We start from the raw sequence: 44,823 nt of genomic DNA on the forward strand, positions 1-44,823 counted from the left end.
GCGGTACGCTGTCTGGGGGCGGGAGCCGGCAATACGCAGACGGAAGTTTTGCTGGCGGTAATGGACCGCATGGGTATGGACGTAGGGATTGATCTTTACAAAATGATGGATTTAGCTGAGGATATTGTCGGACCGCTGATTCCAGGTACACAGGAAATTAAGAAGGGCAGTCTGGTGCTTGGCTATGCCGGTGTATACTCGAGCTTCTTATTGCATTCGGAACGGGCAGCAGCCAGATTTGGTCTGGATCCTCGTGACATCTTAATGGAACTGGGAAGAATGAAAGTGGTCGGCGGACAGGAAGATATGATTCTGGATGTGGCCGCTGAATTGGCAAAGAAGGAGAAAGCGGGGGTATCACTATGACAGTACTGACTGATCGTGAAAAAGAAATTGTAGACTATTTATATACAGCAGAGCGTGATGCCCGGGAGGTTGTGAAGGTCACGGATAAATATCCTGAGCTGACAATTGAAGAAGCATATGTAATCCAAGATCGTTTGTTGGAACATCGTCTGTCTGAAAATAATACGAAGCATGTTGGTGTAAAACTTGGTCTTACGAGTAAGGCAAAGCAAGTCATGATGGGGGTTGACCAGGCAATTTATGGTTATCTTCATGCAGATATGCTGGCAACGGAATGGGAGCCGGTCAAATACTCCGAATTGATTCATCCGAAAGTAGAACCTGAAATCGCCTTTTTATTGGGTGAGGATTTAGAGGGCGAAAATATCACTGCGGATGATGTGATCAAGGCTACGAAATATGTGGCACCTGCACTGGAAGTAATCGACAGCAGATATAAGGATTTTAAATTCACATTAGTGGATGTGATAGCTGATAACTGTTCGTCCATTCGTTTTGTTGTCGGCAGTAAGTGGATTTCACCGGAATCCATTGATTTAGGTGGTATTGGAATGGTCATGTCCAAAAATGGCAGAGTGGAGCAAACGGGTTCAAGTGCTGCTGTACTCGGTCACCCTGCTGAAGCAATTGCCTGGTCAGTCAAAGAGCTGAGCAAGCGCGGAAAAGGATTAAAGAAAGGTGACATCGTACTAAGTGGAGCGATGTCTGAAGCAATTTCATTTGAATCGGGTGATTCTGTTGTTGCGCAGTTTGATGGATTAGGCAGTGTTTCAATGTTTTGTAAGTGAGTGATAAAAGGAGAGTGCGCTGATTGCCAGCCCTCTCTTTTTCATTATAAAAGTTAAAAGAGATGATTGGCATGGCGAGTGTGAATTCAAAAGGACAAACATTGCAGACAGCTTGGAAAATGCTGATCTGGCTATTGGTTGCTCAAGTTATGGTGTCATTTGTCGGCCGAAGTCTGGCGCCTTTGACGATATTAATCGGTAAAGATTTATCTCTTTCCCATACACAGATTGGATTGTTGCCGGCTGCTCTTTTTCTGGGACAGTCATTGGCTGCGATTCCATCAGGGTTATTGGCAGACCGCTTGGGATCAAAGAAGCAATTATTTGGAACCGTGTTCTTACTTGGAATCAGTTTTATTCTTATAACGCTTACAACTCACTTTTACTTATTGCTGTTTGCTGTAGTGGTCGGCGGGGGTGCGTATGCTGCGATGCATCCTACAACGAATAGGGGAATTCTTTATTGGTTTCCGCAGCACAGCAGGGGTACAGCAATGGGCATTAAACAAATGGGAATTACAGCAGGTTCTGCATTGGCTGCGCTATTATTATTGCCTGCAGCTAAAGAAATTGGCTGGCGGCCGGCGTTATTCATCAGCTGCTTAGTTTTACTGGCTGTGGGCGCATTAGTAGCATACTACTATCAAGACTCAGCGCAGTCTATAACCAAAAAATCTACTCTGTCGAATAAAAGTGAATTCTGGAAAGATCTTCGAATGGTTTTGAATAATAGACAGGTTCTTTTATTGAGTATCAGTGCGATGGGTTTGCAGGGGGCGCAATTATGCCTCACGACGTACATCATCTTGTTTGCTTTCGAAAAGTTAGAGATGACACTTGTTTTAGCGGGGCTTTTACTCGTATTGGCTGAAGTGGGAGGCTCTATTGGCAGAGTCGCGTGGGGGGCAATCAGTGACCGGTTCTTTGCCGGTAACCGAATGATCATCATGTTCTTTGTTACGATTCTGACAGGGATTTGTGCAATAATTTTTGCGATGCTTCTTCCTGCTACGCCGTTATTAGCCGTTCTAATCACAGTCTTCATCTTTGGTTTTTCCGTATCCGGTTATAACGGTGTTTGGATGACGATCATAGTGGAACTGGTTCAGAAAGAAAAGTCCGGGCTTGCTACCGGTGTCACTGTAACAATCAGCTCATGGGGTGTATTGATCATTCCTCCGCTATTCGGATATATTGTAGACACTAGCGGGACCTTCACATATGGCTGGCTGTATGTGGCTGTATTAATGATGGTTGTCGTTCTCGTACTCAAACAAACAACCAGTCAGCAACAAATGAAAGGAGGAGATAAACATGTCGACTGAAGAATTGGTTCACTTACCGGATTCGGCATTCATTCATCTATGCCGTCAAAAATACAAGGTGACAAACAGGGTGCATAGAATGATGGATTTGTTCTTTTGCAACTATGGTATGGAAGGCAGAACTGAAAGGCGCAGACACCTAATCTCCTTTCTGGAATACAATAGAATTAAATATAGTAATGATCATGAGTGCGTGGAGTCAGACTTGGAAATCCTGACAGAAGAATTGGAAGAGTATTTAGAGGATTCTTTTGTAGTGATGTATATGAGGGAAAGGGCATTTTCTATTTAAGTGCACCAGAGTGGTTTGAAGCTGTAAGCCGACGCGCAATCTATCAGGGGTACGGAGAAAAACCGCCACTTTTCAAGTGGCGGTTTAATTGTGTAATATCTGCTCTAATCATTTGCGCCGCGCCGTCTGGCAGATTCCGCATAGGCAGAAGAACGGAACCGCAAAACTGGATCTTCGCTGCATTCCAAGCCAGGCGTGGTAACTGTTGGATCAAATACCAGCTTCTCTGCATTGTCTGGACGAAGAGAGAGGAGTGTCAGGACGCCTGCTTCAATCTTTCTTCGGTTGCTGGGCCAGGCGATTGCCGGATTATCAACCGGATCTCCGGATTCTGCAAGCTGAATGAGCAGCCGGAATTGAATAAGCTCTCCAGACTGAACTTTTTTGATAAGAGTGCTTTCCATATCTGTTCCCTCCATATTGCTTTCATTAGAAGTCACAGGCTGCCATTCAAATCGTACGGCCTGTTTTTGCTGTCTTTCATTAATTAGGTAATAAGTGTGGAGGGCATAGTAATGAAGCGTTTCAAAGTTTTTAAAAGGTTTCAACTTTCTAAGAATGGTTGCGAACGCCCTGTAATCTGCGTCATGCAATAGAAAATCCAAACGTTTTGACCAATCGCTTTTGTCACGTTCAAAAGTCTGCAACAAATTTATGAATTCTTCTGGTGTTTCGCTGATAAAGACAGGTATATTGGCCATCGTCAAATTTGTAAAGGTATTAGCAGTTAACTGAAAGCGGACTGCCATGCCTTTTATCGGATTCATTTTTTTATGTGGATTAGGTTTTGTGGAACTGTGGGAAAAGCGTACGATTGCAGAGACTTCTTTTTGCTGTAAATGTGCTGCTGTTGTAAAAGGTTCCGCAGCCCCGGTAGGCTGGAATTTTGCGTCAAAAGCTAAACCGACTGCATGTGCCCGGCGCAAATTGTTTTTTACCTGAAATGCTGATTCAATGGTGTTGATCGCACCAATTGCAGACAGTGGATTATGATCCTGCATTCTCATCGCTCCTTTATATATCAACATACCCTGATGTGAAAAAAATAATCGGTTAAAAAATCGAGAAATGGGGAATATAAGCTGTAGAACATTCAGAATGGAGGAAAATCAATGAAACGGCTTTTTATTACCCTTATTTTAATTATGGCTTTAAGTCTGGCGGCCTGCGGTTCCGATGAAAAAACGCCGAACAGCAATGAAGGAACGAACAGTAATTCGTCAAACCAGACTGAACAGACAGATGGCACAATGGACACCGGTGAACAATCGGATGCGGCTGCTGATCAGGGCGGCACTTCCGGTACTGCAACAGATTCGGGTACTCAAGCTGATACGAACAAAGATCAAATGCAGGCAGATATGGATCAGCTTACATTTAGAGAAATTGATATAGAAATTTCATATGGAAAAGACAGCGAATATGAAGCGGAAATTGACCAGGACGATGGACAGCCAATTGAAGCTAAAGTAGAAGATGAAGTAAATGGTATGTACTTAAAAGGTCAGGAAGCATTTGATGATTTATATCCAAAAGTGAAACAGCTTGATTTGACGAAAGACAGCCCTAAAGAAGAAACGATCAATCAAGTATTGAAAGCATTTGATCTGAAAGATGATTATGAAAAGTTTGAAGTTGAAATTAAATTCAACGATGGGAGTAAATTGGATATTGAGGATCGAAAATAAAAGACGAGCAGCGTTCTCCTTAGAGGCGCTGCTTTTCTTATATTCAAATATAATAAATAATCAATGCGATGAGCATAAGTACAAATGAGGGAAGTCCCGCCAGGAAAAACCAAGCGGGGCTTGCTGGCAGGGTTTCCGAAAAGGGCCGCATGGACTCAATGGCTTCTTTTTGCCCCTTGCGTGCCAGAACCTTCCGTGTACTTTGCATAAAGAAATCAAAGAAGCCCGTACGGATAATATACATAACAGCACCAATAAACAGCGTGAGAAAGCTGATGAAAAAAGAGGTGTTGATATAATTGAGCAAGGACAACTTATCAAAGAATACCCAAATAGAAACAAAAATTACTATTTGGGTGATAAAAAAAACAATAATAGTAGATTTCATATAAATCCTTCTTTTCTTCTTTAATTACATATCTAGCTTCTATCATACAAGAATAAACGTAATAAATATAGAATTTACGCAGAAACTTTAAAATTAAGATAATTTCATTGTTAGCGTTTACATCTATAAATTTTTCTTGTATAATGAAATAGCTAGTTCTTCAAACAAACATAAAGGGGAGGTCAATGATTTGAAGAGTAAAAAGTGGTTTTTACTAATGGCACTGACATTGGTGCTGAGTATGTTCCTGGCAGCTTGCGGCGGAGACAAAAAAGAAGAAGACAAGCCTGCAGCAGAGCCGGATAAAGATGAGGGAAAGACAGAGAAACCAGCAGAAGAGGCTGGCGAGCCGGACGCTGAACAAGTATTGTACTTGGAAGAGTCCGCAGCAATTCCGTCTGTTGACTCAGCTATAGTTGAAGATCAAGTTGGGTTTAACGTGTTGAACAACATTAACGAAGGTCTTTACCGTTTGAACCAAGATAATATTGCAGAACCTGCAATGGCAGCTGAAGAAGCTGAAGTAAGTGAAGATGGTTTAACTTATACATTTAAACTTCGTGATGCAAAATGGTCAGATGATACTCCTGTAACAGCAGATGATTTCGTATATGCTTGGCAGCGTGCAATCGATCCGGCAACTGGTTCACCTTATGGACCATTCATGATGTCTGGCGTAGTGAAAAACGCGACAGAAATCTCTGAAGAAAAAATGGAAGTGTCTGAGCTAGGAGTTAAAGCTGTAGACGAAAAGACATTTGAAGTATCGCTAGAACGCCCAGTGCCTTATTTCTTATCTCTAATGTCATTCGGAACTTTCTATCCGTTAAAAGAAGAGTTCGTAACATCTAAAGGTGATGCGTATGCAACAAACTCTGAAGGACTTCTATCAAATGGACCATTTGTTCTAACTGATTGGGATGGAACAGGCGACAGCTGGACATATAAGAAAAATGAACACTATTGGGATGCAGAAACTGTGAAGCTTGGAGAAATTCATGTTAACGTTGTAAAGGATCCTGCAACAGGTGTTAAGCTTTATCAAGATGGAAAGTTGGATTGGACGAGAGTATCTGGTGACCTTGCTATGCAGTATCGCGATGATCCAGAAGCAGTAATCCAACCTGAAACTTCTGTATTCTACTTTAAATTCAACCAAGAAAAAGGTGGAGAAAAAACTCCTCTTGCAAATGTAAACATTCGTAAAGCAATAGCGAAGTCTTTTGAAAAAGAAGACATGGTCGACGTGGTAATCGCTAACGGTTCACTAGCTGCAAATTACTTGGTACCTACCGAGTTTGCATTTGATGAAAATGAAAAAGATTTCCGTGATTTAAGTGGTAACCATCTTGAGTACAATGTAGAAGAAGCACAAGAACATTGGAAAAAAGGGTTGGAAGAGTTAGGCGTGGACTCTCTTAAACTAGAAATTTTAGGTGGCGACACTGAACTTTCTAAGAAAATGGACGAGTACTTTAAGTCTCAACTTGAAGGAAACCTGGAAGGCCTTACTATCTCTTTGAAAGAAGTACCGTTTGCAGTACGTCTAGAGTTGGATACTAATCAGGACTATGATATCCAAGTATCTGGATGGGGACCTGACTTCCAAGATCCAATTTCATTCTTGGATCTATTCGTAACTGATGGAACTAACAACTTGATGTCTTACTCTAACCCGGAGTATGATAAGTTAATCGAAGACTCAAAAGGCGATCTTGCACTTGAGCCTGAAGCACGATATGAAGCATTCGCAAAAGCTGAAAAGATTCTCCTTGAAGAAGATGCAGCGATTGCACCAATTTATCAACGTAGTCTGGTAATTTTACAAAAACCATACTATAAAGGCTTAGTTTCCCACCCGTTTGGTGCTGACTATAGCTACAAGTGGGCTTATATCTCAGGTAAATAATAAGCTTTGTAAGTTTCATATGGGAGAGTATATGGGAGATTTTTATTCCATATACTCTCTTTTTAGTAACGAACAATAGTTGTAATATTTTTAAGATAGTTTCTATTGAAAATACACCAAATATTTGGTTGCATATAAAGTAATAAACCCCTGGAGGTGTGATACAACATGGTTAAGTATATTGGAAAACGTATAGTATATATGTTCATAACGTTGATTTTAATTGCTACGGCCTCTTTCTTCCTGATGCAGACATTGCCAGGTTCGCCCATTGCTTCTTACAGCAAGCTGAATGATACACAAAAAGCGATTGTTGAGAAGAAGTACGGGATTGATAAGCCAAAGCCTGTTCAATATGCAATATATATGAAAAATTTAGCAAAAGGTGATTTAGGCACATCCTTTGCATTTAAAGGGAAAAGCGTGAATGATCTACTCGCTTCAAGACTGAAACCTTCATTAATCTTGGGAGCGCAAGCGATGGTCTTTGGGACTCTCGTCGGTATCCTTTTAGGTATGCTTGCTGCACTGAAGCAAAATACTTTTTGGGATTACGGAAGCACCTTTGTTGCGATACTCGGTATCTCCATTCCATCTTTTGTTTTCGCTGCTTTGTTGCAATATTGGATTGCTGCTGAATGGCACTTATTACCGGTGGGTCTGTGGAATGACGGATGGAAATCAAGTGTCCTGCCATCGCTTGCACTCGCTATGGGACCGCTTGCCCTATCGGCACGGTTTATACGGACTGAGATGATAGAAGTGTTGAGTTCAGATTATATTACATTGGCAAAGGCGAAAGGTGCAAGCGGTTTTGATATTGCATTTAAACATGCACTCAGAAATGCTTTAATTCCTTTAATTACAGTGCTCGGGCCATTGGCTGCAGGACTGGTTACAGGATCGCTTGTTGTTGAACAGATCTTTGCTATTCCAGGAATAGGGGAACAGTTTGTATCGTCCATCATGGTAAGTGACCATGCGACAATTATGGGGACGACGTTAATGTTCTCGGCGTTTCTGATTTTTATTATTTTCATCGTGGATATTTTATACGGAGTCATCGACCCTCGTATCCGCTTGTCAGGAGGTAAGTGATAATGCGTAATGAATTCGAACATGAAGAGCTTCCTCAAGAGGATTTTGAGCGGATTACGATTGACAGTGATCAGGCAGAACGGATTGAAAAACCGAGTCTGAGTTTCTGGCAGGATGCATGGCTGCGTCTTAGAAAAAATAAAGCTGCGATTGTCAGCATGGTGGTACTTGTTCTTTTAATCATTATGGCGCTGATCGGTCCGTATTTGAATGGACATGCAGGGGATACACAAAATCTTCGGCATGCCAACTTGCCGCCTAAAGTGCCTGGCATTGAAAATATGGGTATCATGGACGGGGTAGGAAATTTAGCCGGAAAAAAAGTGGATTTATATGAAATGAAAAAAGTGGACGAATACTATTGGTTCGGTACAGACGGACTCGGACGTGACTTGTTTACGCGTCTATGGGAAGGTACACAGATATCTCTGTTCATCGCGTTCGTCGCGGCTGCCATTGATATGGTAGTGGGTGTTGCGTACGGTGGAATCTCAGGCTACTTCGGCGGCCGGACGGATGACATCATGCAGCGGGTCGTCGAGATATTGATCGGAATTCCGACCCTGATTGTGGTTATTCTGATGATCATGATTATGGACCCGGGAATTACCGCAATCATTATTGCGATTTCCATAACCGGATGGATAGGAATGTCACGGATCGTACGTGCGCAGACTTTGAAATATAAGTCACAGGAATTTGTTCTTGCATCACGGACATTGGGTTCGAAAGACGGCAAGATCATTACCAAACACTTATTGCCGAATATGCTCGGGATTATTATCATCAACACAATGTTTACGATTCCGAATGCGATTTTCTTTGAAGCATTTTTGAGCTTCATCGGGATTGGACTTCAGCCGCCTGCTGCTTCACTCGGTACACTGATCAATGATGGCTTTAAAGTGATGGAACACCAGCCGTATGTTTTGTTGTTCCCGGCCCTTGTCATCAGTATTTTAATGATTGCCTTTAACTTGATAGGTGACGGACTGCGCGATGCACTTGATCCAAAAATGAAAGACTAAGAGGAGGAGAGCAAGTTGACAAAGATTTTACAAGTGAAAGACCTCGAGCTTTCCTTCCATACTTTCGGAGGAGAAGTGAAAGCGATCCGCGGCGTGAATTTTGATTTGAATAAAGGGGAAACACTCGCCATCGTGGGAGAGTCGGGTTCAGGGAAATCCGTAACGACGAAATCCATTATGCGTTTGCTTCCCGCGCACAGTGCTGAATATAAAAATGGGGAAATTCTGTTTGAAGGAAAAGACTTAACGAAAGTTTCCGAGAAGGCGATGCAGAAAATACGTGGAAAAGATATTTCGATGATTTTCCAGGATCCGATGACTTCACTGAATCCGACGATGACGATCGGCAAGCAGATCATGGAGCCGATCCTTAAACATCAGAATATGAATAAATCGCAGGCTCGTGAACAAGCGATCAATCTGCTAAATCTGGTGGGCATACCGAACGCGGAAAGCCGTTATAAAATGTATCCGCACCAGTTCTCGGGCGGTCAGCGTCAGCGGATCGTTATTGCAATCGCTCTTGCCTGCAATCCGAAAATCTTGATCGCAGATGAGCCTACGACTGCACTAGACGTAACGATACAAGCACAAATTTTGGAACTAATGAAAGAAATCCAGAAGAAAATTGACACAAGTATTATCTTCATCACACATGACCTCGGGGTAGTGGCAAACGTTGCTGACCGTGTAGCTGTCATGTATGGCGGAAAAATCGTAGAAATCGGAACGGTGGATGAAATCTTCTATAATCCGCAGCACCCGTATACATGGGGCTTGCTCAGCTCGATGCCGTCTATGGATCTGGCGGATCAGAAGCTGTATGCGATCCCGGGTACTCCGCCTGATCTGCTGAATCCGCCGGCAGGGGACGCGTTCGCATTGCGCAGCGAGTATGCGATGAAGATTGATATGGAACGCCAGCCGCCATTCTTCCGGGTAAGTGACACGCATTATGCGGCGACATGGCTGCTGCATCCTCAGGCACCGCAAGTCGAACCGCCGGCGGTTATTATCGAACGGATGAAAACTTTCCCGGGCAGCCGCTATTATGTCGATCAGACAGGAGGGAATGTGTGATGACAGACCATTTAATTGAAGTGAAAAATCTTAAACAGTATTTTAACGCTGGCAAGGCTTCAGAAGTCAAAGCGATTGATGATATCAGCTTCTCCATTAAGCGCGGTGAAACATTCGGTCTCGTTGGTGAATCGGGTTGCGGCAAGTCTACTACAGGCCGGACGATGATCCGTCTGTACGATGCGACGGCAGGCCAGGTTCTATATGACGGTGTGGATGTTCATGCACCAAAGAGCCAGAAGGAAACTCATGCGTTGAACCGTAAAATGCAGATGATATTCCAAGACCCTTATGCTTCACTGAATCCGCGTATGAAAGTAATGGATATTATTGCGGAAGGGCTTGATATTCACGGTCTGGTGAAATCGAAGAAAGAGCGCAGGGAACGTGTCATCGAACTGCTCCAGACAGTCGGATTGAATCGTGAACACGCAGAACGCTATCCGCACGAATTTTCAGGCGGTCAGCGTCAGCGTATCGGTATTGCACGTGCGTTAGCGGTAGATCCTGAATTCATCATTGCGGATGAACCAATCTCTGCCCTGGACGTGTCGATACAAGCGCAAGTTGTCAACTTGCTGAAAGAACTTCAGGAAGAAAAAGGCTTGACCTATTTATTTATTGCCCACGATTTATCGATGGTCAAGTATATCTCTGACCGAATCGGCGTGATGTATTTCGGGAAGTTGGTGGAAATGGCCCCGGCAGATGAATTGTATCGGAATCCGATGCATGCCTATACAAAATCCCTGCTGTCCGCAATTCCGCTTCCTGACCCGATCTATGAACGTTCTCGTGTACGGCATCCATATAATCCAAAAGATCATCAATATGGTCCGGATGAAAAAGTCGAATTCCGCGAGATCGCACCTGAACATTTTGTGCTGTGTTCAGAAAAAGAGTTCGTGGCAATGCAGGCAGCACGCGTCTGAATATAAAATAGAAGCCCTCTGCAAATGAGGGCTTTTTCTCATTAATCTATTTTTGACTGCTGTCTCGCTAAATTACGAACTATTCAAATTTATTATACAAAACATAGTGAACTATGCTAGGATAAATGAAAGATTGTAACCTTAAGTGAGGGCGTGATCTATATCAGAAATTTATCAGATTCAGTACAGAGACAATTAATGCAGGAAATGCTTGACGGCAGCAGGGTTTCTGCGATAGTAACCGATCCTGCACAGACAGATAACCCTATCATTTTCACTAACCGTACATTTGAGAATATGACGGGATATACTCAGGAAGAAGCGCTTGGACGCAACTGTCGTTTCCTTCAGGGAGAGGAGACAGATCATTCGTCTGTCATGAAGATTAGAAAAGCGATCGCAGAAAGAGTACCTATCACATTAGTAGTGAAAAACTATAAAAAGAACGGTACACTTTTTTGGAACAGATTGAGCATTCGTCCAGTTATGATAGAAGGAGCACGCTATTTTATCGGAACACAGACAGATGTTTCTGTTCAGTACAGACAGATAGAAGAGCTCCAGTGTAAAGATACTGAAATTGAACGGCTGATGCTGCCGATCATGATGATTGATGATAAACTGGCTGCGGTTTCGCTTGTTGGCCAGATGAATGAAGAACGATTCAGCTTATTGATTGAGAAGCTGAGTGGGTTTGTCCATGTAAATGAAGTGGATCATATGATGCTGGATATTACAGGGCTGGATTGGCAGGAAGGGACACCGATTGATCGTTTACTGGAGATTCAGCAAATATTGGAACTGATGGGAAGCTGTCTCTATATAACAGGAGTCTCACCAAAACTTGCCCGCAATCTTGCGATGAATAAAAATCCAAGCCAGGTTATCAAGACATTCTCCAGCATTCAGCAAGCTATTTACTATATTCGGGTTAAGAACGGAAAGTAAAATAAGCCTTCAGCGCAAACTTGTAACGCTGCGCTGAAGGCTCTTTTTACATATGAAGCTGTGCTTTTACTTCTTTAAGCTGTTCAATATGCCGTAATTCATGGTAGCCTACAAATGGAATCCACTGTTTGAGATTCATCTCGCCGAATACAGGATGCGGATAAGACTTAACCTCGAGCTGTTCTTCCGGTGTACTCTCAGACAAATGACGCAGCGCTTCGTGGGTGGCCGATAATTTGGCCTTTAATTCCTCAAGCGTTGCAAAATCTTCAGTGGGCACTGCAAAATCCGGTGCCTCCACTTTAGTGGAACGGTTGACGGTCAGTTCAATAGGTTTATCTTGAGCCAAGTTTTGTTTGTCTGAAGCGAGCTGTGATTGAATTGTCTTGGTCACTGCGCCTTCCATCAGGTAGAGGTGCTGCAGCAGCTGTTTGATGGACCATCTGTCTTCTGCGGGCTTTTGATTGATTTGCTCATCGGATAGCTCATTGACTTGTTTGTATAACTCTTCTCGTGCTCGATCATTGATATTCATCTATATCACTCCTTTAAAAAAGGATACCATTTAGTATGTGAAAATACTTCTTTGGACTATCAGGAAGGCGGAGTAAATATGAAAATTCATTCACCGAAAGTTTCAGAACAATTAACACCGGCAACGTGGCAGGACCTCTGGAGTGAGGAAGATCCATTTTTGCAAAACCGTATTGTTATCGATTCAAGTTTGGATGGTGAGACACTGGAACGTGTTCAATTAACAAATATTATCGTAAGAAATTGCAGTTTCCAGCATGCGTCTCTTCCCGATCTGTTCATAACGGATGTGCGTTTCGAGAATTGTGATTTTTCAAATGCAGATTTGAGTGGCGTCAGCATTCACAGGGCCAGCTTTCGTAATTGCAAGATGCTAGGCGTGAACTTTACCGATTCACGTTTCACGGATGTATCATTTCAAGAATGCATCGGAAATCTGTGTGCTTTTGTTCATGCAAAGTGGGAGCGTGTATTGTTCGAGAAGTGTCAGCTGAAAGACGTGGACTTTTTTGATTGCAAATTAAAAAATACAAAGTTCGCGGGCTGTAATCTTGATCAGGCCAGTTTTGATAGTACACCATTAAAGAAAGTAGAAATCAGAACGTCTGAATTTGAAAGCATGACTGTATCAATGAAGGACTTGGAAGGCTGCATCGTCTCCGTACCGCAGGCTGTGCAATTCGCGGCGATGATGGGGCTGGATATTCGGGATGAATGACTGGGCGGCTTTAAGCTGACCAGTTAAGACTTTTTCTGTTTCATGGCAACCGCTGCAAGTATAGAAAATATGATGGCAGTGGCTGTTAAATAAAGAATGCTGAACAGGGACGAAGTAAGAAAGCCGTTTATTTCATAAAATACCCCCATGTCTAATAGAAATTCTTGCTTGGCGGACACTGATGCTCCGGCGAATGCTTCAGCTATTGGCTGCTCCATTAGAATTTGCCGGAATAACGCAGCTGAATGGGATGTGGGGAATAACGTAATGATGGTTTGTAAGTATGCCGGGAGATGTCCGATGGGAATATAGATACCTGCAAGAAATCCAAGCAGTGTTCCAATTACCGTACTGGCTGCAGCGAAAGCTGTAACCGTTCTAAAAAAAGAGACGAGCAGTAAGATCATGGAACTGCTTGTAATCACCGATAAACTGATCACTCCAATTACCTGAACAAATTGAAATATGGTCAGCATTTCTTCCCCATTTAGAAAAAAGACGATATTTGCAATGAAAAGAACGAGCAGAGACATGAAGAAACCGATAACAATAGAACTCATGACATAGCCGCCGAAAAGTGATGACCTTTTAATTGGAGAAGCATAGAAGTCCAGATAGGCGTCTGTAGCGCGATCTTCTACCATAACCCCGAAGGCACCCAATGTTGTAGTAACGGAAGTGACTGCTAAAATTCCGGCGAAAATCCATGACAGCAGCAGCCACTTTTTAGCAGGGAAATCGGGAAGTCCGTCTGCGATTAAGTTACCGAGAAATGTTCCGTACAGCACGACAAGAATGATGACGGCAAGCAGGGAAAAGAATAACGCACTTTTATCGCGAAAATATAGCAGTAAATTACGCTTCGCAAAAATCATCATTTTCCGTTCCATCCTTTCCGTTATGGATTTGAATAAACACATCATCCAGACTGGACTGCTGCACTTCAAATGAAGCAATCAGCTGCTCATATTTTGCTAATAAAGCAATTGCTTCCGTTGTTCTTTCCAGTTGAATCAGGAAAGCACCGTGATCATCACTAAAGACTTGCCGGTCTGCCTGTAACTGTCTGCGGAATTGCGCATGATCTTTTGCCGTGATCATTAATCGATCGACTGAGTACTGTGCTTTCAATTGGTTAGGTGTTCCTTTCGCTATAATTTCTCCTTCTTTCATGACGACTACAAAATTTGAGTTAGCTGCTTCTTCAATATAATGTGTAGTTAAAAAGACTGTCATATTGGTCTCTCGCTGCAAATTTAGGATCGTATTCCATATCTGCTTACGATTCTGCGGATCAAGACCTGTCGTCGGCTCATCCAGCAGCAGAATTTTTGGCTGATGCAGCAGGGCTCTTGCAATATCGACCCTTCGCTTCTGTCCTCCAGATAACTTCCCATAGCGCCGTTTCATAAGCGAAGAGATATCGACAGTTTCAGCAGCACGGACGATGGCTTCATGCCTTTCCATTTTATTCATCTTATACAAACGGGCACGGCAGTCTAAATTCTCCTGGACTGTCAGTAAAGGGTCTAACAGACTTTGCTGAAACACAATGCCAATTTCATTACGTATCGCTTCGTCCTCCTTTCCGACCAGCAAGCCGTTGATCTTCACTTCTCCAGCATCGTGTTTCAAAAGAGTCAGCAAGATAGAGATGGTGGTAGACTTGCCTGCCCCGTTGGTGCCGAGAAAAGAGAACAGGCTGCCTTCCTCCACAAAAAAACTGACATCTTTCACTGCATCCACAGCGCCGTACGATTTGTATAAGCGATGCACTTCAATAATTTTAGACATTCGAATCCCTCCGTCTTTGACTGGCGATTGCCTGGTTTATTGCTTTTTCAGCCATTTTGTTATTCATATAGACCATCAGGATGACAAATGAGTAGGCAAATATCCCGCACAGCGCAACAGATCCAACATAAAAAGCTGTAAAAGGATACATATGAAAAATCGCACCGGCAAGTATCAGTACCGTAAGAACACAGATCAGTTCAATCAAATGAACAACCAACGGCTGATCGACGGGGAGTTTATGGGACAGGAAGATCAGCAAAGTAATGAGACAGGAAATGATGAATAAATAGCTGGCGGTTTCCTCTGTCAGAGGCGGGAAGATGCCGAGCAGTCTGAACAGAAAATAAAACAGCGAGCTGAAAGTAAAGGCGAAACATGCTGCGCCCAGATAGATTATTATGCGGTTCATTCATGCCACCTCATCCTAAAAAATGTTTTCGAAAAGATTTTACATAATGCCGATTGATAATAACTTTTTCACCGTTTATTAGGTAGGCTTCGAACCGGCCGTTGAGCAAAGCTTTTACACTCTCAATCTTTGCTATATTAACGATGAAGTTTTTACTGATTCTCATAAATCTCATTTCTTTCAGCTGCTCTTCAAGTTCATATAATTTCTTGCCGCTCTCAAAGACGTCATCATCTGTATAAAGAAAAACTGTATCATTCACTGACTCCATATAAAGCAGCTGATCAGAGACCAAAGGATAAGTGACACCATCCTTCTTTCCATAAATAGAGTGCATCATTTGGTTAATCTGCTGGACCAAGGGCGACACGCGTTCATCTTCTTCAGGGCAATTAATGATTATTTCGATATCCGTAAAATCGTTTGATTCATTTACTTTCAGCCTGATCTTAATCACCTCGATGTTTTAATCTTTGAAGAATCGTATCATTTCCTATGATGAAGAACAATACAATCCGAGTGTCCTGCATTTTGACACAGGTAACTTGCATACAAGGCAAGATTTGTATAATTATTGTTGAATTGTTCTAACTAATCCGCATTGACTTTCTATTCCATCAAACGTAACATTAGTATAATGGAAGATACATAGGAGGAAACGAATATGGCAAATGAACTTCAACAGGCGATCCAGCTTTTGAAACAGAAACAATGGGTGGATTTGACACATACATTTGGCCCGGAGTCACCACATTTTTCTGCCTTTGATGCAGCGGAATTTACAACGTTATTTAATCATGACGATGGATTCTTCGCACAGAGCTTTAAATTCGCAGGTCAGTATGGGACACATATAGATGCACCCATCCATTTTGTGCGGGACACACGTTTTCTGGATGAACTCGAACTGAAAGAATTAGTATTGCCGCTGGTCGTCATGGATTTCTCGAAAGAAGCGGAGAATGATCATGATTTCACAGTGAACATCGAGCATATCAAATTATTTGAGGAGCGGCACGGACATATAGAGGCAGATACATTCGTCGCTTTGCGCACTGATTGGAGCAAACGCTGGCCGGATAATGAAAAGTTTTGCAATAAAGATGCAGAAGGAAATAACCGGATACCCGGCTGGGGCTTGGAAGCACTGGAATTCCTATTTAATGAACGTAAAATCCGGGCAGTCGGACATGAAACATTCGATACGGATTCTGCTGCAGATTTTCAAAAACACCAGGCACTTCGCGGAGAATACTATGTACTGGAGCAAGATACATACCAGGTCGAATTAATGACGAATTTAGATCAGCTGCCTGCTAAAGGAGCAGTCATCTTTAACATTATGCCGAAGCCTGAAAAAGCGTCTGGCTTTCCGGTACGGTCATTCGCGATCTTACCGTAAAGGGAAAAGGAGGATGCGGTATGTTCACACATCAAGTAACAGAAGAGATTTCATTGAAGTTATTAGTGCATAAAGATGCTGAAGAATTATTTGCACTGGTAAACGCGTCGAGAGAAAACTTGCGGGAATGGCTGCCGTGGGTGGACTCCATGACTGATTCAGAACAGTATGGCCCGATTATTGAAGCCTGGCTTCAGCAATTTGCCGAAGAGGATGGTTTTCAGGCGGGTATTTTATATAATGGAAAACTTGCAGGAATGGCTGGTTTCCATTCAGTGAATTATGCGAACCGGCAGACGAGTATCGGGTACTGGCTTGCAGAAACATATCAAGGCAAAGGGATCATGACTGCAGTCGTCAGGGCACTATTGGATTATGCATTCGAAGAATACGATTGTCACCGTGTAGAAATCAAGTGCGGCACAGACAATGAAAAGAGCAGAGCGATTCCAGAGAGACTGGGATTCATGGAAGAAGGAGTCATTCGTGACGGTGAATTTCTCTATGATCACTTTCATGATCTGATCCTCTACAGCATGCTTGCAGAGGATTGGCAGCAACGTAAAACAGCAGAATAGATAGGAAGTAATTATTGCGGTATCCTGTAACTAAGGATACCGTTTTTGCATGTTAAATTAGGCTGCAGCGAAACGTTTTGGATGGGAGTGCAGGAGTATGCTTACTGCTCAAGAAATCGAGAAAGAATTGACAGCAAAACATCGCCTGGAAACCGCAACATTTGGAATGGGCTGCTTTTGGGGCCCTGAGTCCTTGTTTGGCAGTTTACCGGGTGTTTTCCGGACAAGAACCGGTTATACAGGAGGTACAACCCCGTCTCCAACATACCGGACGTTAGGTGATCATACCGAAACAGTGGAAATTGATTTTGATCCGGATATCATTTCATTTGAAGAAGTACTGATGTATTTTTGGCGCCATCATTATCCGAACCGGGACGAATATAAAGGACGTCAATATTTATCTTCATTGCGCTACCATAATGAGCAGCAGCTGGAAGTCATTGATCAGGTGAAGAAAGTCATGGAGGCAAAGCTTGGGGACCCGATTGAAACTGAAGTTACGAAGCTGGACCGGTTTTATTTAGCGGAAGAGCGTCATCAGAAATATTATCTGAAGCGCTATCCGGGCGTGCTCGATCAATTGGCTGAAATATATCCGGCAGCTTCCCGATTAACTGATTCAATATTCGCTGCAAGACTGAATGGATTTGTCAAAGGGTATGGCACGAAAGAACAGATAATGAACGAAATAAAACAGTGGAAAATCACTGAAGAATCGCGTGGACATTTGATTCGGCAGTTTCTTCAGCTGAAGTGGTAAGATAAGTTTGAATTTGCACTTTTTCTTCTTGTAACTTCCCGAACTGCTTGCTATGATGTTCAAATATCAACCTAGATTGGACGTAGGAGAGAGTATTATGAAAAAGGAATCTATCACGCTGGGACTGCTGCTGACGAATTTACTGATCGCGTTTTTAGGGATCGGTCTGGTAATTCCAGTAATGCCTACGCTAATGAATGAATTGCATATATCAGGTAAGGTAGTCGGATATATGGTCGCGATTTTTGCGATGGCTCAGCTGCTTGTCTCACCTGTTTCAGGGCGCTGGGTCGATACAGTCGGACGGAAAAAGATGATTGTCATCGGCTTGATAATTTTTAGTGCATCAGAGTTTTTGTTTGGAATTGGACAGACGCTGCCTGTGTTGTTCGTGTCGCGAATTCTGGGAGGCATCAGTGCTGCTTTTATCATGCCCGCAGTCACGGCTTTCATTGCCGACATCACGACAATGGAGACGCGGTCGAAGGCGCTTGGTTTTATGTCGGCAGCCATTTCTACCGGGTTTATTATCGGACCGGGTATCGGAGGGTTTCTAGCAGACTTTGGCACCAGGGTGCCATTCTTTTTCGCAGGAGGACTTGCACTGTTCGCTGCAATTTTTTCGCTGCTGATGCTGCGGGAGCCTGCACGGTATCAAGAGGCTGTAGCGGAGGATGAAGAGAAGCCGGGGATCAAGCGGATATTTGCACGCCGTTATTTTATTGTATTCGTCATCATATTAATCCTGTCTTTTGGTCTGGCTTCATTCGAATCAATCTTCAGCTTGTTTGTAGATCATAAATTCGGTTTCACGCCTAAAGATATAGCGATTATAATTACAGGCGGCGGGCTCGTGGGGGCACTTGCACAAGTTTTGCTGTTTGATAAACTGGCGAGAATGATAGGAGAGAAACGACTGATCTTCTTCTGTCTCGTTTTTTCAGCAGCCTTGGTTTTTATCACAACCTTTGTGCAAAGTTATTTTGCAGTTCTCGCCGTGACAATCATTATCTTTGTAGGTTTTGATTTGATTCGCCCTGCTGCTACTTCCTACTTATCGAAAATTGCAGGAAATGAACAAGGATTTGTCGGCGGGATGAATTCCATGTTCACCAGCATCGGTAATGTGTTCGGACCGGTGATTGGCGGAGCGCTGTTTGACGTCGATGTCGACTATCCGTTTTATTTCGGGGCATTTGTCCTGCTGATCGGTGTCGGATTGAATTATTTATGGATTAAACGGACACCTGCCTACAACCCGAATATTTAAGAGACAACTCAGGAGTGATGATAAGTGACGACAATTGGATTCATACGGCATGGACAGACAGCTTGGAATAAGGAAGGAAGGGTGCAGGGAAGCTCAAACGTTCCATTAAATGAGGAAGGTATAGAGTCGGCAGAAAAACTGGCGAATCGTCTGGCTGATCAACAGTGGGATATGATTTTCACAAGCCCGATGAACCGTGCAAAGCATACAGCGGAACTGATCGCCTCTCGAATGCCGGATGTGTCAGTCGAAGAAGATAGCCGCGTGCGGGAAAGAAGCAGCGGGCTCATTGAAGGAACCACAGAACAAGAACGTGTGCAGAAATGGGGACCCGGCTGGCGTGGGCTTGATATGCAGTTTGAATCCGCGGATAGTGTGGTTGCCAGAGGGCTGGCGTTTGTAGAAGAGCAGATCCGTATCAATCCGGGAAAACGGATTCTCGTGGTTAGCCATGGCAGTTTTATTAAGCGGATGATTGCGGTGTTATTGGAAGATGAACAATATGCAGTGACGATTGAAAATACATCGCTGACTGTAATAGAAGTGGAAAATAAAACATGTACGCTGCTGAATTGTACAGCGCATTTAACGGGAGGAGCTAATGGAGATTGAGTATGAATTGACGGAAGAAGATGTAGTTGCTTTTAATTTATATCATGTGAAAAATACCAAAGTCGGAAAAAATTCATTGCAGTGGCAGCGGTATATTTCCCCCTTGATCTTTTTATTGTTTGCTTATTTCCTGTCGTTATTTACAGATATGGCAAAGGGGCCGTTGTTTGCAACGTTTGCAGTGACAGCAATTGCATGGGTAATTTTATATCCGAAGTATTTCTACTTCCATATAACAAGGCAGGTAAGAAAGATGCTGAAGGAAGGGAAGAACGACGGATTAGTTGGTGAGCACAAGATGAAGCTGAATAAAGCGGGAGTAAGAGACACCACGTCCGTTGGTGAAACGAACATTCAATGGCCTGGTGTAAAGCGATTAATTGAAGACGCTGATTACATTTATATGTACACGAGTACTGTCAGTGCCTATATTTTACCTAAACGTGACCTGTATTCTGTTGAAGGTTTGAAATCATACATAGAGAAACGTTTGGAGAAAAACTGATTATTTCCCCAAACGGCGATATTTTAAGAATGAAATACTGCAATGATTCTTGCAAATAAACAATTTTGCAGTTGAAACGGCGGTCTTCTTGATTGCGTTGCTTTAACGTCTTGAAAACATTCCGTAACAAGCACTCAATGAGTCGTGTATTTGTCTTATTGAGTCTGGAAAAACACATGATTCGTCAGGATACCATTTATCGTTTGTTTATGTCTGGTTTCATTTCACGTAAGCCGATCCTCATTGCGGCAATTGCGCTGGTGACATTTAAAATTACTGCAATCCCTAAAAACAGCCACTTCACTATATCAGGAAGGTCCAGCATGATTGCTAGAATCAAAAATGTAAAACCGACTGCCAGCATGACTAAATAGATAGCTAATTTCTTCGGCAATGCGACTCCACCTCTCTTATTTTGTCCCCTTATTGTAGCATGAAAAACTAAATGATTTTTCATGAGCAAGGTTTTAATATTCTTACTTAGGGAATAATACACACAAAATAACAGACAGGAGTGCAACTAATGACAAAAAGCTATGCGGACCAATCAGGAAATCAAAATGAGAAGGATAAAATGCCGTCTGAAGTAGCAAATGATGCGGCAAGAGAAGCAGAAAAACAAGTAGATGAGATAAAGAAAGAAGCCAGGGAAGAAGTAAAGAAGCAAAATAAGGAATAAAGACAAAAAGCGATTATTTCCCCGGAAATAATCGCTTTTTTTACATTGCTTATTCATTGAATAAATGATGCAGCATCCGGTCTTTATCATCAAAAAATTGTTTCATGATTTGATAATGACTCGTTTCTTCCAAGGTGGTGATTTGCGCACCTGCCTCCGTAAATTCAACAATTTTTGCTTCTGGATAAGCCAATAAAATCGGCGAATGTGTAGCGATAATGAATTGCGAGCCTTCACCTGCCAGATCATGAATACGGCTCAGCATGGCAAGCTGGCGCATTGGCGAGAGCGCAGCCTCGGGCTCATCCAATAAGTAGACTCCGTTCCCTCTGAACCGGTGAACGAAAGTTGCCCAAAAAGATTCCCCATGGGATTGTTCATGCAAAGATACGCCGCCGAAGCCGTCAATAATTCGCGGACTTGGTCCGGGCGCACTGTCCAGCTCCTCGATTGTTGTCGCCAGGTTATAGAAAGTCTCGGCACGCAAGAAAAATCCGTCAGTCGGCCTGCTCACACCTTTGATCATCGTAATATATTCTTCGAGTACAGAATGCGAATCATAGGTGGAAAAATTAAAGTTCAAAGAACCGCCTTCCGGATTAAATCCGGCAGCGACGGCCGCACCCTCCAGCAGTGTTGACTTCCCCATACCGTTTTCACCGACAAAGAACGTCACTTTCGGATGGAAATCCAACTCATCCAGTGTCCGTATGCTGGGCAAGTCAAACGGGTACACATCAAATGAAGGAACGGCCGCACGTTTTAAGCGCAGACCTTTTAAAAACTGTTTATTCAGCACGCATTTCACTCCTTTTGAAGATTCGGTTTCAGCTGATAAGCAACTTCACAGCACATTGTCCCGTAAATTGTTAGACTAATTGTAACATGTGAAAGGGAGCGGGTTGAAATGGAAGAAAATAATTATTTATTAGCAGGAAAGACTGCAATTGTAACGGGGGCGAGCAGCGGAATTGGAGCTGCCATCGCAAAAGAATTGGCGAGTGAAGGAGCAAATGTTGTCTTAGCAGCCCGCCGTGCAGAAAAGCTCGAGGAAGTTATGCAGGCAATCAAAAGCAACGGTAACGGAAAAGCACTTGCTGCAGTAACCGATGTTGCCTGTGAAGCTGAAGTGAGATCATTAGTGAACCGTGCTGAAGAGGAATTCGGTGCAGTTGATATATACGTCAATAATGCAGGTCAGATGCTGTCAGCTTCTGTACGCGACAGAGAAGTGGAACAGTGGGAGCGCATGATAGACGTTAATATTAAAGGAGTGCTGTACGGAATAGACGCTGTACTTCCGGGCATGACAGAACGTGCTAGCGGTCATATTATTAATATTGCCTCTGTGTCCGGGTTTGAAGCGACGAAGAAGAGTACAGTCTACAGTGCCACTAAATTTGCTGTACGTGCTATTTCGACTGGATTGGAAAAAGAACTTGCTCGGACGGGCGTGCGTGTCACAAATATCTCACCGGGAATGGTGGATACCCGTTTAAGTTCAGGCGTTTCAGACAGAAAGAAATTGGAAGCGGAAGATATTGCCAAAGCGGTCGTATACGCAGTGACACAGCCCGACTATGTGAATGTAAATGAAATTACTGTGAGGCCTGTTTAAGGAAGGAGATCTGTTCATTGGAAAAGAAAATTGTGTTCTTTGATTTGGATGGTACATTATTTACTCGCGACAAAAAAGTATTGGAGTCAACGAAGCATGCCTTAAAAGCATTGCAGAATAAAGGAGTTTACACGGCCATTTGCACAGGGCGTGCGCCGCTGATGTTTGAACGGCTGCTGGATGAACTGTCATTTGATTCATATGTGTCGATGAACGGACAGCATGTAGTCTGTGAAGGAAATGAAATCTTCTCAAATCCTATGAAACAGGAAGATATGGTGAAACTGACGGAAATGGCGAATGAAAAAGGCCATGGACTGACGTATTCCACGTTCGATACATTCGTTTCCAATGCATCAGAGCATCCTTTAATTACGGATAGTACAGCTCGGTTAAAGATCCCTTATCCACCGGTCGACAGCAAAATCTTTATTGATTCGGATGTCAATCAAGTACAACTTTATTGTCCGGAAGAAGAAACGGAAGAGTATATCAAGCTGTTTGGTGACCATACGTTTATCAGATGGGATAAAACGTCAGTGGATATGTTGCCGGCGGGCGCTTCAAAAGCGATCGGTATTCAAAAGATGCTGGAACATTTGGATATCCCGGTCGAAAACAGCTATGCATTCGGAGACGGACTGAATGATTTGCAGATGATCGAGACTGTTGGCACGGGGATTGCGATGGATAACGCTATTTCTGAGTTAAAGGAAGTCGCTGATCTGATCACTGATTCCTGTGATGATGATGGGATCTTAAAAGGGTTAATGAAAGTTGGTCTGCTGGAAGAGGATGAAGTGCCTTCACTTCAAAGAAGCAAGAAATAAGTAACATACTTCATTAAAATCTGCAAATCTCATTCTTGACAATTATGTGAACACCCTGTATGTTTAGTTGATATACAAATTCAAGAGATATTCAATTACTCAATCTACATATGGCGGTAGGTTGGCATACAACCAGGGAGGCTCCATTTAGAATGAAACGTGAAAAGCAATGCCGGGAATCAAGAGTTGTGAGAACGAGCAGGATTTTCCCCAATGACGTCAACAATCATAATACGTTGTTCGGCGGGCGTTTAATGAGCGATATAGACCAGATCGCATCTATTTCTGCGGCGCGTCACAGCCGGGCTGATTGTGTTACAGCTTCAATGGATTCTGTAGATTTTCTGCATCCGATCCGTCCTTCTGATTCTGTTTGCTTTGAATCCTACGTAACGTGGACCGGGAAATCTTCAATGGAGATTTTTGTGAAGGTTATTGCAGAAGACTTGGCGACGGGTGATTGTAAAATCGCAGCCACCTCTTTGCTGACTTTTGTTGCGCTGGACGAGAATAAGAAGCCGCTGGCTGTTCCGCAAGTCATTCCAGTGACGGAAGAAGAAAAGTACTTGCACGAAACTGCTCCGCAGCGCGCTGAAATCCGTAAGATGAGAAAACAGCAAAGTAAAGACTTGGCCACCGTTTTGACGAATAATTATCCATGGCATGAACCTGTACAGGTGAATGCATAAAAATCCCAGTCAACAGTAAAATAGTTGACTGGGATTTTTTTATTCAACGTGTATAAAAAGTTAAGCGATTGTACATACTGAAGATAGATAGGATGTTCTCTGTTTCTTTTTGGAGGATACCTATCTTTTTTCATTCTACAATAGTAAGAGTGAATTCCAGGTCAGCTTTTAAATGTTCTTCCATTAACTTACTTGCTAATTCAGGTTGTCGCTGTTCAATTGCATCGCAAATTTTGATATGTTCTTCAATCAATAAGGGACGCTCATGAATGACAACAGTTTTACTGAATAGATAAATGATTGCCTGCATTTTATCGACGGTATCTATCATGATGGGATTTCGACATTCTTGAACGATGAGATCGTGAAACTCTTTATTCGCCTTCACGGTACCATCCGTCTCACTCGTCTGTGCAAGTTGAATGGAACTTCGCAAGTTCGCAATACGTTCTCCGGTCATATAGGAAGCCGCCATTTTTGCTGCATAACTTTCAATCAGGGTGCGCATCTGAAACATATGGCGCAAGTCTTTTTCACTTGGTTTAATTACTTTCTTGCGTTTTATTAAACCCTCCTGTTCCAAACGGCGGATCGCTTCACGAACAGGGGTGCGGCTTACGCCGATCTCTTCAGCCAGCTGCACTTCTACTAATTTCATCCCTCCAGGGTACATACCAGTAATAATTTTCTCCCGTATTGTTTCGTAAGCTATTAGTTGTGCACTGCGTGAAGTTATTTCCATTGCCTGTCTCCTCCGTTTCTTATAAACAGTATACAAGAGAATACCTCCAATTGTGTAATCGTATTCATTAATCGGGTAATTGTATACAAGTCAGAAAACTTATTGTATAATATACACGTTCATTGGTAATTACAAAAGAGGAGTGATCCAACATGAAAGTAGGATTTGTCGGGTTAGGAATCATGGGCCGTCCAATGGTCTTACATATAATAGAAGCAGGATTTGAAGTAAAAGCATTTGATTTGAATGAAGAAGCACGAAAAGCCGCAAAAAATGCAGGGGCTGTGGAAGCGGTTTCTCCAAAAGAGGCTGCCGAAGGAAGTGACGTGGTCATTACGATGCTGCCGAATGCAGCGATTGTACGTGACGTATTATTCGGACAGAACGGTATAGCGGGTGTATTAAAGCCAAATGCTATCGTCATTGATATGAGTTCTGTTTCACCTTCAGACTCCATCTATTGCGCGGATCAGCTAAAAGAAGTCAATGTGCGATTTATCGATGCACCTGTCAGCGGAGGTGAGCCGAAAGCGATTGACGGCACATTGGCCATCATGGCCGGAGGGGAAGAGTCCGCACTGCATGAGGCGCTGCCTGTTCTCCAATCAATGGCGGCAGATGTCACACATGTCGGAGGTCACGGCAGCGGCTCCACTGTAAAATTAGCCAATCAAATCTTAGTGAATGTAACGATTGCAGCCATGTCGGAAGCGGTAGTTCTCGCTTCGAAATCAGGCGTTAATATTGAAAAAATGTATGAAGCGATCCGTGGAGGACTGGCCGGTAGCACGGTGCTGGATGCAAAAATTCCGCTTATACTGGAGCGAAATTTCCAGGCTGGCGGACGGATTGATATTAACATGAAAGATCTGACGAATGTGGTAAAAGCCGGTCATGATATCGGTGTGCCGATGCCGCTGACAACAGATGTATTGGAAATGTTCCATGCCTTGAAAACAGACGGCAAGGCGGCAGATGATCATGTCGGTTTAATTCAGTACTACGAAAAACTAGCGAACTTCGAAGTACCGCAAGGAGGGAAATGAATTGCAGAAGCGTATTGAACAACTTCCTTCATACGATGGGAAGCTTCAGAGCCTATGGGAAATAGAACGTGCTTCATTTGAGCAGAAAATCATTGTACTTGATGATGACCCGACCGGTGTTCAGACCGTCCATGGTGTACCGGTTTATACGGATTGGTCTTTGGAAACTATACAGGCGATGTTTCAGGAGCCGCGTCAGCTTGTTTTCCTTTTAACGAATTCACGGGCATTCTCTGTTGAAGAAACGACTAAAGTTCACAAGCAGATTGGTGAAAGAATCGCAGCAGTCTCTAAAAAAATGAATCAGGATTTTGTGCTCATCAGCCGAAGTGATTCTACCCTTCGCGGACATTTCCCTCTTGAAACAGAAGTTCTTAAAGAAACGTTGGAACGGGAATATGAAGTGAACGGAGAAATCTTAATACCGTTCTTTAAAGAAGGCGGCAGGGAAACGATTGATGATGTACATTATGTGAAGCAAGAAGGCCGCTATATACCTGCAGGCGAGACGGAATTTGCCAAAGACCGGATGTTCGGCTTTACGAAAAGCAATCTGAAGGATTATATTGCGGAGAAAACAAATAATGAGTACCCTGCAAATTCGGTGCTGTCGATTTCATTGGAAGAGTTGCGTGCACTGGATTTTGCATCAATTGAAGAGAAATTAATGCGTCTTGAACAGTTCGGAAAAATGGTTGTCAATGCAGTGAGTGAAGAAGATCTGAAAGTCTTTACTATTGCTCTGATTCGCGTGCTGCAGCGCGGCAGGCACTTTTTATTCCGTACTGCCGCCTCATTTACAAAAGTAATCGGTGACATTTCCTCCCGTCCTTACTTAACAGCGGAAGAGCTTATGAAGCAAGAATCCGCAACAGGCGGCTTAATCTTAATCGGCTCACATGTACAAAAGACGACAGATCAGTTGAAAGAACTGCAAGCATTGGATTCAATTGATTTTATTGAATTCAATTGTCAGCTTGTAGTGGATAACGGCCAGTTTGATGAAGAGATAGAACGTGTCCAGCAGCGAATCAATAAGAAGGTTGCGGAAGGCATTACAGTTTGCGTTTACACTTCGCGCAGTCGTATTGATTTAGGAGCAGGAAGGCAAGAAGAAGAGCTGGCTTTATCTGTGAAAATTTCAGCAGCAGTTACTCAATTTGTACAACACTGTGATCCTCAGCCTGCATTTGTCCTGGCAAAAGGCGGTATTACGTCAAGTGACGTAGGAACAAAAGGGCTGGCAGTGAAAAAGGCTGAGGTGGCGGGCCAGATTGCTCCAGGAATACCTGTCTGGAAAACAGGGGAAGAAAGCCGTTTTCCAGGCATTCCCTATATTATTTTCCCCGGAAACGTTGGAGAGTCGGATACATTGCGCAACGTTGCGGAAATTTTACTAAATAGGGATTGAGGTGACGGCATGGTAGAAGGAAATATGCTCATTATTATTTTTCTGCTGTCATTGGCAGCGTTGTTTTTCATGATTTTAAAATTGAAAATCGAGCCGTTTGTGACGTTAATTATCGTAGCATTTGTGACGGCACTGGTGCTTGGTTTTCCGCTGGCGGATATCCCGGGCGTTATTACGACAGGGTTTGGTAACACGCTGATCGGTGTCGGGATCTTGATTGGCCTGGGAGTTATTTTTGGTCAGTTCTTAGGTGTTTCGGGAGCAATTGAGAAAATTGCGGAAGCTGTCCTGCGGGTATTCGGTATAAAACGTTCGGCAGCAGGTCTTTCTTTAACAGGAATCGCCGTTTCCATTCCTGTATTTTTCGATGCAGCTTTTGTTATTTTGAGCGGATTGGTAAAAAGTTTAGCCAGACGCACAGGGATATCTATTGTAACGTTTGTGACAGCTCTCGGCGTAGGTCTGATCGTTTCACACAGTATGATTGCACCGACACCGGGACCGCTTGTTGTAGCAGAAAATACAGGGGCAGACCTCGGCCTGTTTATCTTTTATGGCATAATCTGTGCAATTCCTGCTACAATGATCGGCGGTTATTTTTACGGAACATTCATTGGGAAACGGATTAAAACAACGCCTGAAGAACTGGAAGATGATATTGTGGTTCCTGAGAAAGTGGAAGGACAAAAAGAAATCTCAACAGGCCTGTCATTCTTCATGCTGGGACTTCCAATTATTTTGATTCTATTAAACACCGTTACAGATTTATGGCTGGAAGAGGGAACGGCATCTAGAATTCTGGGTTTCATTGGAGATAAGAACGTTGCACTTTTAATCAGTGTGATCGTTGCATTGATTGTGCTGAAACCATATATTCATGTGCCGTACAATACGTTATATGATGAAGCGATCAATTCTGCAGGAATGATTATTCTCGTTACCGGTGCAGGCGGTGCCTTCGGTGCGGTCATCAATCAAAGCGGCATCGGCGATTATTTGATTGAGACGATGCAGGGCTGGAGTATTCCGGTACTTGTCCTGGCATTCATTTTTTCTCAAATTTTACGTGCTTCACTCGGATCAGCGACTGTTGCACTTGTCACCACGTCTTCGATACTCGGACCCATGACAGCAGAACTCGGCGTCTCTCCCATTTTGCTTGGGCTGGCCATTTGTGCCGGAGCCATCGGGTTATCACTGCCGAATGATTCTGGTTTCTGGGTTGTCAATAAATTTGGACGCCTAACGATTCCACAAACGATTCAGGCCTGGTCAATTGGTGGATTTATCGCAGGACTATCAGCGCTTGGCATGGTGTATCTGCTGGATTTACTAAGCGGATTTTTACCGGGATTATAACAAAAAATCGCAAGTCACTCTTTGTTGAGCGGCTTGCTTTTTTGCATTGACAAATAAAAACATGTTTCTGTATGATAGCAAAGTGCAGAAGGAGGAATGAAATGTACGTTAAACGAGGAAAACAATAAAAGCGCCAGAGCCGGAGAAATCAGAATCATAATCTCTCGCAGACGAGGTGGAGGAGTATCGAAATGTTCGGCGGATGCCTCCCGATCGCTGTTGCCCGATTGAAATCTTGAATCCTAAAAGATACAGGAGACTGTATAGCCAAAGGATCAAGAAGGCAAACATACGAATAAGCGGAGAAACACTTCCAGGGTGAAGTGTTTTTGACGTTTTTCATTTGGAGGGAATTATATGTGCGGAATTACGGGATATATCGGTGAACAGCAGGCAACAGCTACTTTATTGGAAGGATTGAAGAAATTAGAGTACAGGGGATATGACTCGGCAGGCATCGCACTGCAGACAGGCCAAGGCACAGTCGTTTTTAAGGAGAAAGGCCGGATAGCAGATCTTTCAAAAGCAGTAGAGTTGGACGTGCAGTCAACTGCCGGCATCGGCCATACCCGCTGGGCAACACATGGCGTGCCTGACCGCAAAAATTCACATCCTCATCAAAGTCAGTCAGGGCGGTTCACACTCGTGCATAACGGAGTGATTGAAAACTATCTTCAGGTGCAGCGTGACTTTTTACAGGGCGTCAAGATGGCATCGGATACGGATACAGAAGTGATTGTGCAATTGATTGAGAAGTTATCAAATGAAAAAGCCTCAACGGAAGTTGCTTTTCGCGAAGCGTTAACGTTACTTCATGGGTCTTATGCGATTGCTATGCTGGATGAACAGGATCCAGATACATTGTACGTTGCGAAAAATCGAAGTCCATTATTAGTCGGGGTCGGAGCGGATTGCCGGGTAGTTGCCTCAGATGCGATGGCCATGCTGCAAGTGACGGATCAGTTTATTGAACTGTATGATGAAGAGATCGTTTTATTGCGAAAAGATGGGTTAGAAATATGCAAACTGGATGGAGAACGGATTGAACGCGCGCCTTACACAGTGCAGTTTGATCAAAGTGACTTGGAAAAAGGGACGTATCCGCATTATATGCTGAAAGAAATGGACGAACAGCCGACAGTTATTCGTAAAATCGTCGATGCTTATTCCAATGAAAGTGGCAGACTTGCGATCGATCCGAAGATTTTGCAGGTTATTCAAAAGTCTGACCGGCTTTATATCATCGCAGCCGGGACAAGCTATCATGCCGGATTAGTCGGTAAACAATACTTTGAGAAGCTTGCGGGTATCCCCGTAGAAGTTCATATTTCCAGTGAGTTTGGCTACAATATGCCGCTGTTATCGAAGAAACCACTATTTTTATTCATCACACAATCCGGTGAAACAGCCGACAGCCGACAAGTATTGGTGAAAGTAAAAGCGCTTGGCTATCCGACGGTTACCATGACGAATGTGCAGGGCTCGACTTTATCAAGGGAATCTGATTACACTTTACTGCTGCACGCGGGTCCAGAAATTGCGGTCGCTTCCACAAAAGCCTATGCGGCACAAGTGGCGGTTCTTGCGATCAGCGCCTTTGTATGCAGTGAGAAAAGTTTTGATTTGAAGAAAGAACTGTCTATCGCTGCAAATGCGATTCAAACTGTACTTGATTCAAAAGAAGAGATGGAGAAAATCGTGGAAGAGACCTTGACAGAAACACGCAATGCTTTCTTCATCGGTCGAAATCTTGATTTTTATGTCAGCTTGGAAGGCGCGCTGAAATTGAAAGAAATCTCCTATATACAAGCGGAAGGGTTTGCAGGTGGTGAATTGAAGCATGGTACGATTGCCTTAATTGAAGAAGAAACGCCTGTATTTGCTTTGGCAACACAGCATGATGTCAGTCCAAATATACGGGGGAATGTGAAAGAAGTTACGGCCAGAGGCGCCAAAACAAGCATTTTTTCTATGGAAGGAATTCAAGAAGAAGGAGATCGTTTCGTGCTGCCTCATGTCCATGAGTTGCTGACACCGCTGGTTGCTGTGGTTCCGTTTCAGTTGATCAGCTATTATGCCGCGTTACAGCGCGGGTGTGATGTGGATCAGCCAAGGAATTTAGCGAAGAGTGTCACAGTGGAGTGAGAGAATAAGAGCGGAGTGTATGTATGGAGATCGATTATTTGGTCTTTTAGTTGGATAAATCACGAAATGTTTAACAAGTTTACTTACTGGGAATAAATACAAAAGGTTTATTAAATATTTAATTAATAAATCAAACAGTACTACAGAAGGGAATTGATTCAGTTGAAGAAGACAGGTCGATTTGCAGCAGCATTGCTCATGGCTGGCGTTTTGGCAATTGGCGCCAACTCCACTGTAAATACTGCGGAGGCAGCATCCGCGAGCTCAGGAATTGGATCAACTTCCTTGGGCAGTGATTGGAAAAGTGGACAAACTGGATTCGAAGCAGGCTGTGCATTGTCAGAGTGGCTCGGCTGGTTTAAATGCCATCCATCACAAGTTTCTTGGAAGTGATTTTTATTAGCTGCTCGAAACTGCCGAATGTACATTAGAATAAACTATGTGCAAAATATCATTTATCAGACAAAAAGGTTGCTGTGTCAGCAGCCTTTTTGTTTTGGCCATTTTTAGTGAGTTAAAATTGAATGATCCCAGATGAAGAAGTCTTAATCATTGGAGAATATCTCATTTCTAGTTGTTGCCGTGAACACTCACAGTCTATAATAAGGAGAAATAGCATTTTCTAATAATTTTAATGAAGAGGTGTACATGATCGAAACAGATTTCAGTTTTAATTGGATTAAATTCATAGCGTCCGTCCTATCTTATACTGTTATCATTTTCATTGCTGTTAGAATCTATATGAAGCAGAACGTTAAACCGGGGCTGTGGGCAGTCCCTCTGGTTTGGATTGCCGGCCTGTTTTCATTTTCAATCGATATGAATTGGTTTGATATGCCGCTGAAGCTGGCGATATTGCCGTTAGGTCTGTGGATCTTATACTTCTTTATGAAAAATAAGGAAGGCCAGTGGGAGCGTTACAGGAGTTTTGCCTGGCTCGGTTTTTGGGCAAATTATATCTTTTTGGCAATGGCGCTGCTTTCTGTTCCCTTCCACCAATGGGTTTATCCAAAGGAACAACTGTCCACTTATATAACAGAGACCGAGGGTGCATCGCTGATTTCAATTCATCCTGCCGCTAAAGAGGGACAGCAGTTTCAGCCAGAGAAGTTTTTGAAACAACTGGATGTAATGAAGAGCGAAAAAGTGATGAATGACGAATGGTATACAAGGTTCTATTTGGAGACGGAAGCATCTAAAAGAAGCGAACGATTTCCTTATTTTCTGAATGGCACTCATCCGAAGCGGGGAAGCGGCATGCAGCCTATGATTTTTATAGAGGATGACAGAAAAGGGATGTTGGTAACCACATCAGCACGTCAGCTGTATTTCCGTTCGAGTGAATCATTCATTACGGGTGGAGACCGCCGATGACAAAAAAGAAAATATGGATGTTTTCGATGGGCTTGCTGCTTGTAGTGTCACTCAGCTCATTTTACTGGTTTTATCTCGCAGAGCCTGCCGCTTTTCCGGAAGATAATCAATTGATCAATGAAATGAACCAGATATTCCCGCAAGCTGCAGTAGAAGTCATTCAGGATAAGATTCATGCAGATGACCGCCATGTTGCCGTACCTTTCATTTCAGAAAAACAAATGTATGGTTTGAGTTATTGGACTTGGAAAAAGCATAAATGGCAAGTGGCGCATATCGATCTGGGCGGAGAGCCAAAAGTGTGGAAAGTGGAACCGCAAGATCCTTCCAGCTATCATTTTGTTTGGAACATCTCACCTGCTGAAAAGCTGAGCGCAATTCAGTTATATATGCTTAGGGATCGGAGCCACTGGATGTCTGAAGAAAAGGAAACGTATGAGCCAGGAGTGCAAATGGAGTGGACTGTTTTACTTCAGGATCAGCCATATGGATTAATGCCATTGCCTGACGGTGGCGTGAAAGTTCTGGATGCCTATGTTAATGTCAGTGGAGCGAGGAAGCCGAACTTATTTTTTGATCACATGTTTCCGGAACAGGAAGTCTATTTTAGCTGGATCGCCAAAGATGGCTCAGGCAACGAAGCGTTTCCAACGAGTATAATGAATAATACCAGCTATTCTGCCAGGAACAATCCAGTGGATTACATGCTCATTTACAGCGAAGATCAGCTGGAGCTGCCAGATAGGGAATGATGAGATGATGAAGAGAAAAGTACTCTATACAGCCGCTGTGCTTGCCGTATTGGCATATTTCATTTGGTTTCAAAATAATTCAATCACAATAACTCAAACTGAAATCAGTTCTTCCCATATTCCCGAAAGCTTTGACCAATACAAAATTGTGCATCTGTCTGATCTGCACAATAAAAGTTTCGGGGAAAATCAGCAGAGACTGGTGCGGAAAATTAAAAAGCTACAGCCAGATGTTATCGTATATACTGGTGATCTTATTGATTCTAATAGAACAGGGGACGAGGCGAGCCTGATTTTAATGAAAGAATTGACGGACGCTGCACCTGTATATTATGTATCAGGCAACCATGAATGGTGGTCGGGTGCGTTCAGTTCGCTGGAGAGTTCATTGGAAGATATAGGGGTGCAGATTTTACGAAATGAGCATGAAGTATTGGAAAAGGGAAATGACAAAATTTTTATTGCTGGAATTGATGACCCGGCCCATGACGGAAGCCGTGCAGAAAGAGAGACGGCAGAAGCGGATATCGCGAAGTCGATTGACGGGCTGGAGAAAGACAGCTTTACTATTCTGCTGTCTCATCGTCCAGAGATGCTTTCTCTCTATGCAAAGTCTGATTTCAATATAGTTTTTGCCGGACATGCACATGGGGGACAGGTTAGAATTCCTTTTATCGGCGGACTGGCTGCACCAAATCAAGGTTTATTGCCGGAGTATACGGCCGGAAAGCATGAATTGGATCAAACCATGATGGTGGTCAGCAGAGGGCTTGGGAACAGTATTATCCCGATGCGGTTATTCAACCGGCCGGAGATTGTGGCGGTCACGCTGTCCACAGAAGAAGATAGATGAATTTGAAAGCGGGGAGAACTAAAAATGACAATTAACAGAATCACGCCTGAAGAATTATACAGTAAAATGAATGCGCAAGAAGAGCTTGTACTGGTGGATGTGCGCGCTGCAGAAAAATATAATGATTTTCACATTTCGGGATCAAGCATAAAAGGAATGAATATCCCTAAAACAGAAATTTTCAAGATAGAAGACGGGACAGAACATAATATTTCCGAAATGCCTCGGAATAAAGAGCTGATTATAACCTGTACCACCGGCAATTCAGCAGCAAAGTGTGCCAGCATCCTTTCTGAAAAAGAATATGATGTGGTCTTGCTGGAAGGCGGAATTACTGCATGGCAGGAATATTTGAGCAATGAATCGGTCGTTCGAATGTGGGAGAAATTCAAAGCTGGCAATCCCGAGGCACCAGGGAGTTACGAAGCGTGGGCTTTCGGAGATTCAAAAGAGATGGCAGATGAGCTGGCGGAGCTGGTATTGACAGGTAAAAAGACAGGTACCGCTTCGAATTATCTGTTGTATGAACTGGAAAACGAGCCGCTGGCGCATGTCGGTCTGCACAATATTATTCTGAACGGGGAAGGACAGGCAGTCGCTGTGGTCGTAACGACATCAGTTGAAGTGATTCCGTTTGATGAAGTGACGGAGGAGCATGCGCATTCGGAAGGGGAAGGCGATTGTTCATTGCGTTACTGGAGGGAAGTCCATCAAGATTTCTTTGAAAGAGAACTGAAAAGTGTCAACGGGGAATTTCATGACAATATTCCTGTGGTCTGTGAGAGATTCAAATTGGTTTATCAAAATTAGTCTAGTGGAAGGGGCGTGAAGCAATGAACGGCAAACGGTTTGAAGTGGTAGAAAAACAAGGAAAGCTGGAAGTGTTTCAAGTTATCAGGGATAATCAGACCGGCGTTCTATATATGTCTCACAGCGCAGGATATGGACTCGGGCTGACTGCCCTGGTCGATCAGGAAGGGAAACCATTGCTGGACGATGAATATATAGAATCGAAATTGTGAGTAGGAAAGACGGATGCCGGTTCATTTTAAGGGAGACCGGCATCGCTTCATTTATACAAAATGTAGCGCAGCCGATAGTATTCACGGCAGAAATTAGGGAGGCTGTATAGTATGGCTGCTATAGGGCAGATCGGACATGGCGTGGCGGAATGGAATGATCTTGGTAAGGCGCATGGTAAATCATATGCCTGTTATTAAGCATAAGCAATTTATCCACGCCCCAATAGAATTATGTTTTGACCTTGCAAGAAACGTAGATGTACATATGGAAACTACTGCTGAAACTAAAGAAAAAGCAATTGGCGGAGTTACGAAAGGGCTGCTAGAAAAGGGAGATATCGTCACGTGGGAAGCTACTCACTTTGGTATTAAACAAAGGTTAACAGCAAAAGTCATTCATATGGAAAAACACACAGTTTTTGTTGATGTTATGGTAAAAGGTGCTTTTAAATGCTTTACACATACCCATCAATTTGAGGAAAAGAAAGACGGGACAGTAATGATTGATATATTTGATTACAAGTCTCCATTTGGACCAATTGGATTTATCGCAGATAAGTTATTTTTGGAAAAGTATATGAGAGACTTTATAATCTCCCGTGGTAAAGAATTGACAAGAATTGCGGAGAGCGCTAATTAGTTTGTTCAATTACGAGCGTGAAAAGGAATAGGTTCTATGCTGTAATTGAGTGAAATTACTGGAGTTTTTTTGAGGTGGAAAAAGTGTTCAAATTACTGCTGAAACGATGTAAATATAGATTCATTTTTTCTGTTTTAGCGTAATTTTGAAAGTGCTTTGAAAAGGTGGCGTTCAGTTTGAATTTACAACAATTAAAGTATGTATTGGAAGTAGCGAGTAAGGGATCGATAAATGAAGCGGCAAAAAGTTTATACATCTCCCAACCAAGATTATCGAAAGCGATTAATGAATTAGAAAAGGAAATTAAAATTCCTCTATTCATTCGAACGAATAGAGGAGTTACTGTTACTAATAAAGGTTCGGAATTTCTAGGTTATGCCAGACAGGTATTACAACAGTTTAATATGCTTGAAGAAAAATATTTAAGTGAAGAACCAGCTAAGCAGCACTTTTGTGTTTCAACCCAGCATTATACTTTTGCAGCCAATGCTTTTGTGGAACTTGTAAAAGAATTTGGGGCTTCTGAATATGAGTTTATACTTCGAGAATCGAAAACTTATGAAATTATTGAAGATGTGAAAAATCTACGAAGTGAGTTAGGAATAATCTATTTAAGTAATTATAATGAATCTGTATTATTAAAACTGTTAAAAGAAAGAAACTTAACCTTTTCAGAACTATTTACTGCAAAACCATATGTATTTATAAGTAAAAGACATTCATTGTCCAACAAAGAATCGATTAATTTGGATGAGTTAGATGAATACCCATGCCTTTCTTTTGAACAAGGAGAATACAATTCCTTTTACTTTTCAGAAGAAATTTTAAGTACAAGAAGTGTGAAGAAAAGCATCAAAGTAAGTGATAGGGCAGCTATTGTAAATTTTATGATTGGTCTCGACGGTTACACCATTTCTTCGGGAGTTTTTCCTAAGTATCTTCATGGGGATGATATTATTGCTGTTCCCCTTAATGTAGATGAACTTATACGTGTAGGAATAATACAGCATAGAGATGTCACGTTATCGCGACTTGGTGAAATATATGTGGACGCATTAAAAAAGGTTGAACAGGAATTATAAATGAAAATTTGTTTTCCCATTCAGTTTGCTATAACTTTTAGTTATATCAGGATATGGCTTTTAAGTATTATGCTATATCAGCGAAACTCCCTTATAATTATGGATGTTGATGATTTATATTGGAGAGTGAATGTTGTATGGGAATTCAAGTATTGTTTTCATTTGTTATCTACGCACTAATAAATGCTTTTACACCGGGTCCGGGTAATATTCTGGCATTAAATACGATGACGAATTATGGATGGAAAAAAGGAAAGCCTTTATACTTCGGGATCTTTGTCGGTTATTTTTTTGTACAAGCGTTATGTGCCTTCTTTATTTTTGGATTAGACAACTTAATAAATCCAATTATGAAAGTACTTACATATGCGGGAGTTATTTATATTTTATGGCTTGCCTATGGGGTTGCAATCAGTAAGCCTGACAATAAAAAGTCTGACAAACAGCCCTCTTTTTGGATTGGCTTTGTCCTGCAAATTGTTAATGTAAAAATATTTTTATTTGGAATTACCGCATTAACAGGATATATTACACCTTATTACTCATCACTGGGGACGCTTTTATTCTTTGAAATGATTATTGCGACAGTAGGTACGATTGCTACCCTGACTTGGATATTTTTCGGCGGGTTATTACAAAAGACATATTTCAAACATTATCGAGTAATAAATATTATATTGGCGTTATTACTTTTGCAATGTGCGGTTGCACTTTTATTACTGTGACGGGTTGCGTTAATCTAAACGGGATTGACACATATTTGTTGAAGTCTTTAAATTAATGAGGACAATAAGTGAAAGAACATTAAAATTGGAACAAGACTATCTTGAAATTGGGTCTTCCGTAATCGGGCCGGTTTTAGGAATAAAGAGATACGGCCAATCGAACTCTTTACAGTTCGGATTGCTTAAACTATGTGGAAATAGTTCTGATAAGTAAATGTAATCACAGTCATTTGTAAAACAAATACTGCAAATTTTTTATTTGGAAATAGGACAAATAAAAACGCACAGGCTCAAAAGTCTGCGCGTTTTTCTGTCTTTTTTTGTTTTCAATCCGTTTTCTGAATAACATGCTGAATTGCTTGTTATTTCACGGGATGCCAGCAGTTTTTTCCCGTCAACCGAACTCTGTTCTTCAATCAGGCTAACTTCAACTGCTTACTTTTCAATTGGAAATAACGGCAGCTTCTCAAGGAAGATAATATCTTCACGGTCGGCAGCATCGCCTTCTGCTAAAATAGCAGCTTTTGCCACGATATTAGCACCCGCACTATCCACGAGTTCTGCAAGGGCGCGCAGGGATTCACCTGAGCTGATTACGTCGTCAATCAATGCGACGCGTTTTCCTTTAATGAATTCCGCGTCGAGTCGGTCAAGGCAAAGAAACTGTTCTTTTTGCGTGGTGATGGAATTCACTTTAGTAATCAGCGGGTCTTCCATGTAGGCTTTAACAGATTTCCTGGCCACGATATAGCGGGGCATGCTCAGATGTTTGGATAACTCATGGACAAAGGGAATCCCTTTTGCTTCCGCTGTAATGAGTACATCAACGGCTGGTAACTTTTTTGCCAGTTCAGGCGCTGCCATACATACCATCTCTGTATCGCCCAGAAGAACAAAGCTCGCGATGCTCAGTGAATCGGAAATCGGTATGATCGGAAGTTCTCTTGTTAACGAAGCCACTTCAAGTGTATAGGTTTTCAATTCATTCATCCTCCATTAAAATCCAAACAGATTCATTAGAAATTGTACAATGATTCCGGACAGCATGCCAAGAAACGGATCCGTAATAGCAGTGACGACCATCGTAATGCCGCCGACGATGCCATTTTCAGCGCCTTCACCAGTCAAAGCCATAATCGCATTTCCCGGTAAAGTGACAATCGCACCGAGTACGAATAAAAAACCGGCAATTGAAGCGCTCGGTACAAACTTTCCGATTTTAGGCAGCAGCCCTGTAACTAAAACGATGGCCATTAATACCATCATCAAGATGCCCGACCAGACGGCATGCGGGGCGCTGGCTGTAGCGGAAATGACGATCTCAACGGGAGCACCGCCAAACAGGGAGGATACCATATCCGCTAAACTGCTGATCATCGTGATGACGTCAACGTTAACATCTGCTCCGGCGATTTCTCCATTAATTTTACCAAATGCAATATTCGCCCCGATATTCAAGCAAACCATTGCAAGTGCTCCGCGTATAACCGCGGGATTAACCAGCAACTTTTGTAAATGAAATCCTTCTTTCACTGCAGGACGCTCCGTAATTGCCCGATTCTTTGTCTTCATAAATGCGTAGACGATACTCGATAAGATAACGGATGCAGTAATCGTGTAGACTAAATCCTTCGTTGCAAAATAGACGATCAATGCGCTAAACATGGAAGTCAGACCTACGATACGATCTGCTTTTGCCATATCCCAGGCTACTTTAGACAGCATCAGTCCCACTCCTGCCATCATACCTGTCGTAATGACAGGCCCAATCCAATCAATGACGGATTCCAAAATACCGAAGAGTCCGATCAAAAATAGAATGGCAGCCCCGAAAAAAATCATGGAGAGGCGCTCTCTCATATTTTTCCCCATCGTACCAGCCAATGTGATGGTTTCTGCTTGGTAGGAAATTACTGCTACATTGCTTGTAGCTGCATTTCCGAAAGCTCCGACCATAAACGCAAGCGCTGTAGGTATGGATGCAAAGCCGAACGTCAGTGCCAGCAGACCTTGCGGCAAAGCATTCAATACTCCGCTCAGTGCTGCCAATATATCTTTCCAAATATCCATCTTGTTCTCCTTTTCCTACGCCGCCGTATACGGAAACAACAAAATAGACAAGATCCACAACTAAAATAAGATAGGGGCATCCCAAATAAATTGGAATGCCCCCATGTAAATAAAAGAAATGTACCAGCCATAGTAGAACAATTAAGGTTGTTCCGTAGAGACTCCCGAACCAGATTATCAGGATTATACAGGGGTAATGGAATATTGTTTTCGACTATAAAAATAGCATACTGAGCGTCTTCGCACAAGTGAAAAAAATGTGAATTTAAAAATCAAGAGTCTATCTTAATAGGCTCGATTCCTTCTTTTTCTTCTGCTGTCAGGTTCTTCTTTTCAAGAAAGATCCATTTTTGCAGCGGTTCTTGAAAACGAGGCATCAATCTTCCGAGAATTTTCCCGATAAAATAGGCTGCAGCTATCGTACCGATCCCAATAGAACCAAACGATCGAATAAAAATTAAGCAGACGACACCCGCAATGACAACATTCAGCAAATCGCTGCTGATTTTCGCTTTACTGAATTTCATTTTGAAACGGTCGCTGATAACATATGTCAGCGCATCGTAAGGCATTAAAGTCAGTTTCGCCGAGAAGTAGAACAGCAAACCTACCGAAATGATATAGAAACTGATTCCCAAAAAAGCAAGTCGTGCCAAAAGGGTTTCAGGCGCGGGAATTATCTGAACGAAAGCTAATGTTGCGTCCATAAAAAAACCAAATAAAAATACAATGAGTAATTGTACTCCGAACTCCCGTAACTCGATTCGTTTATTTAGGATAACCTGAAAGATGATAAATAAGATATTTGCCAGTACTGTAGTGATACCAATGGAGAGTCCTGCTGATAATGAAATGGCATAAGCCAGTGAAGATACAGGAGATACGCCGAGGCTTGCCTGAATGGAAAAGCTCACGCCTAAAGATAATAAAAATAACCCCAATACATATAAGGTAACTCGCTTAGTGATAATTTTCATAAAATGGGTTAAAACCTCTGCTTTCGTAAACTGTATAGACTCATTTTATCATGGAAACAATGATATGAATAATATATAATAAATAGTAACGACATATGAATAAGATATGATGGAGTGATGACCATGGATATTAGACAGCTTCATTATTTTAGGGAAATCGTAAATCAGGAAAGTATTTCAAAAGCTGCAGAAGTTCTTCACATAGCGCAGCCGCCTCTCAGTCAGCAATTGAAGAAACTGGAGACGGAACTGGGGACTGTATTGATCCACCGCTACCGTCAAAAATGGGAGCTCACTGAAACTGGAGAAGTGCTCTTTCAATATGCAGAAAGACTGCTGTCCACTATGGAAGATATTAAGCAGCAAATCGAAGAAATTGAACAAGGCAGTGCCGGTACTCTTAAGATTGGCGTTTCGTCGGCTTGTTTGAGCTTGCTCGTTGACTATGTCAGCATGTACCGGGAGAAATTTCCGAATGTTAAAATCAGTATTGAGAAGGGTAATTCAGAAGAACTGCTGAGAAAACTGAATCGAAAAGAAATTGAAATTGCCCTATTGCTTCGTTTAGACCACAGTGAAGATTATTTTGTGAAGGCATTGGAAAAACAGGAATATGTAGTCGTCAGTCCGCGCGAGTGGGGAAATGTGTTCTCATCCGATCAAGTGACATTTAAGGAAATCGCGAACCATCCATTTATTATGCTTGGCGCAATGGAAGGGCATTCGTATTATGAGAACATTCTAAGGGCCTTTGACGCAGAGGATGTGACACCTGAGATCGTGCTTGAAAGTAAGGATTTGACGACCGTAATTGCAATGGTAAGTAAGGGGCTGGGTCTGTCCATTATTCCGAGAGTAGCATACGCGGTGCCGATGGAACAAGTGAAAATTTATGAATTAAAACAGTTTGATTTCCATGTGGAGCCCGTTTTGATCAAAACAAAAGACGAAAGGGTTTCAAAAGCCGCTTCGCAATTCTGGGAATTGGTGGATTTGTTAGCTGATGAGAAAGGACAAAAAAATTGAAATAACCGCTGGCTTTTGTGGCATCATAATATCGATATTACAAAAATCTTTTAATTATTGAAACATACGTTCCTTTGTGTTAGATTTAATTGAATAATGGGATAATAATGTTTTGTACATGGTTCAACAATATGAGGAAGGTGCAGCTGTGTAAATGGGTGCCTTATATATCATGGAAAAACCATCCGATTATGCTGAATGAACAGTGGATCAAGATGGTCTATGAAAGAAAGTTATTGGTGAGTTATTCGAAGACTTTTTACTTTTTATTGCTCCTTGTATGAGCATGTAGACTTTACCAAAAAACCGGATTTTCTTCAGCAAGAATTATTTCAAGAAGTTGTTGATAGGAAAAAAGGTCGTCGATCAGCAGACCAATTGGTGAAAGTTTATCTCAAAGAGGGAGGAGAACAATGGATTCTTATTCATATTGAAGTGCAAGGCGTGAATGAAGAAGATTTTTCTAAACGTATGTTCCAATACTTCTATCGCATTTTTGATCGATATGAAAAGAAGATTGCGGCCTTGGCTATTATGACTTCTCCTTATAAAAATAATTATCCGAAAAGTTTTCAATATGATTTTTTTTGCACAACGCTTAATTATAAGTATACTATTTGTAAAGTATTTGATTATGATGACGATATGCTGCGTCATTCCGATAGCTTGTTCAGTAAAATTATTTTGGCGGCAAAATACTTGTATAAAACAGATAATGAAGAACAGAAGCGTTATGTTTTTAAAAGCCAGCTCATGCGAGAATTAATTCGAAATCAAAGCTATTCTCGTCTTTCAGTACAGGCCGTTTTGCATTTTGTTGATTATTTACTGAAGCTTCCGAAAGAACTCGAGCAACAGCTATTTCAATCTATTTACCCGCTACTTGGAGAGGAGAGAAAACTTATGGAATTATATAACAAGGACAACGCCTCGCCGACAATATATAATGCCTTTGATTTGGAGAGGATACAAGGCAGGGAAGAAGGTATACTGGAGGCGCGAAAAAGTATTGCTCGCAATTTGCTGAAGCAAAAATTAGCATTAGAGGCGATTATCGCTGCTACTCAGCTGTCGAAAGAAGAAATTGAAGCATTACAAAGCGAATTGCAGTGAGATAAAGTAAGTAGGCAACCAGTAAATTTTTGTTTCAATATATAGACAAAGCTAGAGCGCTTACAAATAGTGCTCTAGCTTTTACGTATTCTATAATATGCAAATTTTACTTTTACAAGTAATTGGAAGTTACCTCCCTCGTTATTTCACCAGCCAAGTCCAATCGTCAACACACAGCACACACCCTTCCTGTCCCTATACTTCAATTGAATCCCATCAGGTGTGTAATGACATTCAACAGTAATTGTTTCATCAACAGACGCGACCAGTTGATCCACTTTCGCTTGATTGGATTGCTGAGCAGCCTCCATTAGCTCTTTTGCGAATTCTGGTGACTGCTGAATCTGGGTAAGCAATAATTCCGATTGTTTTAGAAGCTGATGAAATTCATTGGCAGAAGATTGAAACCTTCTCGTATCAATGGGTGGATAATGTCCCGTATCATTTACAGCTTGTGCGGGAACGGATGCCCATAAAGGATAAAAAAGGTGATGAAAATAAGGATGACGGTACATTGTTAAGCCTCCTTGTAAAGAACTCATTCCCTTATGTTATGTAATTTTCTCTTCATACATGTTAGATAGCCAGCATGTTAGTTATCGACGGTAAATGGGTATCTATAAACAGTAGATAAGTATTGTAGGAGTGATATAACAATGGCTGGTGTGAATTTAGCGGTAATTTATTACAGTGCGACCGGTACGAATTATCAAATGGCGAAATGGGCAGCGGAAAGCGGCCGGCAAGCTGGCGCGGCAGTTAAAGTATTGCGTGTTGAAGAGTTGGCAACTGAAGAAGCAATCGATTCCAATCCAGCGTGGAAGGCACATGTAGAAGCGACGAAAGATGTGCCTGTTGCAAAAGTTGAAGATCTGGTATGGGCGGATGCAATTATATTCAGTATGCCGTCCAGATTCGGTAACGTACCTTCACAGATGAAGCAGTTTTTAGATATGACCGGCGGTATATGGTCTAAAGGCAAATTGGTTAATAAAGTCGTGAGTGCAATGTCTTCAGCAGATAACCCTCACGGCGGACAGGAATCAACGATTAAAGCAATCTATACAACGATGATGCACTGGGGCGCAATTATTGCAGCGCCAGGATATTCAGACCCTTCACTTTTTGAAGCGGGCGGGAATCCGTATGGTGCAAGTGTGACAGTGGACACAGAAAATCACATGATTGAAAAGGTGGAAGATGCAGTCAGATATCAGGGTGCACGAACCGTCACGATTTCTTCCTGGATTAAGCAGGGCCACAGTCGTTGGAATGAGTAAAACTCTAAAAAGCCAATCAGATCGCTGAGGGTGCTGAAAAACTTACGTTTTTTTTCAATATATTACTCTTCAAACGAAAACAGTCTACGTTCCATCTGATTTTTGATGGAACGTAGACTGTTTCTTGATCTGTTTTTATTCTTTTTGGCTCAGCAGCTTGATAATTCGTTTCAAGTTCACCGCAAATATGGTGGTGGCTCCTTGTACCTCCATGCCGAATACACCCGCTGATTTAGCTGTTTTAAAGCCATGCGGATGTTTCAATTCACTATTTTTCGCTTCAATTTTATAACGATTTTTGGCGAGTCGTTTAAATTCCTCCGTCTCTTGAAAGGCGGCTTGTTCTTCATGTTCAAGCGACTTGATCGTCACACTGTATGTTTTACTTTTTGCGCCTTCCTTATAACATCCCTCACGCATCGGGCATACCTTACATTTTTCAATATCAAAATAATATGTGGTACTCTGATTCTTCTTCTGATTTTTTTTGCCTGTTCGTGCCTTCCGAGTTGCCAGGTGTCCAGCCGGGCAAACGAACATTCCTGCATCCTTATTGTAATCGAATTGGTTTGCTCGTCTTTCATTTCCATCGGTAACGGAAGGGTTTAACTTTGCGATCAATTGGAATTTCTCCAATTTGGCATATTCTAAATTGTCTTTACCTGAATACGCTGTATCGCCTAGCACCGTTTCGACCTCCATGCCAGCCTCTTTACTTTTCGTGAGTAATTCGGGAAGATATTGTCCATCACTTTTTTCGCCTGTTGTCACGATGGCTGCTGTGATAATTCGTTCGTCGCTCATCGCAATATGCGTTTTGTAGCCGAAGAAAGCGGAGTCTGCTGATTTATGCCCAAGTCGTGCGTCCGGATCGTCAGAATAACTCCATTGGTTCTCATAGTCCTCAATGATTTCTTTCAATACATTGACTCGCTCTTTTACGGCAGGGATTTGTGCTAC

The 44,823-nt window shown here is 42.4% G+C and carries 53 protein-coding genes and 1 riboswitch (1 of these 54 cut by a window edge); of the genes, 38 read left to right on the forward strand and 15 right to left on the reverse strand.

Going from position 1 to position 44,823, the window contains the following annotated elements:
* From dmpG to GDZ68_RS13160, 4 genes are all read left to right on the forward strand, one after another.
* Positions 1-366 carry the 3' end of a 4-hydroxy-2-oxovalerate aldolase gene (dmpG, locus tag GDZ68_RS13145; protein ID WP_153722764.1) on the forward strand. The gene continues 660 nt to the left of window position 1, outside the view, so 366 of the gene's 1,026 nt are visible here — the last part of the coding sequence; its start codon lies beyond the left edge, outside the window; the stop codon is at positions 364-366.
* Positions 363-1,154, forward strand: coding sequence for a 2-keto-4-pentenoate hydratase (locus tag GDZ68_RS13150; protein WP_153722765.1), 792 nt, complete (start codon positions 363-365; stop codon positions 1,152-1,154). The genes dmpG and GDZ68_RS13150 overlap by 4 nt, the downstream gene beginning before the upstream one ends.
* A 71-nt stretch (positions 1,155-1,225) precedes the next feature.
* Positions 1,226-2,479: an MFS transporter gene (locus tag GDZ68_RS13155; RefSeq protein WP_228551101.1), complete on the forward strand. Its 1,254-nt coding sequence runs from the start codon at positions 1,226-1,228 to the stop codon at positions 2,477-2,479.
* Positions 2,469-2,771 (forward strand): hypothetical protein, encoded by a 303-nt coding sequence (locus GDZ68_RS13160; RefSeq protein ID WP_153722767.1) that lies wholly within the window; start codon positions 2,469-2,471, stop codon positions 2,769-2,771. The genes GDZ68_RS13155 and GDZ68_RS13160 overlap by 11 nt, the downstream gene beginning before the upstream one ends.
* A gap of 104 nt (positions 2,772-2,875) precedes the next feature.
* Here GDZ68_RS13160 and GDZ68_RS13165 read toward each other — a convergent pair whose 3' ends face one another.
* On the reverse strand, positions 2,876-3,772 hold the full coding sequence (locus GDZ68_RS13165) for a catalase (protein WP_194841164.1): 897 nt from the start codon (positions 3,770-3,772) through the stop codon (positions 2,876-2,878).
* 111 nt (positions 3,773-3,883) lie between these two features.
* Here GDZ68_RS13165 and GDZ68_RS13170 point away from each other — a divergent pair, with 111 nt between their 5' ends.
* Complete coding sequence (locus GDZ68_RS13170; protein WP_153722769.1) at positions 3,884-4,459, forward strand: YusW family protein; 576 nt, start codon at positions 3,884-3,886, stop codon at positions 4,457-4,459.
* Between the two features lie 43 nt (positions 4,460-4,502).
* Here the strand turns inward: GDZ68_RS13170 and GDZ68_RS13175 are convergent, their stop codons facing one another.
* Positions 4,503-4,847 carry a DUF3899 domain-containing protein gene (locus GDZ68_RS13175; protein WP_153722770.1) on the reverse strand — a complete coding sequence of 115 codons (345 nt, stop codon included), beginning with the start codon at positions 4,845-4,847 and terminating at the stop codon, positions 4,503-4,505.
* A gap of 190 nt (positions 4,848-5,037) precedes the next feature.
* On the opposite strand from GDZ68_RS13175, the gene GDZ68_RS13180 reads away from it, so the two are divergent.
* The 6 genes from GDZ68_RS13180 (at position 5,038) to GDZ68_RS13205 (ending at position 11,842) form a co-directional block, all read left to right on the forward strand.
* A complete protein-coding gene (locus GDZ68_RS13180) occupies positions 5,038-6,756 on the forward strand; it encodes a peptide ABC transporter substrate-binding protein (protein ID WP_153722771.1) in 1,719 nt (572 codons plus the stop codon).
* A gap of 168 nt (positions 6,757-6,924) precedes the next feature.
* Complete coding sequence (gene opp3b / locus GDZ68_RS13185) at positions 6,925-7,854, forward strand: oligopeptide ABC transporter permease (protein WP_153722772.1); 930 nt, start codon at positions 6,925-6,927, stop codon at positions 7,852-7,854.
* A 2-nt stretch (positions 7,855-7,856) separates the two neighbouring features.
* Positions 7,857-8,882: an oligopeptide ABC transporter permease gene (opp3C, locus tag GDZ68_RS13190; RefSeq protein ID WP_153722773.1), complete on the forward strand. Its 1,026-nt coding sequence runs from the start codon at positions 7,857-7,859 to the stop codon at positions 8,880-8,882.
* 15 nt (positions 8,883-8,897) lie between these two features.
* Positions 8,898-9,962 (forward strand): ABC transporter ATP-binding protein, encoded by a 1,065-nt coding sequence (locus GDZ68_RS13195; RefSeq protein ID WP_153722774.1) that lies wholly within the window; start codon positions 8,898-8,900, stop codon positions 9,960-9,962.
* Positions 9,962-10,894, forward strand: a complete 933-nt coding sequence (locus GDZ68_RS13200) for an ABC transporter ATP-binding protein (RefSeq protein ID WP_153722775.1) — start codon at positions 9,962-9,964, stop codon at positions 10,892-10,894. The genes GDZ68_RS13195 and GDZ68_RS13200 overlap by 1 nt, the downstream gene beginning before the upstream one ends.
* Before the next feature lie 198 nt (positions 10,895-11,092).
* A complete protein-coding gene (locus tag GDZ68_RS13205) occupies positions 11,093-11,842 on the forward strand; it encodes a PAS domain-containing protein (RefSeq protein ID WP_153722776.1) in 750 nt (249 codons plus the stop codon).
* A 46-nt stretch (positions 11,843-11,888) separates the two neighbouring features.
* Here GDZ68_RS13205 and GDZ68_RS13210 read toward each other — a convergent pair whose 3' ends face one another.
* Entirely contained in the window at positions 11,889-12,377 is a 489-nt protein-coding gene (locus GDZ68_RS13210; RefSeq protein ID WP_153722777.1) for a DinB family protein, read from the reverse strand.
* A 78-nt stretch (positions 12,378-12,455) separates the two neighbouring features.
* On the opposite strand from GDZ68_RS13210, the gene GDZ68_RS13215 reads away from it, so the two are divergent.
* On the forward strand, positions 12,456-13,094 hold the full coding sequence (locus GDZ68_RS13215) for a pentapeptide repeat-containing protein (protein ID WP_153722778.1): 639 nt from the start codon (positions 12,456-12,458) through the stop codon (positions 13,092-13,094).
* A 23-nt stretch (positions 13,095-13,117) separates the two neighbouring features.
* On the opposite strand, the gene GDZ68_RS13220 is transcribed toward GDZ68_RS13215, so the two are convergent.
* The 4 genes from GDZ68_RS13220 to GDZ68_RS13235 are packed head-to-tail and all read right to left on the reverse strand — an operon-like array spanning position 13,118 to position 15,757.
* Complete coding sequence (locus tag GDZ68_RS13220) at positions 13,118-13,972, reverse strand: ABC transporter permease (RefSeq protein WP_153722779.1); 855 nt, start codon at positions 13,970-13,972, stop codon at positions 13,118-13,120.
* Entirely contained in the window at positions 13,950-14,888 is a 939-nt protein-coding gene (locus GDZ68_RS13225) for an ABC transporter ATP-binding protein (protein WP_153722780.1), read from the reverse strand. Before GDZ68_RS13225 ends, GDZ68_RS13220 begins: the two co-directional genes overlap by 23 nt.
* Complete coding sequence (locus GDZ68_RS13230) at positions 14,881-15,300, reverse strand: DUF3021 family protein (protein WP_153722781.1); 420 nt, start codon at positions 15,298-15,300, stop codon at positions 14,881-14,883. The genes GDZ68_RS13225 and GDZ68_RS13230 overlap by 8 nt, the downstream gene beginning before the upstream one ends.
* Before the next feature lie 10 nt (positions 15,301-15,310).
* Positions 15,311-15,757 (reverse strand): LytTR family DNA-binding domain-containing protein, encoded by a 447-nt coding sequence (locus GDZ68_RS13235; protein WP_153722782.1) that lies wholly within the window; start codon positions 15,755-15,757, stop codon positions 15,311-15,313.
* Between the two features lie 207 nt (positions 15,758-15,964).
* On the opposite strand from GDZ68_RS13235, the gene GDZ68_RS13240 reads away from it, so the two are divergent.
* From GDZ68_RS13240 to GDZ68_RS13265, 6 genes are all read left to right on the forward strand, one after another.
* Positions 15,965-16,702, forward strand: coding sequence for a cyclase family protein (locus GDZ68_RS13240; protein ID WP_153722783.1), 738 nt, complete (start codon positions 15,965-15,967; stop codon positions 16,700-16,702).
* Positions 16,703-16,722: 20 nt separating this feature from the next.
* A complete protein-coding gene (locus GDZ68_RS13245; RefSeq protein WP_153722784.1) occupies positions 16,723-17,280 on the forward strand; it encodes a GNAT family N-acetyltransferase in 558 nt (185 codons plus the stop codon).
* A 97-nt stretch (positions 17,281-17,377) separates the two neighbouring features.
* Positions 17,378-18,043, forward strand: a complete 666-nt coding sequence (gene msrA, locus GDZ68_RS13250; protein WP_153722785.1) for a peptide-methionine (S)-S-oxide reductase MsrA — start codon at positions 17,378-17,380, stop codon at positions 18,041-18,043.
* Between the two features lie 97 nt (positions 18,044-18,140).
* Positions 18,141-19,313, forward strand: a complete 1,173-nt coding sequence (locus GDZ68_RS13255; RefSeq protein ID WP_153722786.1) for an MFS transporter — start codon at positions 18,141-18,143, stop codon at positions 19,311-19,313.
* Between the two features lie 24 nt (positions 19,314-19,337).
* Positions 19,338-19,925, forward strand: coding sequence for a histidine phosphatase family protein (locus tag GDZ68_RS13260; protein ID WP_153722787.1), 588 nt, complete (start codon positions 19,338-19,340; stop codon positions 19,923-19,925).
* A complete protein-coding gene (locus tag GDZ68_RS13265; RefSeq protein ID WP_153722788.1) occupies positions 19,915-20,430 on the forward strand; it encodes a YcxB family protein in 516 nt (171 codons plus the stop codon). Before GDZ68_RS13260 ends, GDZ68_RS13265 begins: the two co-directional genes overlap by 11 nt.
* 196 nt (positions 20,431-20,626) lie before the next feature.
* Here GDZ68_RS13265 and GDZ68_RS13270 read toward each other — a convergent pair whose 3' ends face one another.
* On the reverse strand, positions 20,627-20,824 hold the full coding sequence (locus GDZ68_RS13270) for a hypothetical protein (protein WP_153722789.1): 198 nt from the start codon (positions 20,822-20,824) through the stop codon (positions 20,627-20,629).
* Positions 20,825-20,953: 129 nt separating this feature from the next.
* Here GDZ68_RS13270 and GDZ68_RS13275 point away from each other — a divergent pair, with 129 nt between their 5' ends.
* Positions 20,954-21,109: a hypothetical protein gene (locus tag GDZ68_RS13275; protein ID WP_153722790.1), complete on the forward strand. Its 156-nt coding sequence runs from the start codon at positions 20,954-20,956 to the stop codon at positions 21,107-21,109.
* A gap of 49 nt (positions 21,110-21,158) precedes the next feature.
* Here GDZ68_RS13275 and GDZ68_RS13280 read toward each other — a convergent pair whose 3' ends face one another.
* Entirely contained in the window at positions 21,159-21,908 is a 750-nt protein-coding gene (locus GDZ68_RS13280; protein WP_153722791.1) for an AAA family ATPase, read from the reverse strand.
* A 108-nt stretch (positions 21,909-22,016) separates the two neighbouring features.
* Here GDZ68_RS13280 and GDZ68_RS13285 point away from each other — a divergent pair, with 108 nt between their 5' ends.
* The 3 genes from GDZ68_RS13285 to GDZ68_RS13295 all read left to right on the forward strand — a co-directional run bounded on the left by GDZ68_RS13285 (position 22,017) and on the right by GDZ68_RS13295 (position 24,246).
* Positions 22,017-22,727, forward strand: a complete 711-nt coding sequence (locus GDZ68_RS13285; RefSeq protein ID WP_153722792.1) for an SDR family oxidoreductase — start codon at positions 22,017-22,019, stop codon at positions 22,725-22,727.
* 17 nt (positions 22,728-22,744) lie between these two features.
* The gene (locus tag GDZ68_RS13290) at positions 22,745-23,557 is read left to right on the forward strand and encodes a Cof-type HAD-IIB family hydrolase (RefSeq protein WP_153722793.1); all 813 of its coding nucleotides are present in this window, start codon (positions 22,745-22,747) and stop codon (positions 23,555-23,557) included.
* A 152-nt stretch (positions 23,558-23,709) separates the two neighbouring features.
* Positions 23,710-24,246: an acyl-CoA thioesterase gene (locus GDZ68_RS13295; protein WP_153722794.1), complete on the forward strand. Its 537-nt coding sequence runs from the start codon at positions 23,710-23,712 to the stop codon at positions 24,244-24,246.
* 130 nt (positions 24,247-24,376) lie between these two features.
* On the opposite strand, the gene GDZ68_RS13300 is transcribed toward GDZ68_RS13295, so the two are convergent.
* Entirely contained in the window at positions 24,377-24,988 is a 612-nt protein-coding gene (locus GDZ68_RS13300; RefSeq protein ID WP_153722795.1) for a GntR family transcriptional regulator, read from the reverse strand.
* 152 nt (positions 24,989-25,140) lie between these two features.
* Between GDZ68_RS13300 and garR the strand changes: the two genes are divergently transcribed.
* The 13 genes from garR (at position 25,141) to GDZ68_RS13365 (ending at position 37,397) form a co-directional block, all read left to right on the forward strand.
* A complete protein-coding gene (gene garR, locus GDZ68_RS13305) occupies positions 25,141-26,034 on the forward strand; it encodes a 2-hydroxy-3-oxopropionate reductase (protein ID WP_153722796.1) in 894 nt (297 codons plus the stop codon).
* 1 nt (position 26,035) lies between these two features.
* A complete protein-coding gene (locus GDZ68_RS13310) occupies positions 26,036-27,445 on the forward strand; it encodes a four-carbon acid sugar kinase family protein (protein WP_153722797.1) in 1,410 nt (469 codons plus the stop codon).
* A gap of 9 nt (positions 27,446-27,454) precedes the next feature.
* Positions 27,455-28,804 (forward strand): GntP family permease, encoded by a 1,350-nt coding sequence (locus GDZ68_RS13315; protein ID WP_153722798.1) that lies wholly within the window; start codon positions 27,455-27,457, stop codon positions 28,802-28,804.
* A gap of 357 nt (positions 28,805-29,161) precedes the next feature.
* Entirely contained in the window at positions 29,162-30,949 is a 1,788-nt protein-coding gene (gene glmS / locus GDZ68_RS13320; RefSeq protein WP_153722799.1) for a glutamine--fructose-6-phosphate transaminase (isomerizing), read from the forward strand.
* 162 nt (positions 30,950-31,111) lie between these two features.
* Positions 31,112-31,342: a hypothetical protein gene (locus GDZ68_RS13325; RefSeq protein WP_153722800.1), complete on the forward strand. Its 231-nt coding sequence runs from the start codon at positions 31,112-31,114 to the stop codon at positions 31,340-31,342.
* Positions 31,343-31,597: 255 nt separating this feature from the next.
* The gene (locus GDZ68_RS13330; protein ID WP_228551102.1) at positions 31,598-32,323 is read left to right on the forward strand and encodes a hypothetical protein; all 726 of its coding nucleotides are present in this window, start codon (positions 31,598-31,600) and stop codon (positions 32,321-32,323) included.
* Positions 32,320-33,075, forward strand: coding sequence for a hypothetical protein (locus GDZ68_RS13335; protein ID WP_153722802.1), 756 nt, complete (start codon positions 32,320-32,322; stop codon positions 33,073-33,075). The genes GDZ68_RS13330 and GDZ68_RS13335 overlap by 4 nt, the downstream gene beginning before the upstream one ends.
* 7 nt (positions 33,076-33,082) lie before the next feature.
* On the forward strand, positions 33,083-33,928 hold the full coding sequence (locus GDZ68_RS13340; RefSeq protein WP_376776807.1) for a metallophosphoesterase: 846 nt from the start codon (positions 33,083-33,085) through the stop codon (positions 33,926-33,928).
* A 24-nt stretch (positions 33,929-33,952) separates the two neighbouring features.
* The gene (locus GDZ68_RS18220; RefSeq protein WP_153722804.1) at positions 33,953-34,738 is read left to right on the forward strand and encodes an ASCH domain-containing protein; all 786 of its coding nucleotides are present in this window, start codon (positions 33,953-33,955) and stop codon (positions 34,736-34,738) included.
* Positions 34,739-34,761: 23 nt separating this feature from the next.
* Positions 34,762-34,950, forward strand: coding sequence for a DUF6440 family protein (locus GDZ68_RS13350; RefSeq protein WP_153722805.1), 189 nt, complete (start codon positions 34,762-34,764; stop codon positions 34,948-34,950).
* 184 nt (positions 34,951-35,134) lie between these two features.
* A complete protein-coding gene (locus tag GDZ68_RS13355; RefSeq protein WP_153722819.1) occupies positions 35,135-35,590 on the forward strand; it encodes an SRPBCC family protein in 456 nt (151 codons plus the stop codon).
* 176 nt (positions 35,591-35,766) lie between these two features.
* Positions 35,767-36,672, forward strand: a complete 906-nt coding sequence (locus tag GDZ68_RS13360) for a LysR family transcriptional regulator (protein ID WP_153722806.1) — start codon at positions 35,767-35,769, stop codon at positions 36,670-36,672.
* Between the two features lie 137 nt (positions 36,673-36,809).
* Entirely contained in the window at positions 36,810-37,397 is a 588-nt protein-coding gene (locus GDZ68_RS13365) for a LysE family transporter (protein ID WP_153722807.1), read from the forward strand.
* 435 nt (positions 37,398-37,832) lie between these two features.
* On the opposite strand, the gene GDZ68_RS13370 is transcribed toward GDZ68_RS13365, so the two are convergent.
* From GDZ68_RS13370 to GDZ68_RS13380, 3 genes are all read right to left on the reverse strand, one after another.
* The gene (locus GDZ68_RS13370) at positions 37,833-38,378 is read right to left on the reverse strand and encodes a phosphoribosyltransferase family protein (protein ID WP_228551103.1); all 546 of its coding nucleotides are present in this window, start codon (positions 38,376-38,378) and stop codon (positions 37,833-37,835) included.
* 15 nt (positions 38,379-38,393) lie between these two features.
* Positions 38,394-39,467, reverse strand: a complete 1,074-nt coding sequence (locus GDZ68_RS13375; protein WP_153722809.1) for an NCS2 family permease — start codon at positions 39,465-39,467, stop codon at positions 38,394-38,396.
* 110 nt (positions 39,468-39,577) lie between these two features.
* Positions 39,578-39,678: riboswitch (purine riboswitch) on the reverse strand.
* A gap of 61 nt (positions 39,679-39,739) precedes the next feature.
* Positions 39,740-40,444, reverse strand: a complete 705-nt coding sequence (locus tag GDZ68_RS13380; RefSeq protein ID WP_153722810.1) for a YczE/YyaS/YitT family protein — start codon at positions 40,442-40,444, stop codon at positions 39,740-39,742.
* A 123-nt stretch (positions 40,445-40,567) separates the two neighbouring features.
* Here GDZ68_RS13380 and GDZ68_RS13385 point away from each other — a divergent pair, with 123 nt between their 5' ends.
* Together GDZ68_RS13385 and GDZ68_RS13390 are read left to right on the forward strand one after the other, a co-directional pair.
* On the forward strand, positions 40,568-41,470 hold the full coding sequence (locus tag GDZ68_RS13385; RefSeq protein ID WP_153722811.1) for a LysR family transcriptional regulator: 903 nt from the start codon (positions 40,568-40,570) through the stop codon (positions 41,468-41,470).
* 381 nt (positions 41,471-41,851) lie between these two features.
* Positions 41,852-42,583, forward strand: a complete 732-nt coding sequence (locus tag GDZ68_RS13390; RefSeq protein WP_153722812.1) for an RpnC/YadD family protein — start codon at positions 41,852-41,854, stop codon at positions 42,581-42,583.
* 146 nt (positions 42,584-42,729) lie between these two features.
* Here the strand turns inward: GDZ68_RS13390 and GDZ68_RS13395 are convergent, their stop codons facing one another.
* A complete protein-coding gene (locus tag GDZ68_RS13395; protein ID WP_153722813.1) occupies positions 42,730-43,098 on the reverse strand; it encodes a hypothetical protein in 369 nt (122 codons plus the stop codon).
* A 141-nt stretch (positions 43,099-43,239) separates the two neighbouring features.
* Between GDZ68_RS13395 and wrbA the strand changes: the two genes are divergently transcribed.
* On the forward strand, positions 43,240-43,863 hold the full coding sequence (wrbA, locus tag GDZ68_RS13400) for an NAD(P)H:quinone oxidoreductase (RefSeq protein WP_153722814.1): 624 nt from the start codon (positions 43,240-43,242) through the stop codon (positions 43,861-43,863).
* A gap of 135 nt (positions 43,864-43,998) precedes the next feature.
* On the opposite strand, the gene GDZ68_RS13405 is transcribed toward wrbA, so the two are convergent.
* Positions 43,999-44,823 (reverse strand): transposase (locus tag GDZ68_RS13405; protein ID WP_153722815.1); only part of this gene is annotated, 825 nt, incomplete at its 5' end.

The sequence above is a fragment of the Sporosarcina cascadiensis genome, assembly GCF_009650995.1.
Classification (GTDB): Bacteria; Bacillota; Bacilli; order Bacillales_A; family Planococcaceae; genus Sporosarcina; species Sporosarcina cascadiensis.

Coding starts and splice junctions, on each gene's coding strand:
- GDZ68_RS13300 (WP_153722795.1), bottom strand. CDS start 24,988: ATGGAAATAACTTCACGCAGTGCACAACTAATAGCTTACGAAACAATA.
- glmS (WP_153722799.1), top strand. CDS start 29,162: ATGTGCGGAATTACGGGATATATCGGTGAACAGCAGGCAACAGCTACT.
- GDZ68_RS13285 (WP_153722792.1), top strand. CDS start 22,017: ATGGAAGAAAATAATTATTTATTAGCAGGAAAGACTGCAATTGTAACG.
- GDZ68_RS18220 (WP_153722804.1), top strand. CDS start 33,953: ATGACAATTAACAGAATCACGCCTGAAGAATTATACAGTAAAATGAAT.
- GDZ68_RS13165 (WP_194841164.1), bottom strand. CDS start 3,772: ATGCAGGATCATAATCCACTGTCTGCAATTGGTGCGATCAACACCATT.
- GDZ68_RS13350 (WP_153722805.1), top strand. CDS start 34,762: ATGAACGGCAAACGGTTTGAAGTGGTAGAAAAACAAGGAAAGCTGGAA.
- opp3b (WP_153722772.1), top strand. CDS start 6,925: ATGGTTAAGTATATTGGAAAACGTATAGTATATATGTTCATAACGTTG.
- GDZ68_RS13365 (WP_153722807.1), top strand. CDS start 36,810: ATGGGAATTCAAGTATTGTTTTCATTTGTTATCTACGCACTAATAAAT.
- GDZ68_RS13265 (WP_153722788.1), top strand. CDS start 19,915: ATGGAGATTGAGTATGAATTGACGGAAGAAGATGTAGTTGCTTTTAAT.
- GDZ68_RS13335 (WP_153722802.1), top strand. CDS start 32,320: ATGACAAAAAAGAAAATATGGATGTTTTCGATGGGCTTGCTGCTTGTA.
- GDZ68_RS13220 (WP_153722779.1), bottom strand. CDS start 13,972: ATGATGATTTTTGCGAAGCGTAATTTACTGCTATATTTTCGCGATAAA.
- GDZ68_RS13155 (WP_228551101.1), top strand. CDS start 1,226: ATGGCGAGTGTGAATTCAAAAGGACAAACATTGCAGACAGCTTGGAAA.
- GDZ68_RS13230 (WP_153722781.1), bottom strand. CDS start 15,300: ATGAACCGCATAATAATCTATCTGGGCGCAGCATGTTTCGCCTTTACT.
- GDZ68_RS13225 (WP_153722780.1), bottom strand. CDS start 14,888: ATGTCTAAAATTATTGAAGTGCATCGCTTATACAAATCGTACGGCGCT.
- GDZ68_RS13395 (WP_153722813.1), bottom strand. CDS start 43,098: ATGTACCGTCATCCTTATTTTCATCACCTTTTTTATCCTTTATGGGCA.
- GDZ68_RS13170 (WP_153722769.1), top strand. CDS start 3,884: ATGAAACGGCTTTTTATTACCCTTATTTTAATTATGGCTTTAAGTCTG.
- msrA (WP_153722785.1), top strand. CDS start 17,378: ATGCTTACTGCTCAAGAAATCGAGAAAGAATTGACAGCAAAACATCGC.
- GDZ68_RS13275 (WP_153722790.1), top strand. CDS start 20,954: ATGACAAAAAGCTATGCGGACCAATCAGGAAATCAAAATGAGAAGGAT.
- GDZ68_RS13255 (WP_153722786.1), top strand. CDS start 18,141: ATGAAAAAGGAATCTATCACGCTGGGACTGCTGCTGACGAATTTACTG.
- GDZ68_RS13380 (WP_153722810.1), bottom strand. CDS start 40,444: ATGAAAATTATCACTAAGCGAGTTACCTTATATGTATTGGGGTTATTT.
- GDZ68_RS13240 (WP_153722783.1), top strand. CDS start 15,965: ATGGCAAATGAACTTCAACAGGCGATCCAGCTTTTGAAACAGAAACAA.
- GDZ68_RS13385 (WP_153722811.1), top strand. CDS start 40,568: ATGGATATTAGACAGCTTCATTATTTTAGGGAAATCGTAAATCAGGAA.
- wrbA (WP_153722814.1), top strand. CDS start 43,240: ATGGCTGGTGTGAATTTAGCGGTAATTTATTACAGTGCGACCGGTACG.
- GDZ68_RS13215 (WP_153722778.1), top strand. CDS start 12,456: ATGAAAATTCATTCACCGAAAGTTTCAGAACAATTAACACCGGCAACG.
- GDZ68_RS13315 (WP_153722798.1), top strand. CDS start 27,455: ATGGTAGAAGGAAATATGCTCATTATTATTTTTCTGCTGTCATTGGCA.
- GDZ68_RS13205 (WP_153722776.1), top strand. CDS start 11,093: ATGCAGGAAATGCTTGACGGCAGCAGGGTTTCTGCGATAGTAACCGAT.
- GDZ68_RS13295 (WP_153722794.1), top strand. CDS start 23,710: ATGAAACGTGAAAAGCAATGCCGGGAATCAAGAGTTGTGAGAACGAGC.
- GDZ68_RS13245 (WP_153722784.1), top strand. CDS start 16,723: ATGTTCACACATCAAGTAACAGAAGAGATTTCATTGAAGTTATTAGTG.
- garR (WP_153722796.1), top strand. CDS start 25,141: ATGAAAGTAGGATTTGTCGGGTTAGGAATCATGGGCCGTCCAATGGTC.
- GDZ68_RS13210 (WP_153722777.1), bottom strand. CDS start 12,377: ATGAATATCAATGATCGAGCACGAGAAGAGTTATACAAACAAGTCAAT.
- GDZ68_RS13340 (WP_376776807.1), top strand. CDS start 33,083: ATGAAGAGAAAAGTACTCTATACAGCCGCTGTGCTTGCCGTATTGGCA.
- GDZ68_RS13375 (WP_153722809.1), bottom strand. CDS start 39,467: ATGGATATTTGGAAAGATATATTGGCAGCACTGAGCGGAGTATTGAAT.
- GDZ68_RS13330 (WP_228551102.1), top strand. CDS start 31,598: ATGATCGAAACAGATTTCAGTTTTAATTGGATTAAATTCATAGCGTCC.
- opp3C (WP_153722773.1), top strand. CDS start 7,857: ATGCGTAATGAATTCGAACATGAAGAGCTTCCTCAAGAGGATTTTGAG.
- GDZ68_RS13150 (WP_153722765.1), top strand. CDS start 363: ATGACAGTACTGACTGATCGTGAAAAAGAAATTGTAGACTATTTATAT.
- GDZ68_RS13200 (WP_153722775.1), top strand. CDS start 9,962: ATGACAGACCATTTAATTGAAGTGAAAAATCTTAAACAGTATTTTAAC.
- GDZ68_RS13175 (WP_153722770.1), bottom strand. CDS start 4,847: ATGAAATCTACTATTATTGTTTTTTTTATCACCCAAATAGTAATTTTT.
- GDZ68_RS13355 (WP_153722819.1), top strand. CDS start 35,135: ATGCCTGTTATTAAGCATAAGCAATTTATCCACGCCCCAATAGAATTA.
- GDZ68_RS13160 (WP_153722767.1), top strand. CDS start 2,469: ATGTCGACTGAAGAATTGGTTCACTTACCGGATTCGGCATTCATTCAT.